We start from the raw sequence: 55128 nt of genomic DNA, 5'->3' as shown, positions 1-55128 counted from the left end.
CGACTTCCCCCGCACCGCCGCCGGGAAAATCCAAAAGCATCGGCTGAGGGCGCCGCTGCCGCCGGGGCTGGATTTGGCGTCGTGAGCGTGCCGACCGGTTCCGCCCGGATGAACCGCGTCCTGACCCAGGACGATTTCGCCGCCTTCGCCCGCCTGTCGGGCGACGACAACCCCATCCATCTGGATCCCGGCCACGCCGCCCGCACCCGCTTCGGGCGCACCGTGGCGCATGGCGCCTTGCTGTGCGCGCTGCTGCGGGGCTTGGCGTCCGACGCGCGGCCCGGCCGGCCGCTGGCCCGGCTGGCGGTGACCTTTCCCGCCCCGGCCTACGCTGGCGAGGCGCTGATCTTCCGTGCCGAGCCGCAGGACGACAGCCGCGTCCGACTTCTGACCCAGCGCCAGGCCGATGGGCAAGCCGTGTGCGAGGGAGTGGCGACCCTTGCGCCACTGGCCCCCGACGATGGCTGGACCGACCCGCCGGACGGATCCACCGCCAGCGTCACCCGCCTCTATACCGACGCGGATCTTGGCCTCTATGAGCGGCTGACCGGCCACCGCCTGCGGGAACCGCTGGTGCTCAGCCTGTTTTCCTTTCTGCTGGGTGTGCGGCTGCCGGGGCCGGGCACCAACTACCTGAAACAGGAAACGGTGTTCTGGCGCCGGGTGCCGCTGGACGCGCCACTCGATGCCACGGTGACCATCACCCGGTTGCGGCCCGACAAGCGGCTGGTGGACTTGGCCACGGTGTGCCGTGTGCATGCGGGCGGGGGAGCGGGCGAGATCGTCGCCACCGGCCGCGCCCTGGTTCTGGCCCCCCAATGGGATCCGGGACGCGGGGCCAGCCATGCCCAACTATTGGATGGTCCCGGCTGAGGGCGCCTCAAGTGGGCGCCTCAAATCCTGGGCATGGCCGGTTGCAGATAGCGCAGCAGGACGATCAACTCCCCGGCGTAGCCGTCCACATCGGGTGGCGCGTCCAGGGCGTTGAGGATCTGGGCGCGGCCCTGCAGCCAGGTGGAGACGATCTGCGCCTGGAACGGGGAAAGCGAGGATTGGCAGCCCACCACATGGTCGAGCGCCGCGCGGATACGTGATCCCCGATCCTGGCGGAAGGCCAGGTATAGCGGGACCAGCGGTGTGTCGCGGCAGGCCTCCAGCGCGAAGTCACCCATGGCGTAGGTAGCGTTGCGCCCGGCGATGCGGTCCCCGTCAACCGGCACCAGCATATGCTCCGCCACGGCCCGCAGAAAGACGCACAGGGGCGGGGGCTCGCGGTGGGTCGCCGGAACCTCCCGCCGCAAATCCTCATGGATCAGCTGGAAGGCGCGGCGGATGATGTCGGCCCGACAGCGGAAATGATAGGTGGTGGAGGATAGGGAGACGCCCGCCCGTTGCGCCACCGCGCGGTGGGTGACGGCGGCCACGCCCTGGTCGATGATGATGGCGACGGCGGCGACGGCGATGCGCCGCTCCGTCTCACCCAAGGCGTCCACGCCGTCCTGCGGCCTGCATGCCGGTCGGCGCAGACGCTCATGCCATAGGCCGCTGTCACCCTGCGGATCGCACAGGTAGCGAATGTTCTCCGCCACCGACAGGGCGAAGCCCGAGGCGCCGCCGGCCACCAGCAGGGTGGAACGGTCCCCCACCAGGTAATGGGTCATGATGTCGGCCACATGGGCCGGTAGGCCGGCCAGGGCGAACAGGTCCCGGTTGCGCGCCTTCCGTTCCTCATACCACCCGGCCAGGATGGGACGCAGCGCGGGGGTGTTGCGAGCCCGATGGATCAGCTCATACCAAACCAACTCGATGGCGCCTTGCCGGAACGACAAGTCCAGCGCCTGTACCACCAGCGCCTCCGCCAGGGCCGCGAGGGGCATGCCCTGCCGGCCCACGGACTCGTGGAACTGCACCCAGGTTTGCCGGTCCCGCTCCACCGCCGCCTGGAAGACGGTCTGGGTCAGGCTGTCCTTGTCCCCCAGGTGATAGGGGACGGCGCTGGCGGAGAGGCCGGCGGCGGCGGCCAGATTACGGACGCTGAGGGCCTTCAGACCGCCCTGGGCCAACAGGGTATGGCCATGGTCGATCAGCCGTTCCCGCACGCCGGCCAATGGCCGGGCGGTGGCGCGAGGTGGATCCGCAGCGCCCGGTGCGCGATCATCCGGGATATTGGATAAGACCGAACGGGTCGGAGACATTAGGCCAGAGTTCATGACCGTGCTTTTTTCAACTGCCGTAGGGCACTGATAGTCCATTCGGATTAGAACAGCAATGCAAGGATGTCATAATATATCACAATTGCGTCTCGTGACGTCATCCTGGCGGAAAATCTCCCCCAGCCGGGAGACACCCAGCGCGTCCTACTTACTTTCGGACAGGTAGGCCGCGCTGAAGGTGTGCTTGGCGGCGGCGATTGGGTGGAGGGTCGGGTAGAACTGAACGAAGGTCGTGTCGACGGCGCCGTGCTCCCGATGGCAGCTGTAGCAGCTTTGCTCAACGGGCAATTGCTCGGCCGGTGCCGGCGTCGTGTCGTCCGCCGCGAAGGAGTAAAAGCCCCAGCCGTCATCATGAAAGCGCGCGGTGTCCTTCACATGGACCTCCAACCCCATGACCTCCGATGTCTGGAAATGGCCGTTCTTGTTGATGGAACCTTTGTCCGCCGCGCCGCGCACCTCCAGCACGAAGGTCGTCTTCTCCGGCCAGGTGCCGGTTTGCTTGAAGGCGAGGTAGGCCTCACGGTTCACGAAGACGTTGTCGAACATGGAATGGCCCATGCTTCGGGCGGGTCCATAGGACATGTCCAGGCCGGTGGTGACATAGACCCATTCGCGGTACCCGTCAGGGAAGGCCAAGCGGTCATCTTTGTCGAAACGCGGAACGAAAGGGGCGGTGTCGTCCGCCGCGATGGACGAACCGGCGGTTACCGACAGCAGGCAAAACAGGGGCATCGCCGCCGCAAGACGGCGGGCGGAAAGAAACCAGGCCATGGGGGCCTCCGATAAGTGGGGGTGGATGGGTCAGCCGGCTCCGGCTGAAGAGAAATGGGCTTGGTACTGGCTGGGGGACACGCCGTAGCGCTGGCGGAAGGCCCGGCGGAAGGCGTCGGCGCTGCGGAAGCCAATGGCGGCGGCCAGCGTCTCCACACTCACGCCTGGCTGCACCAGGCGGCGGCAGGCCTCGCCCAGGCGCAGGTCGGCGACATAATCGGCGGGCGGACGGCCCAGGGCAGCGGTGAAGCGGCGCCGGAACTGCCGGGGGCTGAGGTTCACCCGCGTCGCCAACTCCTCCACCGACAGGTCGCGGTCCAGGTTGCCCAGCATCCAGGCGGAGAGATCGGCGAACCGGTCGGCCGCCCGGCTTTGAAACCGCAGGGGCTCGGAGAATTGGGCCTGGCCGCCAGGGCGCTTCACGAACACCACCAGTTCCCGGGCCGTCGCCAGGGACAGCGCCGGCCCGTGATCCTCCTCCACCAGCGACAGCGCCAGATCGATGCCGGCGGTGACGCCCGCCGCCGTGTAGAAAGGCCCATCCTTCAGGAACAGGGCATCGTCGCAGACGCGCAGCGCGGGAAACTTGCGCGCCAGGTCGGCCGCGTGGCGCCAATGGGTCGTGACCCGCCGGCCATCCATCAGGCCGCTGGCCGCCAGGCCGTAAATGCCGGTGCAGACGCTGGCCACCCGGCGGAAACGATGGGCGTTATCCACCAGCCACCGGGCGACCGCCCCGTTGGTCGTGGGTTCCCGAAGGCCCTTGCCGCCCGCGATGATCAGCGTGTCCAAATCCGGCACGTCACCGGCCGCCAGGCTGTATGCCGGCGTGAAAGTGATACCGGATTCGCTGGTGAAGGCACCCGCCCCCACGCCGATCAGCACGACGCGGTAGGGGCGGTGGCGCGGCGGCCCCGCCTGACCGGCCTCCGCCAGATCGGCGGCGTTGGCGAAGACCTCGGCCGGGCCGGTCACATCCAGGGCGTTGACGTCGTCGTAGCCGATGATGCCGATAAGCGCCGGTACCCGCGTCATGCCCGCCCCATTCCTGTCGCCATCCCGCCCCGATGCCGGGGTTGCGATAGGGACAGTATCCGCGGGACGGGCGCCGGGCGGAAGGACATCCGCCCGACACTTCCGGCCATCGCCGGTGGACCCTGGCCAAGTGGCACCAACCGCCGCCAGCGGCGGCTGGCCGCGCGGCGGAGTCAGGGCACCTCGTGGCCCTGGCTGGCCTCCAGAATCTGGAACCAGTGCTGGCGCTGCATCTTCAGGTGGGCGGCCTGCGTGTAGGTGCGCACCCGCTCCAGGCGCGTCGTGCCCAGCACCGGCACCGGCCGCGAGGGATGGCGCATCAGCCAGGCCAACGCCACCGTGCCGGGGTCATTCACCCCCATCTCCGCGCCCACCGCCTCCAGCGCCGCCAGGGTGCGGCGCGCCTGCTCCGTGGCGCCGGTGAACAGGCCGCCGCCGCCCAGCGGCGACCAGGCCATGGGCCTCATGCGCAGTTCCAGCGCCTGGTCCAGCGTTCCGTCGAACAGGGGCGCCAGGGTGGTGACGGAAAATTCTATCTGGTTGGTGACCAGGGGCCGGGCCATCCGGGACTGCAGCAGGCGCACCTGCGACGGGTTATGGTTGGACACGCCGATATGGCGGATCATGCCTGACCGCAACAGCCGGTCCAGCGCGTCGGCGGTGTTGTCCGGGTTCATCAGCGGGTCCGGGCGGTGCAGCAGCAGCAGGTCGATGTAATCCGTACCCAGGTTGCGCAGCGACTGTTCCACCGAGGCGGTGATGTGGTCGCCGCAGGTATTGTAGTGCTTCACCACATGGCTGGGCCGCTGGGGCGACAGCAGGGCGATGTCGCACTTGGTCACCAGTTGCAGGGAAGAGCGTTTGCCGCCCCATTCCTTCAACGCCTGGCCGAACAGGGCCTCCGCCCCGTAATCGCCGTAAATGTCGGCATGATCGAAACTGGTGATGCCCAGTTCCAGGCACCCGTCCAGGAAGCGGGCAAGCTTTGCCGGGGTGCCGGTTTCTTCCCCCTCGCGGGAACGCCACGCGCCCCAGACCAGCGGCGACAGGCGCGGGCCTTCGGCATGCAGGCAGCTCAAGGCGTCGGGGACGGGCGGGATGTGGGTCGGGGTGCCAGGCATGGGTGCGATCCGGATCAAGGATGGGGAATGAAAGCCGTGGTTAAACCGTCTGGAAGAGGGGATGCCTCCGCAGCCCCCTGATATTCGACCTCTCCGAGGACCGCCGTCGAGTGGAAAACGTCAAATCATCCCAGCACCGTCGGTCATGGCGATGGCACAATCCGTGCATCGCTTTTTCATGCATTGTTGTCGTATCCCGTCGTGTTCTGTGTATTGGTGGACGCGCTGGCGAGACTGGATTTGAGGAGGGGCACCAATGGGCTTGACCGCGATGGGCTTGACCATCCTGTTCGATGACAGCCGCCGGGTCCCCGACGACATTCTCGGCATGACCGGCGTTGGCAGTTTCGGCGGCCTGATCCATGGCCGGCGCACCTTGCTTCGCCATGTGCAGGAGGCGGCGCAGGAAGCGGGCCTGGCCCCGCCGGTCGTGCTGTCCAGCCGGGCCGCCCTGGATGAGGCGGCGGAGCGGGCGGCCACTGCCCCGGCCTCCACCCAATTCCTGCTGTTTCCCGCCAACCTGGCCGCCGCGGGGCCGCGGGAACATCTGACGCGCGTGCTGAAGACCCTGGCCCAGGCCAGCGGCAACCAGGCCTGGCCGGTGCGCACCGCCACCGACTGGACCGGCCTGGTGCTGGTGGAGCAGCGCCTGGCCGAAGGGGCCGTGACGGCGATGGCCCAGGGGCGCCTACGCGAGTTCGTCGCCCGGCGGCGCAAGGACTTCACCCAGCCTGACCAAGCCGACCTGGGCCTGATCGACCTGCGCGACCCGGCGCAATTCGTGGGATTTCTGGCCAACAATTTCGACGCCCGCCACTTCAACTCCATCAGCGACGGCCCGGACTACACCCTGGTGAAGCGTTCACGCGACCGGGCCAAGCTGCGGCGGGAGTTCGACTATTACACGCTGCTGCCGGCGGAGCAGCGCATCTTCTTCGTGCAGCCCTTCGACTTCCAGGATGACGGCGACACGGCCAGCTATCGCATGGAACGCCTGCTGATCGCCGACATGGGCATCCAGTGGGTGCATGGCACCATGACCCCGGCGGAGTTCGGCCTGTTCCTGGATCGGGTGTTCAGCTACGTCACCCAGCGCCCGGCCCGCCGCGTCGGCCGGCCGGAGGGCAGGGCGGTGATGGACCGCCTCTACCGCGACAAGGTGGTGGAGCGCGTGGCCCTGCTGAAAAGCCTGCCGGCCTATGGCGACCTGGCGCCCCTGCTGGCCCGCGCCGTGGGCGGCATCGACGCCCTGATGGATCGTTACCTGGCAGCCTATGAGAGCCTGCGGGACCGGTTTCCCGCCGACCGGCTGGTGGTGGGTCACGGCGACCTATGCTTCTCCAACATCCTGTATTCCAAGACGACGCAGTTGCTGCGCTTCATCGACCCGCGCGGCGTTGAGTCGGCGGATGAACTGCACACCGACCCCTATTATGACCTGGCCAAGCTGTCCCACTCCATCCTGGGCGGCTATGACTTCATCAACAGCGGACAGTATGAGGTGGCGCTGGGCGCCGACCTGGGCCTGACCCTGGCCAGCAACGCGGGGGAACGCGGCTGGGCGCAGGCGCTGTTCCGCGAGCGCCTGGCCCAGGCGGGCTTCGACCCGCTGCTGGTCCGGCTGTGCGAGGCGTCGCTGTTCATCAGCATGACGCCCTTGCACATCGACGTGCCGAAGAAGATCTTGGGCTTCGCCCTGACCGCCCGCGCCATCCTGGATGAGATCGACCAAGCGCGGCATGGTGGAAAAGGCGCCTGAAGGAGAGTACGCCGCCCATGTCCACCCCCGTCCCCCCGCCCACGGTCATCATCACCATGGCGGGCATGGGCCAGCGTTTCCGCGACGCCGGCTACACCGTGCCCAAGTACCGGATCGAGGCGCATGGCCGCACGCTGTTCGCCTGGTCCATGCTCAGCCTGCGCTCTTTCATCGAGGCCGGTTCGCCCTTCATCTTCGTGGCCCTGCGCCAGGACAGGGCGGAGGACTTCATCCGAGAGCAAGCCGCCGTCCTGGGCATCCAGGACGTGGCCCTGGTCGAGCTGGATGCCCTGACCGACGGCCAGGCGACCAGCGCCCTGTCGGCCCGGGACGCGGTGGCCCACCCCGACCGGCCCATGCTGGTCTACAACATCGACACCCATGTCGATCCGGCCCACCTGCCGGCCGACGCCGTGCGCGGCGACGGCTGGGTCCCCTGCTTCCCCGGGCCAGGCGCGGCGTGGAGCTTCGCCCGCGCTGACGGGACGGGCCGCATCCAGGAACTGCGGGAGAAGGAGCGCATCTCCGACGACGCCACCGTCGGGCTCTACTGGTTCTCCTCCTTCACCCTCTACGCCCGATCCTATGCCGAGTTCTTCGCCAACCCGGCCAACATGGCGAAGGGGGAGAAGTACATCGCCCCGCTTTACAACCACCTGATCCGAGCGGGCCAGCCCGTCTACCTGCACCGCATGCCGGTCGAGGCGGTGGTGCCCCTGGGCACCCCGGCGGAGGTGGCGCGCTTCCAGGAAGCGACGCCGCCGGCGCTGTAAGGCCATTGTCCAAGCCGGGCGGCGACGCTATCATTGAATGATAGCGATAGGTGAAATCATGCCCAGCAGCTACACCCTTGGCCGGCATTTCGAAGAATTCATTCAGAACCAGCTACATAGCGGCCGCTACAATAACGCCAGTGAAGTCGTACGCGACGGCTTGCGTCTATTGGAGGCACGGGAGCGGCGCCTATCGGCTTTGGATGCCGCATTGGCTCAAGGTATCGCGGATGTCGAAGCGGGCCGGGTTCATGATTTGCATGAAGTCTGTGCCGAGCTTGAAGCGGAGATCGCGGCGCTGCCGGACGCATCGCACTAATGAAGGTGGTTCTTTCGGATCGTGCCCGGGCAGGCCTGCGTGCCATCGCCCTTTACATTGCCCGCGACAATAAGGACCGCGCGATCACCTTCGTGAGGGAATTGGAGCGATGCGCGCTTGAGATCGGCCGCATGCCCGAGGCCTTCCCTTTGCTTCCAACTCATCAGGCGGGCGGTATCCGCCGCCGAGTTTTTCGCGATTACCTGATCTTTTACCGTGTCCAGGCGGGCCAGGTCGGCATCATCCATATTCTCCATGGCGCCCAGGATTACGACGGCATCCTGTTCTCGGATGAATAGGGCGGCTTGTCCTAATTCCGCCACCAAAGCATCTCGTCCGCCTCATGGCTCCAATAGAGGTTGATGGGGTCGCAATTGCCATCCTCAATGGACAATGCTTTCACCCCCTTGCCTGCCTTACAGCCTGGCAGGGGGCCATCCTCTGTGTCGCAGACCAGATCGCTGGCGCGCAGGGTGACCGGTAGGGTGCACACACCCTGTTGACTCGCGCCGCCAATGGCGAACTCCAGGATCTGGAAGGCTTGCCTGCCGCCACGCCGCACGGCCAGCAGCAACGTACGGTCACGATAGCCCAGGACGGCTCGGTCCGGCACGCCGTCGCCATTGAAATCGCCACAGACCATGGAGCGCGCGTCCCAGCGCACATCCTTGGTGGATCGCGCCAAATTGGACAGGGCTTGGGTGGCTGCCGGTCCTGTGAGGCAGGGTGCGGCGGCTGCGACCTGTGCCGCGAAAAGGCAGAAGGCGGCTAGCCCCGTGGTTAAGTCCAAACGGGTCGCCATCACACCAACACCCCGCCCAGGATCATGTCCTGGTGCAGGCGGATCAGCTCTTCTTCGCCAATGCGTCCGGCGGGATTGTACCAGGTGCACACGCCGGTCAGCATGGCCAGGATGGCGTAGGCGGTCACCGGCGGGTCGGTGCGCTTGAACTGGCCGGCCTCCATGCCGTCCGCCAGGATGGCGACCAGCAGGCGTTCGTAGTCACGGCGCATGGCCAGGATGGCGGTGCGGTTCTCGCCCTCCAGGCTACGCAGTTCCGATCCGCCGATGAACACCTCGTCCGTGCGACGGATGTGGTAGGAGACGTGGAAGCGAATGAAGCGGCGCAACCGGTCCAGGGGATCGGCCGCCCCCTCCAGCGCCGTGGCCACCTCGGCCAGCAGGGCCACCATATGGTCGCGGATCAGGATGAACAGCAGGTCCTGCTTGGACTGGATGTAGTTGTACATCGAGCCCGGCTGGATGCCGACCTCCTGCCCAAGCTGGCGCAGGGTGATGGCCTCATAGCCATGTCGCCGGATCAGGCGCAGGCCTGCGGCGCGTATCGCCTCCATCGTCTTGGGCCCGCGTGAGCCCACCGTCCGCACCATGCCGAAAAATCCAATTCCTGCTGTTTCCGGGGCTTAGGGCCACCGGCGCCCGCGACTTTTCGGCCTGCCGCTGGCGGCCGTCAAGATCACGCCCCATTTGGTCCCTAAATCACCCTTGCGGCCCGCCCGAAAGAAACGTATGACCGTTTGTAAATAAGCAATCTCACATTCCCCGAGGGAGGACAAGCCCGCCATGTCGATCTCCGCCGCGTTCCCCACCATGGATTTTGGCCTCGGCGAAACCGCCGACATGCTGCGCGACGCCGTGGCGTCCTTCTCGGCGGCGGAGATCGCCCCGCGTGCGGCCGAGATCGACCGCACCGACCAGTTTCCCATGGACCTGTGGCGCAAGCTGGGCGACCTGGGCGTGCTGGGTGTGACGGCGGAGGAGGAGTACGGCGGGGCGGCCATGGGCTATGTCGAGCACATGGTGGCCATGGAAGAGATCAGCCGCGCCTCCGCCTCCGTGGGCCTCAGCTACGGCGCCCACTCCAACCTGTGCGTCAACCAAATCCGCCTGAACGGCCGGCCCGAGCAGAAGGCCCGCTACCTGCCCAAGCTGATCTCGGGTGAGCATGTCGGCGCCCTGGCCATGAGCGAGCCCGGCGCCGGGTCCGACGTGGTGTCCATGAAGCTGAAGGCGGAGCGCAAGGGCGACCGTTATGTCCTGAACGGCACCAAGATGTGGATCACCAACGGCCCCGACGCCGACACCCTGGTGGTCTATGCCAAGACCGACGTGACGGCCGGTCCGAAGGGCATCACCGCCTTCCTGATCGAGAAGGGCTTCAAGGGCTTTTCCTGCGCGCAGAAGCTGGACAAGCTGGGCATGCGTGGCAGCCACACCGGCGAACTGGTGTTCGAGGACTGCGAGGTGCCGGAGGAGAACATCCTGGGCCAGGTGGGCGGCGGTGTCCGCGTGCTGATGAGCGGCCTGGACTATGAGCGCGCCGTGCTGGCCGCTGGCCCCCTGGGCATCATGCAGGCCTGCCTGGACGTGGTCGTGCCCTACATCCATGATCGGGAGCAGTTCGGCCAGGCCATCGGGGAGTTCCAGTTCATCCAGGGCAAGGTCGCGGACATGTACGTGGCGCTCAATTCGGCCCGCGCCTATGTCTACGCCGTCGGCCGCGCGGCCGACGCCAAGAAGATCACCCGCAAGGACGCGGCCGGGGCCATCCTGCTGGCGGCGGAAAGCGCCACCAAGTGCGCGCTGGACGCCATCCAGGTCCTGGGTGGCAACGGCTACATCAACGAATACGCCACCGGCCGCCTGCTGCGCGACGCCAAGCTGTATGAGATCGGCGCCGGCACCTCTGAGATCCGCCGCATGCTGATCGGCCGGGAACTGTTCCGCGAAAGCGCGTCTTGATCACCACCCCGGTTATCACCGCTCCGGTCCGCTGACCATCCTGCCTGGCCCCAAGGGGGAACACCCGCGTCATGCCCCAGCTGATTTCCCAGATCGACACCCGCGCCGCCGCCTTCGCCGACAACGCGGCGGCCATGCGCGCCCTGGTCGACGACCTGCACACCACCGTCACCGGCATCAAGCAGGGCGGTGGCGAGAAGGCGCGGGCCAAGCACCTGTCGCGCGGCAAGCTGCTGCCCCGCGACCGGGTGCGCCACCTGCTGGACCCGGGCAGCCCCTGGCTGGAGTTCTCGCAACTCGCCGCCCACGGCGTTTATGACGATGTGGTGCCGGCGGCCGGCATCCTGACGGGCATCGGCCGCGTCTCCGGCACCGAATGCGTGGTGGTGGCCAACGACGCCACGGTCAAGGGCGGCACCTACTACCCGCTGACGGTGAAGAAGCACCTGCGGGCGCAGGAGATCGCGCGGGAGAACAACCTGCCGTGCGTCTATCTGGTGGACAGCGGCGGCGCCAACCTGCCCAACCAGGATGAAGTGTTCCCCGACCGCGACCATTTCGGCCGCATCTTCTACAACCAAGCCACCCTGTCGGCCGCCGGCATCCCCCAGATCGCCGTGGTCATGGGCAGCTGCACGGCGGGCGGCGCCTACGTTCCCGCCATGGCGGACGAGTCCATCATCGTCCGCAACCAGGGCACCATCTTCCTGGGCGGCCCACCGCTGGTGAAGGCCGCCACGGGTGAAGTGGTGAGTGCCGAGGATCTGGGCGGTGCCGACGTCCACAGCCGCACCAGCGGCGTCACCGACCATCTGGCCCAGAACGATGCCCACGCCCTGGCCATCGCCCGGCGCATCGTCGGCAATCTGAACCGGGTGAAGGCGCCGGCCGTGGCCCTGCGCGAACCGGTGGCGCCCAAGTACGCGGCGGAGGAAATCTACGGCATCATCCCCACCGACAGCCGCAAGCCCTTCGACGTGCGCGAGATCATCGCCCGCCTGGTCGACGGGTCAGAGTTCGATGAGTTCAAGCAGCTGTACGGGACCACCCTGGTCTGCGGCTTCGCCCATCTGTGGGGCTATCCCGTCGGCATCATCGCCAACAACGGCATCCTGTTCTCGGAAAGCGCGCTGAAGGGCGCGCACTTCATCGAGCTGTGCAACCAGCGCGGCATCCCGCTGATTTTCCTGCAGAATATCACCGGCTTTATGGTCGGGCAGAAGTATGAGAACGCCGGCATCGCCAAGGACGGTGCCAAGCTGGTGACGGCGGTGGCCTGCGCCAAGGTGCCCAAGTTCACCGTCATCATCGGCGGCAGCTTCGGCGCCGGCAACTATGGCATGTGCGGCCGGGGCTATTCCCCGCGCTTCCTCTACATGTGGCCCAACGCCCGCATCAGCGTCATGGGCGGGGAGCAGGCCGCCGGCGTGCTGGCCACCGTGAAGCGTGACGGCCTGGAAGCCCAGGGCAAGAGCTGGAGCGCGGAGGAGGAGGAGGCGTTCAAGGCCCCCATCCGCGCCCAATACGAACACCAGGGCCATCCCTATTATGCCAGCGCCCGCCTGTGGGACGATGGCATCATCGACCCGGCCGAGACGCGCATGGTGCTGGCGCTGTCCCTCTCCGCCGCCCTCAATGCCCCGGTGGAAAAAACCACCTACGGCGTCTTCCGGATGTGAGATCAAGACCATGACCGATGTTCTTGCCACAGTGGATCAAGCCGGAATCGCCACCGTCACCTTGGACCGGCCAGCCCTGCACAACGCCTTTAACGAGGGCGTGATCGCCGAGTTGACCCAGCTGTTCGACCAGCTGGGCCGCGACCCGGAGGTGCGCGCCATCCTGCTGAAGGGCAACGGCCCCAGCTTCTCCGCCGGCGCCGACCTCGACTGGATGCGGCGCATGGCGGGCTACAGCCGCGACCAGAACCATGCCGACGCGCTGGCCCTGGCCACCATGTTGTGCACCCTGAATCGGGTCCCTAAGCCAACCATCGCGGTGGTCCACGGGGCGGCCTTTGGCGGCGGCGTGGGCCTGGTCGCCTGCTGCGACATCGCCGTCGCGGCCGAGGGCGCCACCTTCTGCCTGTCGGAGGTCAAGCTGGGCCTGATTCCCGCCACCATCGGCCCCTATGTCGTGGCCGCCATGGGGGAGCGTGCCTGCCGCCGCTATTTCCTGACGGCGGAACGGTTCAGCGCGGCGGAGGCTCAGGCCCTGGGCCTGGTGCACCAGGTGGTGCCGGCCGACCAGCTGGATGGCGCCGTGGCCACGCTGGTCAAGCGTCTGGGCGAGGGGGGACCCGCCGCCCAGGCGGCGGCCAAGGCCCTGGTCTTCGACTGCGCCAACCGGCCGGTGACCGATGATCTGATCAGCGACACGGCGGAGCGCATCGCCCTGATCCGTGCCAGTGACGAAGGGCGGGAGGGTGTCGCCGCCTTCCTGGAAAAGCGCAAGGCCGCCTGGGCCCAGCCTGCAGGGGACAAGTGATGATCGAGACGCTGCTGATCGCCAACCGCGGCGAAATCGCCTGCCGCATCATCCGCACCGCCCGCCGCCTGGGCATCCGCACGGTCGCCGTCTATTCCGACGCCGACGCCGATGCCCTGCATGTGACGCTGGCGGATGAGGCGGTGCGCATCGGCGCGGCGCCGGCCCGCGACAGCTATCTGCGCATGGATGCCATCCTGGACGCGGCCGCCCGCACCGGCGCGCAGGCCATCCACCCCGGCTATGGCTTCCTATCGGAAAACGCCGGCTTCGCCGAGGCTTGTGCCGCTGCGGACCTGATCTTCGTCGGTCCGCCGGCCAGCGCCATCCGCGCCATGGGCGGCAAGTCCGAGGCCAAAGCCCTGATGGAAACCGCCGGCGTGCCCCTGGTGCCCGGATACCATGGGGAGGAGCAGAACAGCGGCGTGCTGGCGGCGGAGGCGGCGCGCATCGGCTTCCCCGTGCTGATCAAGGCCTCGGCCGGCGGCGGCGGCAAGGGCATGAAGGTCGCCACCTCGGCGGAAGACTTCCATGAGCAGCTGGCTTCCGCCAAGCGCGAGGCCCAGGCCGCCTTCGGCAATGACCGGGTGCTGATCGAGAAGTACCTGGGCCGCCCGCGCCATGTGGAAATCCAGGTGTTCGCCGACAGCCATGGCAACTGCGTCTACCTGTTCGAGCGTGACTGCTCCATCCAGCGCCGCCACCAGAAGGTGGTGGAGGAGGCACCGGCGCCCAACCTGCCGCTGGAGCTGCGTCAGGAGATGGGGGCGGCGGCCGTGGCGGCGGCCAAGGCCATCGGCTATGTCGGCGCCGGCACGGTGGAATTCCTGCTGGACCCGGTGGAGACGGGCGGTGACGGCCGTTTCTACTTCATGGAGATGAACACCCGCCTGCAGGTGGAACATCCGGTGACGGAATACATCACCGGCCAGGACCTGGTGGAATGGCAGCTGCGGGTGGCGGCCGGCGGCGCCCTGCCGCTGAGCCAAAGCGAGCTGGCGGTGAACGGCCACGCCATCGAGGTGCGCCTCTATGCCGAGGACCCGGACAAGGGCTTCCTGCCGCAGACCGGCACCCTGTCGCACCTGCGTTTCCCGGAAACGGGCTCGCAGGTGCGGGTGGATACGGGTGTGCGCCAGGGCGACGCCATCTCCATCCATTACGATCCCATGATCGCCAAGCTGATCGTCTGGGACGTCGACCGTCCGGCGGCGGTGCGGCGCCTGCGCCAGGCGCTGGCGGAAACCGAGGTGGGCGGCCTGTCGGCCAACATCCCCTTCCTGGCGGCTATCGCCGGCCATCCCGGCTTCCTGGCGGCTGACCTGGACACGCGTTTCATCGAGCGCCACCAGGCCGACCTCCTGCCCCCGCCGACGCCCCCTTCCGGCGAGGTCCTGTCGCTGGCGGCCCTGGGCGTGCTGCTGGAGCGCAAGGCGGAGACGGTGGCGGCCGCCGCCCGGACCAAGGACCCGTGGAGTCCCTGGGCCACCGGCGACAGTTGGCGCCTGAACGACGCCGTGCCAGAGGTTCTGACCTTCGCCACCAGCCACGAGGGCGGCGAACCGCTGGAGGTGCGGGCCTGCCGCCGGCGCGACGGCGGCTTCGACATCACCCTGCCTACGGGCGAGGAACTGACGGGGCATGCCCGCTTCGAGCCCGATGAGGCGCATGGGGGTGGGCGCCTGGTGGCCGAGGTCGGCGGACGCCGGCTGACGGCCGGCTGGTCACGCCGGGGGCGGGAGCTGGACCTGTTCCGTCCCGGCCGGCACCACCGTCTCACCCTCATCGACCCGTTGGACGTCGGCATGGTCGATGCCGGCGGCGGCGGTCGCCTGGTTGCACCCATGCCGGGCAAGGTGATCGCCGTGCTGGTGGCGACGGGTGACCGGGTGGAAAAGGGGCAGGCCTTGGTGGTGCTGGAGGCCATGAAGATGGAACACACCATCAAGGCGCAAGGCCCCGGTACGGTGGAGTCCGTGCGCTACGCCATCGGTGACCAGGTGCCGGACGGCGCCGAATTGATCATCGTGACGGGAGATGAGGCATGAGCGCCGCCGTGAGGATAGTCGAGGTCGGCCCCCGCGACGGTCTGCAGAACGAGGCGGCGCTGGTGCCCACTGACACCAAGGTGGCCCTGATCGACCGTCTGTCGGCCACCGGCCTGACGGTGGTGGAGGCGGGGGCCTTTGTTTCCCCCAAATGGGTACCGCAGATGGCGGACACAGCCGAGGTGCTGGCCCGCATCCAGCGACGGCCAGGCGTCGGCTATCCCGTGCTGGTACCCAACGAGCGCGGCTTCACCCAGGCGCTGGCGTCAGACGTGACGGAAATCGCCGTCTTCGCCGCCGCGTCGGAGGCCTTTTCCCAGCGCAACATCAACTGTTCCATCGCGGAAAGCCTGGATCGCTTCGCCCCCGTGGCCCGCCTGGCGCGCGACAACGGCATCGCCGTGCGCGGCTATGTCTCCTGCGTGCTGGGCTGCCCGTATGAAGGCGCGATCGACCCCGCCAAGGTGGCGGAGGTGTCCGCCCGGCTGGTGGAACTGGGCTGCACGGAAATCTCGCTGGGCGACACCATCGGCGTGGGCACCCCGGCCAGAGCAGCGGCCCTTATCCGCCGTGTCGCCCAAGAGGTCCCGGTGGCCCAGTTGGCCGCCCATTTCCACGACACCTATGGCCAGGCGCTGGCCAACCTGCTGGCCTGCCTGGAAGAAGGTATCCGCGTCATCGACAGTTCTGTTGCGGGCCTGGGCGGCTGCCCCTACGCCAAGGGCGCCACCGGCAACGTGGCGACGGAAGACGTGGTCTACATGCTGGAGGGGCAGGGCCTGTCCACCGGCGTGGACCTGGATGCGCTCGCCACTATCGGCGGCTGGATCTCCGCCGCCATCGGCCGCCCCAACGCCAGCCGCGCCGGCCGCGCCCTGCTGGCCAAGAAGGCATGAGACACAACTATCCGCGGATCTGTCGCAACACCAGGTCTTGAAGCGCGGTGGCTGCCTGGCTCAGCCGGGCCCCGGCCCGGGTGAGCAGACCGAGGGTGCGGCTTAGCTCCGGTTCCCGCATCGGCAGGCCAACCAGCCCAGGATAGGCGTCGTTGGCCAAGGCCAAGCCGGGAAGCACCGCCACCCCCAACCCGGCGGACACCAGCCCCAGCGCCCCGGCGACATGGTTGGCTTCATAATGGATGATTGGCCGGCGCGGCAGGCCGGCCAGCACATTTTCGATCAATACGCGGTTGCCGCTGTTCAGTGACACGGCGATCAGGCGTTCCCTCTCCAGGTCAGCCCAGCGGGCCGTCGTCGCGGCCGCCAGCGGATGGTCCCGCCGGACGGCCAGCACATAGGGTTCGCTGCGGATGGGCGTGAAGTCGATATCCGCGTTCTGGGCCCCCAGGAAGCTGATGCCGATATCGGCCTCGCCCTCCAACACCGCGTCCAGCACCTTGCCGGCGCTTTCGTCGATGACGCGGATGCGCACGCCCGCATGGGTGTCAGCGTAGAGACGCAGGATTTCCGGCAAGACGTGATTGGCCACGGAGGGCACGCAGGCCACCGTCACCAACTGCTTGGCCCTGCTGGCGCGCTCCACCATGCTGGCACGCGCCAGTTCCAGTTCCTCCAGAATGACAACGGCGTGGTTCAGGAACTGCCGGCCGGCATCCGTCAATTCCACCTTGCGCGTGGTGCGTTCCAGCAGGCGCATGTCCAGCGCCGCCTCCAGCTTTTCGATCCGCCGGCTCAGGGCGGGTTGGGAGATGTACAGCCGATCCGCCGCCGCGCGGAAGTTCAGGGTCTGCGCCACGGTGACGAAGGCCAGCACCTCCCCGAATTCGAAATCCAGCCGCATGGTGTCTCCAATTGATACGTCATAGTTATCAATTAAGAAGATAAATGCAATTCCTGTCCACCGGGGGCCATCGCACAATGGCTGAGATATTAAAACCGGAGGAGACGGAAATGACCGGAAGTGACCCCCGTTCAACGGGCGGCGTCATTTCGCGCACGCTCGCCCTGCTGTTGCTGGCGTCACCCTTGCCGGCCGGCGCGGCGGACCTGCACGTCGCCAGTTCCGGTGGCTTCGCCGCCGCCTACAAGGCGCTGGCGCCCGAGTTTGAAAAGCGCACCGGGCACACGCTGGTTTCCGTGTGGGGCCCGTCCATGGGCGACACGCCACAGGCCATCCCCAATCGACTGCGCCAGCACCAGGATATCGACGTCGTCATCATGGTGGGCGACAGCCTGGACAAGCTGGTGCGGGAAGGGGAGGTGATGGACGTCGATCACCGTGTTCTGGCCCTGTCCAAGATCGGCATGGCCGTCAAGGCGGGCGCTCCGCACCCGGACATTTCCACCGTCGCGGCTTTGAAAAAGGTGCTGCTGGATGCCAAGTCCATCGCCTATTCGGACAGCGCCAGCGGTGTCTTCCTGTCCACGGTCCTGTTCGAGCGCCTGGGCATCGCCGACGCCATGAAGGGCAAGGCGCGGATGATCCCGGCGGAGCCGGTCGGCGCCGTGGTCGCCCGCGGCGAGGCGGAGATCGGCTTCCAACAGATCAGCGAATTATTGCCGTTGTCCGGCATTGATATCGTCGGGCCCTTGCCCGATGACGCCCAGAAGGTGACGCCGTTTTCAATCGGCATCGCCGCCGGGGCCCGGGACAAGGCGGCGGCCGAGGAGCTGATCGCCTTCCTGTCGTCGCCAGAGGCGGCGCCCCTGATCGTCAAATCCGGGCTGGTGCCCGCCAACACAGCCGGTCGCTGAGGTTTCCCCCATGCCAGGTTTCCCCATGAAACAGCCGTCCAAGCTGGCCACCGTGTTGCGCGTGACGAGCGGCAACTTCCTGGAAATGTTCGATTTCTTCCTTTACGGTTTCTACGCGCCCTACATCGCGACCACATTCTTCCCCAACGGAAACGACACCGCGTCGCTGATGCTGACCTTCGCCACCTTCGGGGCGGGGTTCCTGATGCGGCCGGTGGGCGCGGTCATCCTGGGCAGCTATATCGACCGGATCGGTCGCAGCAAGGGCTTGGTGCTGACGCTGGCCATCATGGCGCTGGGCACGGTGCTGATCGCCTTCGTGCCCGGCTACGCCAGCATCGGGCTGCTGGCCCCCGCCCTGGTGCTGATCGGCCGCCTGCTGCAGGGCTTTTCCGCCGGGGTGGAAATGGGCGGCGTCTCGGTCTATCTGGCGGAGATGGCCACGCCCGACACCAAGGGGTTCTACGTCAGCTGGCAATCCGCCAGCCAGCAGGCGGCGATCATGGCCGCGGCCCTCATCGGCTATGGGCTGAACCAAATTCTGTCGGCGCAGCAGGTTCATGACTGGGCCTGGCGCATCCCCTTCTTCATCGGCTGCCTGATCGTGCCGGTGATCTTCGTCATCCGCCGGTCCTTGCAGGAAACGGCGGCGTTCCAGGCCCGCGCGCATCATCCCAGCTTCCGGGAAAGCGTCCTGTCCATCGCCGCCAACTGGCGGCTGGTGCTGGCGGGCATGATGATGGTGGTCATGACCACGGTCTCGTTCTACCTCATCACCGTCTATGCCCCGACCTATGGCAAGAGCGTGCTGAAGCTGGGTGCCGGCGACAGCCTGCTGTTGACCTTCTGCGTCGGCCTGTCCAATTTCATCTGGCTGCCGGTGATGGGCGCGCTGTCCGACAAGGTGGGACGCCGGCCCCTGCTGATGACCTTCACCATCCTGGCCATGCTGACCGCCTATCCGGTGCTGAGTTGGCTGGTCCACGATGTCAGCTTCGGCACCATGCTGATCGCGGAGCTGTGGCTGTCCTTCCTCTATGCCAGCTATAACGCGGCGGCCCTCGTGACGCTGACGGAGGTGATGCCACCGGAGGTGCGTACGGTGGGGTTCTCGCTGGCCTATAGCCTGGCCACGGCGCTGTTCGGCGGCTTCACGCCCCTGGTGTCCACCTGGTTGATCGAGGTGACGGGGGACAAGGCGGCACCCGGTTTGTGGATGGCCGCCGCCGCCCTCTGCGGCTTGCTGGCGGTCCTCATGGTCTACCGTCGCGACACGGCCACTACGCGCATGGTGGCGGATACCATTTGATATCGGCCATCCCCGGCACCCGGTGTTGACACAGCCAAGCCACTGGACATCGGGGGACCAGGCGGTAGAAAATGAAAGTGGCATGAGCCCGACGACAGGGCCGGCCATCAGTCAGGGGTGGAGCTGGCGGCAAAGACCGGCCCATCCGTACTCAACTTCGGGGAGTAGCGCACAATGACCTTCACCCACGGAATCCATCGACGATCCCGCTCACGGGGATATGCCCCCGGTGCATCCGGCCTGCCCGATGCCGGGGAGGCGCGCGTCCATAGTTGACCTGTCAACGGTCATCACCGCGCCTTTTTACAGCCCCATACCCCTTATGACCGTTTGCGCCCGGAAAAAGCGGCGCGGCGTCGTTTCACGGCATACGGCCGCAGCCAATGGCCCTTTCCGGAACGATTCCGCCTATTTGCCGCTTTTCGCCGACCGGCCGGCGCTCGCCCCAGGCCTCTACAGGACGGGGCCCGCCAGGTCCGCCGCCAGCGGTTTCGCGGATCGAAAGGTAGAAGAATTCCATGAGCAGCACCGTCACCCTATCCTCTTCCCTTACCGGCGCCCCCACCACCAACCAAGCCCTGCTGAGCTGGGTTGAGGAGGTCGCCGCCCATTGCCAGCCGGCCGCCGTCCATTGGTGCGACGGCAGCCAGGAAGAATATGACCGGCTGTGCGAGGAGATGGTGGCCCAGGGCACCTTCATCCGCCTGAACCCGGCCAAGCGGCCCAATTCCTTCCTCTGTCGGTCGGATGCGGGCGATGTCGCCCGGGTGGAGGATCGCACCTTCATCTGCAGCCCGGCCGCGGAGGAAGCTGGCCCCACCAACAATTGGGCCGATCCCGCCGAAATGCGCCAGACGCTGCAAGGCCTGTTCAAGGGCAGCATGCGCGGCCGCACGCTGTACGTCGTGCCCTTCAGCATGGGGCCCTTGGGCTCCCCCATCTCCCACATCGGCGTGCAGCTGTCCGACAGCCCCTACGTCGCCGTGAACATGCGCATCATGACCCGCATGGGTGCTGCGGTGCTGCGCCAGTTGGGCGATGGCGACTTCGTGAAGTGCCTGCATTCCGTAGGCGCGCCGCTGGTCCCCGGCCAGAAGGACGTGGCCTGGCCCTGCAACGCCAAGCACAAGTACATCGTCCACTTCCCCGAGACGCATGAGATCATCAGCTACGGGTCCGGCTACGGCGGCAACGCGCTGCTGGGCAAGAAGTGCTTCGCCCTGCGCATCGCCTCCGTCCTGGGCCGGGAAGAGGGCTGGCTGGCGGAGCATATGCTGATCCTGGGCGTGGAAAGCCCGGAAGGTGAGAAGACCTATGTCGCGGCGGCCTTCCCCTCGGCTTGTGGGAAGACCAACTTCGCCATGATGGTGCCGCCCGCCGCCTTCAACGGCTGGAAGGTGCGCACCATCGGCGACGACATCGCCTGGATCAAGCCGGCGCCGGACGGCACCTTGCGCGCCATCAATCCCGAGGCGGGCTTCTTCGGCGTGGCGCCGGGCACCAGCCTGAAGTCCAACCCCAACGCTCTGCTGACCCTGCACGCCAATGTCATCTTCACCAACTGCGCCCTGACCGATGACGGCGACGTGTGGTGGGAGGGTCTGACCGAAACGCCGCCCGCCCACCTGATCGATTGGGAGGGCAAGGATTGGACGCCCGCCAGCGGCCGCAAGGCGGCGCACCCCAACGCCCGCTTCACCGCCCCGGCCAGCCAGTGCCCCAGCATCGATCCGGCCTGGGAGGACCCCGCCGGCGTGCCCATCAGCGCCTTCATCTTCGGCGGCCGGCTGTCGCGCACCTTCCCCCTGGTGTTCGAGACCCGCGGCTGGACCGAGGGCGTGTACTGGGCGGCGACGCTGGGGTCGGAGGCGACCGCCGCCGCCGTCGGCCAGGCCGCCATCCGCCGCGATCCTTTCGCCATGCTGCCCTTCTGCGGCTACAACATGGCGGAGTACTGGCGCCATTGGCTGGACATGGCCGGCAAGATCGACAATCTGCCGCGCATCTACCGCGTCAACTGGTTCCGCAAGGACCACGACGGCAAGTTCGCCTGGCCAGGTTTTGGCGATAACATGCGCGTGCTGAAGTGGATTGTGGAGCGCGTCCACGGCCGGGCGACCGAGACGGCGGAAAACCTGTTCGGCCTGACGCCGCGCTATGAGGACCTCACCTGGGATGGATTGGATTTCGGCCGCGACCAGTTCGACGCTGTCATGGCGGTGGACCCGGTGGAGGCGGAAACGGAACTGCGCGACCAGTCCGAGCTGTTCGGCCGCTTCGGCGGCGACACGCCCGAGGAGCTGATCGAGCAGCAGGACACCCTGCTGGATCGCCTGGCCCAGAACCGCGAAGCGGCCTGAGCCGCCACCGCTAAAGGAAGGCCCCCGGATGGTTCGTCATCCGGGGGTTCATTCAGGGCGACAGGGGATCAATAGCCCTTCGCCCAATAAACAAAGGCCACCGTGTTCCAACTGGCCGGGCCGTTGGGGCGGCCGCCGGCGTCCTGGCCACCGATGACGAAGCCGGTCAGGCTGGGATCGTCGAAGGGGATCTTGACGACGGTGGAGGGGGCGAAACCGCCACCCGGATCATAGGACATGGTGATGCTGACCGTCCGGCCATTGCCGGGGGGGATGACCACCTGGCCCACCAGCTTGTTGTCCTGGGCGCCGGTACCGTTCCAGGTGATCGGCTGCTGGCCGGTGACCTCGATCACGATGCGCTGGGCCCAATAGGCCGAATTGGTGAAACCGTTGATCTTGATCGTCGTGCCATCCGGCACGGGGAAAGTGGCGGTATTGTACATGCTGTCCTCCAGGGCTGCTCTTGCGGCGACCCGACGCGCAACAACTTAAGCGCGTACAGGCTCACCGTTTCCTCATACATCTTTTTGCGAGAGCTTCCCACAAAAATAGATTTATAAAGTTGTGAGAGCCTGATCCTGGTGGACGCGATAAGATAAGCACTTCCGGCGCCCCGGCAGGAAAGGGCCCGGGCAGCAAAGGGAGAGCGGCCATGACCCACCGTACCGCTGACTTGGTCGACGCCTATGAGGACAGCCTTCAAAGCTGTGAGATCCAGTTCCGCTCCTTCGGGGCGCGGGCCTCCTTCCACGGCCCCATCCGCACCGTGCGCTGCCATGAGGACAACGCCCTGCTGAAGCACACGCTATCCGAGGCGGGCGAGGGGGCGGTGCTGGTGGTGGACGGCCATGGGTCGCTGCGCACCGCCCTGGTGGGCGACGTCATCGCCGGCCTGGCGTTCAAACACGGCTGGGCCGGCCTGGTGCTGTGGGGCGCCGTGCGCGACAGCGTGGCCCTGGCCCACATCGACCTGGGCATCAAGGCGCTGGGCACCAACCCGAAGAAAAGCACCAAGACGGGGGCTGGCCAAGTGGACGTGCCATTGTCCTTCGGCGGCGTGCAGTTCACCCCCGGCGCCTGGCTCTATGCCGATGAGGACGGCATCGTCGTCAGCGCTATAAGGTTGTGACGCCTCCAGACGTTAAACGCGGGATCACCCCGGCAGCGGAATGAATTCCTTGTCGTCCAGGTCCGGCAGCTTCATGCGGCCGGCGCGCCAGTCGGCCTTGGCTTGCTCGATCCGCTCCTTGCGGGAGGAGACGAAGTTCCAGTCGATGTAGCGCTGGCCCAGGGGCTCCCCGCCCAGCAGCATGACCACGGCGGGGGTGACGGCGGTGAACAGCACCGGCTGGCCAGGCGCGAACACCAGCATGTGGCCGGCCTCCACCGTCCTGCCCTCAACCTCCACCGAGCCGACGGCGACATAGGCCGCGCGTTCGGGGTATTCGGCCGGCAGTTGCGCCTTGGTGCCGGGCTGCAGCACCCAATGCACGTAAAACATCGGGGAATGGGTCTTGACCTTGGCCTTGGCGCCAAAGGCCTCACCCGCGACCAGCCGGGCCCATAGTCCGCCATGTTCATAGGTCGGCAGGTCGTCCACGCCATAATGGTGGAAGCTGGGGTCGGTTTCCTCATCCGCCTCGGGCAGGGCCACCCAGGCCTGGATGCCGTGCAGGGGGCCGCCTTCGGCCCGCGCCTTCTCAAACCGCTCGGAATGGGTGATGCCGCTGCCGGCCGTCATCCAGTTGACCTCGCCGGGGCGGATGGCCTGTTCGGAGCCCACGCTGTCGCGGTGCATGATCTCACCATCGAACAGATAGGTGACGGTGGACAGGCCGATGTGCGGGTGCGGGCGCACGTCCCGCTCCAGCGGAATGCCCTTGGGAAACTCCACCGGACCCATATGGTCGAAGAAGACGAAGGGACCGACATGGCGGCGCTGGGCCACGGGCAGGATGCGCCCCACCTCGAACCCGCCCAGGTCGCGCCGCCGCTGGTCGATGACGAGTTCGATCATGGTTCTGTCCCCACGGGTTTGTTGGACAACGAGGATGCCTACGGCATCTGGCCGGATCAACCGGCGCGCGCCCGCCGCTTCATTTTAAAGCACATGGCGCAACAGCGCGGTGGCGGCCACCCCCACGATCACCGTGGGCAGCATGGGGAAGCGGCAGGCCATGGCCAGTGTGACCGCCAGGCCGGCCAGGTCGGCCGGGTTGGTGGTGGTGAAGGCCGGCGCGATGACCGAAATCAGCACGGCCCCCGGCACTGCCTCCAGCACCGCGGTGGCGCGGGGGCTGAGGCTGCGGTTGCGCAGGACCAGGAAGCCGGCGACACGGGTGCCGTAGGTCACCGCCATCATGGACAGGATGGCCAGTAGCGACGGGACATCCAGGGCGACATAGCGGGCCAGATCATTCACGGCGCGGCCTCCCGTGTTTCGTATCCGGCGATGACATAAGCGACGGCCAAGCCGGCCAGCGTCCCCGCCGGCACGTACCAGGCGCCGGGCACCAGCAGGTGGGTGACCGCCGCAACCCCCAGGCTGACCGGCCAGGGCAGGGCGCGCCGCCAGCCCTTCCACATCCCGCGGACCAGCACCAGGAAGACGGCGGTGAAGGCCATGTCGAAACCATAGGCGTGGGGATTGCCCAGCACCGGCCCGACTACGGCACCGGCCACCGTCACCCCGACCCAGGCGACATACAGGGAAACGGCCAGGCCCGCATAATAGGGCAGGCTGATCCCCGGCCGGCCGGTGGCGGCCATGCGGCGGCGCGCGTCGTCCATGCCCAGGGCCCAGGTCTCATCCGCCATGACGAACAGCACCAGGGCGGCCTGCCAGGGGCGCAGGGAGCGCAAATGCCGGGCGAAGGCGGCACCCATCAGCAGGTGGCGGCAGTTGACCAGCAAGGTCATGCCGGCGATCAGCGCGATTTGCGGCGGGCTACGCCACAGTTCGATGGCCACGAACTCCGACCCGCCGGCGAAGTTCAGGCCGCACATCAGCGCCACCTCCAGCGGGCTTAGCCCCTTCATCGCCGCCTGCGAGCCCAGCACCAGGGCGAAGGGCGCCACGCCCAGCAGGATGGGCATCATGGCCGCCAGGCCACGGCGGAATTCGGCGGAGACGGAGCGGCCCGGCCCCTCATCCGGGGCTGCGCTCCCAATTATGGCGCCCTCGGGTGCGGCATCGTCGGGATGGACGGTGGCGGTCATGGGCGATCCGTTCGTCGGGCGGGAATGGATGGCCATGGTAGGGGAATGGTGCCGCTGGGGAACTGCATAGTCCGTGCCCTAGCCCTGCCAATTTGGCATCCTGCCCCCGCACGCGCCCAGGGCACCGAGGTGGGCCGGCGCCAATGACAGAGAGGAGCGAACGGGAATGCTGGTTGTCGACATGGCGGAACTGCCCGGCCTGGTGGGGCGTGACCTGGGCCCGTCCGACTGGATGGTGGTGGACCAGGACCGCATCAACCGCTTCGCCGACGCGACCGGCGACCACCAGTGGCTCCATGTCGACGTGCCGCGCGCCACCGACGCGCTGGGCGGCACCATCGCCCACGGCTTCCTCACCCTGTCGCTGCTGGCGCCTTTCAGCGACCAGACCCTGCAGGTGCGGGACGCGGGCAAGGGGGTGAATTACGGCTTCAACAAAATCCGTTTCCTGGCCCCGGTGCCGGCCGGCGCCCGCGTGCGCAGCCACCAGGTCCTGACGGAGGTTGAGGAAAAAGGCGGCGGCTGGCTGTTGACACGCACCGTCACCGTGGAAATCGAGGGACAGGAAAAGCCCGCGCTGGTGGCGGAATGGCTGACCGCCGTTTACCCTTAGCGCTACAAAATCTCTCGGAATATTTTAAAAACGCTGGATGGGGCGGCAAGGATTCAGCCCATTAATTCCCATCATTTGCCGAATTGCCGCCATCATCGCTTGCTGAACTGCCCTCCGTAGCAAGGGCGGGCGCCAACATTCAAAAGCGCCCGCCACACCGCGATACGGAGGAGCATCATGAACACCCGTCTTCTGCTGAGTGGCGTGGCCATGGCCACCCTGCTGGCCGGGGCCGCCAACGCCCAGCTGATCGGCGGTCACGCCGCGGGGGCCGTCACCGGTGGCGTGAACAGCACCCTGAACACCGCCGCCGGCGCGAACCTGGGCGCCACCGGGATCGGGACCTCCCTAAACGCCCGCGCCACCAGCCAGGCGGCCACCGGCACCGTCACCCAAGCCGGCCAGGCGGTGGATGGCGCCGCCACGACGGTGAAGACCACCACGGACACCGCGACAGAAGCGGCGAAGGCGAACACCAACGCCGCCGTCAACGCCGCTGCCACCACGCAGGAAGCGCAGAACGGCACCGTGACCGGCGCCATGGGCGTGACGGACGGCACCGCCGCCGGAACGACCCAGACCACCGGCAGCACCCGTGTCACCGCCAGCGCCCCGGCGCCCACGGTCTCGGTCCCCGCTGGGGAAGCGACCCCCAAGGTCACGACCAAGGATGGCGCCAGCCTGTCGGCTGACGCCAGTGGCGGGGCGTCCAGCGACAAGCACGGGGTGAACGCCCGAAACCGGGCGAGCGTGCGCAGCCACGAAACCGCGTCCGTGGCCGGCACCTCCGCCAAGGTCGACGGCTCGGTCAGCACCTCGACCACCACGGCGGTGGCGCCGCACTAAGCGGCGGCGTTGATCCTGAGTATCAGGAAAGGCGGGACTGGCCACGGGGCTGGTCCCGCCCTTCCGGCTTTTGAGGATCAACTGAAGACGATGGTCTTCTGCCCGGTCACCAGGATGCGGCGCTCGATGTGCCAGCGCACGGCGCGGGCCAGGACGGCGCATTCGATATCACGGCCGATATCCACCAGATCTTCCGGCGTTTTGGTATGGTCCACCCGCTCGATGCCCTGTTCGATGATGGGGCCTTCGTCCAGGTCGGTGGTGACGTAATGGGCGGTGGCGCCGATCAGCTTCACCCCGCGGGCGTGCGCCTGGTGATAGGGCTTGGCCCCCTTGAAACTGGGCAGGAAGGAATGGTGGATGTTGATGCACCGGCCCGACAACTGGCCGCACAGGTCGGCCGACAGGATCTGCATATAACGCGCCAGCACCACCAGGTCGGCGCCCGTCTGCTTCACCACGTCCATGAACGCGGCCTCCTGGGCCGCCTTGTCCCGCTTCATCGGGTCGCCCTTCACCGGCAGGTGGTGATAGGGGATGCCGCTCCATTCCACGAAGGAGCGCATGTCGTCGTGGTTGGAGATGACGGCCGGAATGTCGATGGGCAGGGAGCCGGAGCGGGCGCGGTGCAGCAGGTCGTACAGGCAGTGCCCAAACTTCGAAACGGCGATCACCACCTTGGGCTTCACCGTCATGTCCACCAGTTGCCAGTCCATGCGGAACCGGCGGGCGATCAACTGAAAGCCCTGGCGCAGGCTCTCCAGATCCGGGAAACCCGGGCCATCGGGGCGGAAGGCCGTGCGCATGGAAAAGCTGTTGTTCAGCTGGTCGTTGAAATGGTTGGATTCGGTGATTGAGGCGTCATTGTCCGCCAGATAGCTGGAGACGGCGGCCACCACGCCCTTCACGTCGGGACAGGTCAGGACCAGGACATAGGGGCTGTGAAGGGCGGAGGGCGGCAGCGTCGTCACGGCGAACTATTCCTCAAGGCAGGCGAGCATTATTTGGAAGGAAGTTACGCGGGTCTAGCATAAACCGGCCGCGTGACGCACCCCTTCTGCGTGCATGGCTCCCCATGGCCGGGACGCGCCAGGAACGCGGGCGGACGTCCTCAAACCCGTTCCGTCAGTTCCCCCGCGATCTGGCGGGCGGTGGACTGCAACAACCCGATGGTGTCGGCCAGCGGCCGCACCAGGGGCGTGTGCTGCACGAAGGGCACGGTCAGCGCCGCCACCGCCGCCCCGGTGGGGCCGATGACCGGGGTGGACAAGTCCATCACCCCCATGACGTAGTCGCTGGCCGCCTGTTCATACCCCCGGGCGCGCACCGCCTCGGCACGGTCCATGAAGCGGGCCACCCGATCCGCCCCCACGGCCCGCTCCAGCATGGCCCGCCACACGGCCTGGGTGTCCGGCGACTGGTAGGCGTACAGCACAACGCCGGACGTCGCCTCCACCAGGCTGCGGTGATAGCCGGGACGGACGGAGAAGCCCAGATGGCCCGGATTCTCGATGCGCGCCACCACCACCATCTGATCGTCCGACGCCACCGCGAGGTGGCAGGACTGGCCGATGGCCAGGGTCAGGTCGCGCATCAGCGGCAACGCCGCCTCCAGCAAGGTGCGCACGGGCGCCCGCGCCATGCCCAGCGTGAACAGCTTGTTGGTCAGTTCATAGCCGTCCGCCGTCGTGGCCGGCGCGATGTAGCCCCGGAACTCCAGCACCTGGATCATACGGAACAACTCACTGACCGAGCGGCCCAGCCGGGTCGAAATCTGCGACGGTGTCATGGGCATGCCGTGGCTGGCCAGCAGTTCCAGGATATCCAGCCCCTTTTCCAGCGCCGGCGCCCGGTACTTGCGTACAGCCTCCGCCCCGCTATCGGCCGTGAGGTCGTCGGGGGTGTCGAGGTCGGGCAGAGGGGCGTCGACGGTCATCGCGGGTATCCGGCCTGTAAATTACACTTCTTGGGCTATGCCATCGGACGCGGCGCCGGGCAAGATATGGTGAGCGCGCTTGACTTCGGGGCCGCCGCCATCGATTTTATATGCGGAAGGTGATTTCGTATATGAATGAAAATCACCCCGCCCCGGGAGTTAGCAGCGGTAGCCGAATGGACGCCTTTCCAATCTTCACCCCCAGTTGTCCAGAACTGCCGCCCCTGGGTTTCGGCGCGGCCGCGATCGGCAATCTGTACCAGCGGGTGGAGGAGGGCGCGGCCCGCGCCGCCGTCGCGGCGGCGGTGGATGCCGGCATCCGCTACATCGACACGGCGCCGCACTATGGCTTCGGCCTCAGCGAAAGCCGCCTGGGCGCGGTCCTGGCCGACCTGGACCCCAGGGAAGAATTGCTGCTGTCGACCAAGGTGGGGCGGGTGCTGGTGCCGGTGGCGCCGGACGCCGGGCCGGTGCGCCACGGCTTCGCCGACGCCGCGCCGTTTGAGCCGGTGTTCGACTACAGTTATGACGGCGTCATGCGGTCTTACGCCGAAAGCCAGCGACGGCTGGGCCGCCAGCGCATCGACCTGCTGCTGGCCCACGACCTGGGCACAGCCACCCACGGCGACGCCCACGGCGGCCACTTCCGCCAATTCCTGGATGGCGGCTATCGCGCCATGCGGGAACTGCGCGACCAGGGGGCGGTGCGCGCTATCGGCCTGGGGGTGAATGAGTGGCAGGTGTGCCTGGAGGCCATGGGGCACGCCGACTTCGACGTGGTGTTGCTGGCCGGGCGCTACACCCTGCTGGAACAGACGGCGCTGGACAGTTTCTTCCCCGCCTGCGCCGCCCGGGGGGTGAAGGTCGTCGTCGGCGGCCCCTACAATTCCGGTATCCTGGTGAACGGCACCCGGGGTGCCGCGCCGCTATACTACAATTATGAGCCGGCGCCGGCCGCCATCGTCGACCGCGTGCGGCGGCTGGAGGCGGCATGCGACCGGTTCGGGGTGCCGCTGGCGGCGGCGGCCCTGCAATTCCCCCTGGCCCATCCGGTGGTGGCCAGCGTGATCCCCGGCATGGCGGACTCAGCACAGGTGGCCCACACCCGCGCCCTGATGGACACGGCCATCCCGCCGGCACTGTGGCAGGCCCTGCGCGACGACAACCTGTTGCACCCTGACGCCCCCATTCCCACCGCCCCAACCGCGACCCCGTAACTCCCAACACGACGAAAGCCGCATGAGCAAGCCCATCTCCCCCCTCATCCTGCTGCACCCGGATGACAATGTGTTGGTCGTTCGCGCCGCCATCCGCGCCGGCGACGCCCTGGACATCGACGGCACGCCCGTCACCGCCGCCCAGGACGTGACCGTGGGCCACAAGCTGGCCCGCCGCGCCCTGGCCGCCGGCGACAAGGTGCTGAAATACGGCGCGCCCATCGGGTCCATGACCGCCGCGGTGGACGTCGGCGGCCATGTCCACATGCACAACATGAAAAGCGATTACATCGCCAGCCACACACGACAGGTGGTCGGCGGCAGCGAAGGGGGCCACTGATATGGGCGAGATGCGTGGATTTCAGAGAAGCGACGGGCGCAAGGGCATCCGCAACGTCATCGTGGTCGCCTATCTGGTGGAATGCGCCCACCATGTGGCCCGCCGCATCGTCACGCTCAGCGACGACATGGACGTGCACCTGATCGGCTTCCCCGGCTGTTATCCCAACAGCTACGCCTTCCAGATCATGACCAAGCTGTGCACCCACCCCAACGTCGGCGGCGTGCTGCTGGTGTCGCTGGGCTGCGAGAGCTTCAACCGTGAGGCCCTGCGCCAGGCCGTAGTGGCCAGCGGCCGGCCGGTGGAAACCCTGGTCATCCAGCAGGCCGGCGGCACGCGGGCCACCATCGAGGCGGGACGCGAGGCCGTCGGCCGCCTGAAGGCCATCGCCGGCCAGACGCCGGTGGTGCCCATGGCGCGCCACGAGTTGGTGGTGGGCACCATCTGCGGCGGGTCCGACGGCACCAGCGGCATCACTGCCAACCCGGCCGTGGGCCGCTGTTTCGACTGGCTGGTCGAGGCCGGCGCCACCTGCATCTTCGAGGAGACGGGCGAACTGGTGGGTTGCGAGCGCATCATGTCCGACCGCGCCGTCACGCCGGAACTGGGTGCGGAGATCGAGGCTTGCGTGCAGAAGGCGGAGCGCTACTACACCATCATGGGCTTCGGCAGCTTCGCCCCCGGCAATGCGGAAGGCGGCCTGACCACCCAGGAAGAAAAGTCCATGGGCGCCTATTCCAAGTCCGGCTCCTCGCCCATCAGCGGCCTGATCAAGCCGGGCGACATCCCCCCGTCCGGTGGCCTGTACCTCATGGACGTGGTGCCGGATGGGGAACCGCGCTTCGGCTTCCCCAACATCTCCGACAATGCGGAGATCGTGGAACTGATCGCGTCGGGCAGCCACGTCATCCTGTTCACCACCGGCCGCGGCTCGGTCGTTGGTTCCGCCATCTCCCCCGTCATCAAGGTCTGCGCCAACCCGGAAACCTATACCCGGCTGGCGGACGACATGGACGTGAACGCCGGCCGCATCCTGGAAGGCAAGGCCACCCTGGACGAGGTGGGGGCCGAGATCCTGGGCCTGGTCGAGGCGGCGGCGGCGGGCAACCGCACCGTGTCCGAGGCCCTCGGCCACCAGGAATTCATCCTGACCTACAAATCGTTCGAGCCGGTGGGCCCCGCCTGCCTGCCCACGCGGGCAGCCTGATCAAAACCATATCAAACTAGGCCCCGACCAGGGCCGCCGGAGCTTTCCGGGGAGCGTGGCGGACTGGAAAGCGAGGATACGGCGTTTGAGGAACAAAGGAAGATTCTCATGGGACGTTTAGAGGGAAAGACGGCGGTTGTGACGGCGGCCGCGCAGGGCATCGGCCGGGCAGCGGCAGAGCTGTTCGCGCGCGAAGGGGCCACCGTCTACGCCACCGACATCAACACCGACAAGCTGGCCGAGGTGGCGGGCTGCCGGCAGCGCCGGCTGGACGTGCGCAGCGACGCGGACGTGGCCGCCCTGGCGGCGGAGGTCGGCACCATCGACGTGCTGTTCAACTGCGCCGGCTTCGTCCATGCCGGCACCATCCTGGAATGCGATGCCAGTGCCTGGGACTTCTCCTGGGACCTGAACGTCACCGCCATGGTCCGCACCATCCGCGCCTTCCTGCCCGGCATGCTGGAAGCGGGCAGGGGCAGCATCGTCAACATGTCCTCCGTCGCCAGTTCCATCAAGGGCGTGCCCAACCGCTTCGCCTATGGCGCGACCAAGGCCGCCGTCATCGGCCTGACCAAATCGGTCGCGGCCGACTTCGTGGGCAAGGGCGTGCGCTGCAACGCCATCTGCCCCGGCACGGTGCAGACCCCCTCGCTGGATGAACGCCTGGCCGCCACCGGCGACTACGCCGCGGCGCAGGCCGCCTTCGTCGCCCGCCAGCCCATGGGCCGCCTGGGCCGGCCGGAAGAGATCGCGGAGCTGGCGCTCTACCTCGCCAGCGACGCCTCGGCCTTCACCACCGGCGCCATCCACGTCATCGACGGCGGCTGGACGGCGTAAGAAGTTTTATAAAATTCCCCCTCACTCGCCGGGTGTCGGCGGTCGCCGGCCTCCAGTGGCGGAGGTAAGCCTCCGCCACTGGTGATACGCCCATCTAAGCCGGAAATCGGGGCCCATTCCGCCGCTGGTCGAAATGGCCAGCGGCGGGCGGCGGTGGCACGATCCGATCCATGCCGCCCCGCCTAAGCTTCGTCACAACCACCCTTATCGCCCTTGCCTTGGTCGGCAGCCTCGCCGGATGCGCCAGGCTGCCTTCGGCGGATCCCGACATCGCCCGGGCGCTGGCCACGGCGGATGCCGCCGGCCGGCTGGACCTGTTGCGCCGGCAGGGGGAGATCATCGGTGGCGCGCCCTTTGTCGGCGGCAACAGCGTCACCCTGCTGCGCAGCGGCAGCGAAACCTATGCCGCCATGGACGCCGCCCTGGATGGCGCGCGCACCCGCATCGACATGGAAAGCTATGAGTTCGATGGGGTGGAGGGGTCACGCTTCGCGGAAAAGCTGGTGGCCAAGCGGGCGCAAGGGGTGGAGGTCAACCTGATCTATGACGCCTGGGGGTCGCAGGACACCCCGGACAGCGTCTTCGCCCGCCTGCGCCAGGGCGGGGTCAACTTGCTGGCGTTCAATCCGATCGATCCGGCGGCACTGCTGACCCTGGACGTCAACCGCCGCGACCACCGCAAGCTGCTGATCGTGGACAATGCCGTGGCCATCGTGGGCGGCGTGAACATCAGCGCGGTCTATGACCGGCACCATCATGCCGGGCCTGGGCAGCAAAGCAGCGGCAGGGAGAACCGGGACCCCGAACAGCGGCCCTGGCGGGATACCGACGTGCGCGTCGCCGGCCCGGTGGTGTCGGAGTTCGAGGACCTGTATGCCCAGACATGGGCGCAACAGCGCCAGGCCCAGGGGCCCGATGCCGCCCCGCCGCTGACCGCCCCCCGCCCGCGCCGCGCATCCGGACGGGCGAAACAGTCCTGCAGGCCCTCAGCGGCGCACCGACGGAGGGGCGGCCCCTGATCTATCGCAGCCTGCTGGTGGCCGTGGCGCTGGCGCGCACCTCCATCCACCTGACCACCGGTTATTTCGTGCCGACGCCGGGCTTGGCCCGCGCGCTGTGCCAGGCGGCGCGGCGGGGTGTGGACGTGGCCGTGCTGGTGCCGGGGCCTAGCGACAGCCCTCTGTCGGTCATGGCCGGCCGGGCCTATTACAGCGACCTGCTGGCGGCCGGCGTGCATATCCACGAATACGCCGACGCCATCCTGCACGCCAAGACGGCGGTCATCGACGGCGACTGGTCCACCGTCGGTTCCTCCAACCTCGACTGGCGCAGCGTGGCCTTCAACAACGAGATCAACGCTGTGGTGCTGGGTGCCGGCTTCGGCCGGGAGATGGAGGCCATGTTCCAGCACGACCTAACCCACGCCAAGGCCATTGACCCCGAGGCATGGCGCCATCGCGGCCTGGATGAGCGCCTGGGCGAATGGGGCGCCCGCCTGGTGGAGGACGTGCTTTAAAGACGGTAGAAGCGCCGCGCCGTGCCGTCGAAGACGGCGGCATGGGCCGCAGCCGGCACCAGGCCGCGCGCCATGTCCAGCCAGCCGGCATAGCCGCCCGCCAGGTTCAGCACCGGCCAGTCGCTGCCCCACATCACGCGGTCGGGACCGAAGGCGTCCAGCAGGAGGTCGACATAGGGCCTCAGCGCCTCGGCCGTGGTGCGGGTGCCGGCCTCGGTCAGCAGGCCGGACAGCTTGGCATGGACCTGGGGCAGGGCGGCCAAGGCCCGCATATCTGCCGCCCAGGGCTCTATCTCGCCACGCGCGATATAGGGCTTGGCGCCATGGTCGATGACGATGGGCAAATCGGGATGCCGGCGGGCGAAATCCAGCAAGGCCGGCAGGTGGGGCGGCAGCACCAGGGCGTCGAAGGTCAGGTCCTGCGCGACCAGGGCGCGGGCCGCCGCATCCACGGCCGGATCGGCGATCCAGTCCACCGGCAGGGACTGCAACATGGGCCGCAGGCCGCGCATCTTGGGCTGCTCCGCCAGAGCGGCGATGCGCCGGGGGGCCGTCGCCGCCTTCAGATCGGCCCAGCCGACCACGCCCAGGATGAAGGGATGGGCCGCCGCCTCGGCCAGCAAGTAATCGGTATCCGCGTCGCAGGGCTGGGACTGGACCAGCACGCTGCCCGTGACGCCCAGCGGTGCCGCCAGGGCCTCCAGCTCCGTCGCGTCATGGTCGCGGTGGATGATGGCCAGATCCGGCGTGGGCCAGGCGCAGCCATGGCGGCCCAGGCGCCAGATGTGCTGGTGGGCGTCGATCATGGCCGGGAACTCAATGCGTGGCCACGATCTTCAGGCGGCCGTCACGCTCCCCCGCCGGGAGGCCGCGTCCGGCCAGGCCGAAGGCGGCCACCACGGCGAAGCAGAAGCCCGGCACCACCATGGCGACGGCGATGGAGGTGACATCCGACACCCGCCCCATGACCACCGGGATGGCGGCGCCGCCGATAATGGCCATGACCAGCCAGGAGGAGCCGAGCTTGGTCAACGGGCCCAGGCCGCGCAGGGACAGGGCGAAGATGGTGGGGAACATGATGGACATGAAGAAGCTGGTGGCGATCATGGCCCCCAGGCCCAGCCAGCCGCCGCCGAAGGCGCCCATCAGGCACAGCACCACGTTGATGCCGGCGAACAGGCCCATCAGCCGTTCCGCCGGGATGCGGCCCATGAGGGCGGTACCGGCGAAGCGCCCGGCCATGAAGGCGACCAGCGACAGGGTGAGATAGGCGGCGGCGGTCTTTTCCCCCGTGCCCGGCACGCTGTGCTGGGAATAGCGGATGAGGAAACTCCACACCCCCACCTGGGCGCCGACATAGAAGAACTGCGTCACCACACCGAACAGGAAATGGCGGTGGCGCAGCAGCCGGCGGAAGCCGCCCTCCTGCCGGGGCGCCCCCTCATCCACGGCCTCTTCCGGCCCATCGACCAGGGTAGGGAAGCGCACGGCGTAGACCACCAGGGCCCACAGCAGCACCAGCAGCCCCAGCACCAGGTAGGAGGACTGGGCGGCCATCGCCTCCGTATCCCGGAAATGGGCCAGCGCGTCGGGCGACATGGCGGCTAATTGCTCGGGCGTGTATTCCACGCCGGACAGGATGAACTGCCGCCCCACCAGGACACCGGTGATGGAGCCCAGGGGATTGAAGGCCTGGGCCAGGTTCAGCCGGCGCTCAGCACCCGCCGGGTCGCCCAGCACGGTCATGATGGGATTGGCGGACGTCTCCAGAAAGGCGAGGCCGCTGGCGATGACGAACAAGGCGCCCAGGAAGGCGCTGTAGGCCCGCAGTTCCGCCGCCGGGTAGAACAGCAGCGCGCCGACGCCATAGAGCGCCAGGCCGAAGACGATGGCGGCCTTGTAACCATAGCGGCGGGCGAACAGGGCCGCCGGCATGGCGCAGAAGAAATAGCCCAGGTAGAAGGCGGACTGCACCAGCCCCGACTGCCAATCCTGAAGGTCGAAGGCCTTGCGGAACTGCGCGATCAGGACATCGTTCAGGTTGTTGGCCACGCCCCACAGGAAGAACAGGCTGACGATCAGGGCGATGGGAACCATCCATTTCGGCTGGGTTCCCGATGGGGCCGCTTGGTGCTGCTGCGGATGGCCGTCCGACATGTCCCCTCCCAGGGTATTCTTTTCTCCGGCAGGCGGCGCCGGACGGACGCAGCACATCAAATATGAATTTATACGTCAAATATAAAAATGCCGTTGAGCGGCGTGTCACAGGCCCATGTTACCCACGGGCCCCTGTCACAGTGTCAGTGTCGCATGGCTGGGTCCGGGCGGCGCGGCCCGCCAAGGGATTGGCGCCGCAGGGCGCTGCGGCTAATGTCCCGCCCAATTATCGGGTTCGGCTGGCGGAGGATCAAGCCATGGCGCACATCATCGACGGCAAGGCGTTCGCGGGGCGCCTGCGGGAACGCATCGGCGCCAAGGTCGCCGACCTCACCGCCCGCCATGGGCTGAAGCCCGGCCTGGCCGTGGTGCTGGTGGGCGAGGACCCCGCCAGCCAGGTCTATGTCCGCAACAAGGGCGAACAGACCCACGCCGCCGGCATGCACTCCGTCACCCACCGGCTGGAGGCGTCGACCACCCAGGCCGACCTGCTGGCGCTGGTGCACAGCCTGAACACCGATCCGGCCATCCACGGCATCCTGGTGCAACTGCCGCTGCCGGCGCATATCGACAGCAACGCCGTGCTGGCCGCCATCGACCCGAACAAGGACGTGGACGGCTTCCACGTCGTCAACGCCGGCCGCTTGGCCGTAGGCCTGCCGGGGCTGGTGCCCTGCACGCCGCTGGGCTGCCTGATGCTGCTGAAGGACCATCTGGGCAGCCTGAGGGGCAAGCACGCCGTGGTGGTGGGGCGCTCCAACATCGTGGGCAAGCCCATGGCCCAATTGCTGCTGCAAGCCGACTGCACCGTCACCATCGCCCACAGCCGCACCGCCGATCTGCCGGCCCTGTGCCGCACCGCCGACATCCTGGTGGCCGCCGTCGGCCGGCCGGAGATGGTGAAGGGCGATTGGGTGAAGCCCGGCGCCGTGGTCATCGACGTGGGCATCAACCGCGTGCCCGCCCGCGATCCCGCGGCCGCCGCCGCCGGCAAAACCCGCCTGGTGGGCGACGTCGCCTATGACGAGGCGGCCGCCGTTGCCGGCGCCATCACCCCGGTGCCCGGCGGCGTGGGCCCCATGACCATTGCCGTCCTGCTGCTGAACACCCTGACCGCCGCCTGCCGCAGCCACGGGCTGGAGGCGGAATTGGCGGAGTTCGCGTAAGCCGACACGCCCGGGGCCGGACGGTCAAGACCGCCTGCCCCTTGGGCTCATCGGCCCACCTCCGCCAATAGAGCCTCCCGCACCTCCGCCACCACGCCGGCCCAGTCCCCCGGCGTCGCCTGATTGAACAGGCGCAGGGTGGGGTACCAGGGGCTGTCGTTGCGGCCCCGGAACCATCGCCAGCAGCTGTCGAAGCGGTTCATCACCCACACCGGCTTGCCCAGGGCGCCGGCCAGGTGAACGACAGAGGTATCGACGCTGATCACCAAATCCAGGTTGGCGATCAGGGCGGCGGTGTCGGCGAAATCCGCGACCTCGGCCATACGGTCGATCAGGGGAAGGTCCGCCGGCGGCGTCGCATCCTTCTGCAGGCTGTAGAGCCGCACGCCGGGCACCTGGGCCAGGGGCGCCAGCAACGCCGGCGCCACGGAGCGGCGACGATCCACCGCCGCCAGTTCCGGCCGGTCGCGCCGGGGGTTGCCGGCCCATACCAGGCCGACGCGCTGGCCGGGGCCGTCCCCGGCCAGACGGTCGCGCCAGACGGCGATGTCCGCCGCGTCGGCGGCCAGGTAGGGCATCGCCGCCGGGATGGTGTCCACCGTCGTGGCGAAGGCCAGCGGCAGGCTCATCATCGGGCATTGCAGGTCGAAGGGTGGCAGGGGCTCTCCCTCCACCAGGATGTGGGTCACGCCGGGCAGGGGGCGCAGCAGGCGGGCCACCTGCGGCTGGACGGCCAGGGTGATGCGGAGACCCCGCGCCGCCACCAACGGCAGGTAACGGCTGAATTGCAGGGTGTCACCCAGCCCCTGTTCGGCATGGATCAGGATGGTCTTGCCGGCCGCCGGCTCCCCCCGCCATTGCGGCTGGGGGAACTGGCGGGCGTAGGGCGTCATCTGGCGCGTCTGCCAGCGCCACTCATATTCGCACCAGCCTTCCTCATACTGTCCGGCGGACAGCAGCGACATGCCCAGATTGTTGTGGCACGCGCCGTAATCGGGCTTCAGGGCGATGGCGCGCCGGAAGCAGGATATGGCCCGCTCAAGTTCACCTTTCGCCTGAAAGACAGCACCCAAGTTATTGTGGGCCTCAGGATAATCGGGGCTCAACGCCAGGGCTGCCTGGATCTGGGTCTGCGCCCGGTCCATCTGCGCCTCGGCATGCAGGGCCATGCCCAGGTTGTTGTAGGGCTCGGCGTAGTCCGGCTGGGCATCGATGGCCTGGTCGAAGGCGCGCGCCGCCTCGGTTCCCTTGCCCTGCGCCAGAAGAGCAAGCCCCAAGTTGTTGTAAGTCTTTGGATTATCCGGCAGCAGGGTGATGGCGCGGGAAAAGCAGCTCTCCGCCTCGGCATAGCGGCCGTGGACATAGAGGATGAGGCCCATGTTGTTGTGGGCGTCGGCGAAGTCCGGCTTCAGCGCCAGCGCCCGCTGATAGCACAGCAGCGCCTCCGGCGCCTGACCCAGCGTTTGCAGGGTGGTGCCCAGGCTGCCATGGGGCACCGGGTCATCGGGACGCAGGGCCGCCGCCCGGCGCAGATGGGGCAAGGCCTCCTCATGCCGGTCCAGGTCCTGCAACACCAGGCCCAAGTTGAAGCAGGCCTCGGCATGGTCGGGCGCGCGCTCCACCGCCTGGCCCAGCCAGGTCAGCGCCTCTTCCATCCGGCCGGTCAGGCGCAGCACCAGGCCCAGATTATAGAGGGCGTTGACATAGCCGGGTTTGGCGGCCAGGGCGGCGCGGAATCCCGCCTCCGCCTCCGCCCAGCGCGATTGCAGGCGATGCACGACACCCCGGTTGTTGTGCGCCTCCGCATAAGCGGGGCGGAGCGCCAGCGCGCGGTTGAGCGCGACCATCGCCTCCTCCAGCCTGCCCTGGGCCTTGAGGGCGTTGCCCAGGTTGTTGTGGGCCTCGGCGAAATCGGGCTTCAGCGCCACGGCACGTTGGAAGCAGTCGGCGGCGGCCTCAATGTCGCCCGCGGCCTCCCGCACCGTGCCCAGGTTGTTGAGCGCCTCCGGGAAGGCCGGCTTCAGGGCCAACGCCTGGGTGATCAGATCCACCGCCTCCGCCATGCGCTTTTGCTGAAAGGCAATGACGCCCAACAGGTGCAGACTTTCCGGATGGCGCGGCATCAACGACAGGGCCTTGCGATACAGCACGGCCGCCGCCTCCAGCCGGCCGGCCTTGTGCTGGGCCAGCGCCGCGGCGAAGGCCTTGTGCCCCGGGGTCAGGGGCGGTTTCGCGGCGGGGATGGGTCGGGCGGTCATGGGCGGATTCCAGTGGTGAAGGGGGCGGCCAGCGCTGTGCGCACGGACTGGACAACGCTGGCCCAGTCCCCCAGGCGCGGCTGACGGAATTGACGCAGGGTGGGATACCAGGGGCTGTCATCGCGGCCGCGCAGCCAGCGCCAGCAACTGTCAAATCGGTTCAACAGCCAGACGCTGACGCCCATGGCCGCCGCCAGATGAGCGACGGCGGTGTCGACGCTGATCACCAGGTCCAGGTTGCTGATCAAGGCGGCGGTGTCGGCGAAATCCGCGACGCTGTCAATCAGGCCGCCCAGACTGGCCGGCACGTCCTGCTCCGCCGCGTCCTTCTGCAGGCTGATGAAGCGGACGCCATCTTCTTTCAGCAGGGGCAATAGGGCCGCTAGCCCCATGGATCGGCGGCGGTCGGCCACCGCCACATCGGGCGTGTCGGCGCGGGGGGCGCCCGCCCAGACCAGCCCCACCACCGGGCGGCGGTCGCACGGCGCCTCGGCCGACAGACGCCGCCGCCAGGCCAGGGCTTCAGCCGGATCGGCGGTGAGATAGGGGACGGGTGCAGGAATGGTCGGCACGGTGGTGCCGAAGGCCAGCGGCAGGCTCATCATGGGGCAATGCAGGTCGAACGGCGGCAACGGCCTGCCATGGGCCACCACCTGATCCACCCCCGGCAAGCGGCGCATGAGCCGCACCAGGGGCAGCGGCACCTCCACCACCACGCGCAGTCCCCGCTGGGCCACCAGGGGGATGTAGCGGCAGAATTGCAGGCTGTCGCCGTACCCTTGCTCGGCATGGATCAGCACGATGCGGCCGGGCGCGTCCTCCCCCCGCCATTGCGGACAGGTGAAGGGCCGGCGGGCGGCCGCCAATTGCGCGTCCTGCCAGCGCCACTCGAACTCCCGCCAGCCTTCCTCATAGCGCCCGGCGGCCAGCAGGGTCATGCCCAGGTTCTTGTGGGCGGCGGCGTAGTCGGGACGCAGGGAAAGGGCCCGGCGATAGTGGTCAATGGCCTGGTCCAGCCGCCCCTGCATCTGCAGGACCACGCCGGTGTTATTCAAGGCTTCCGGATAATCGGGCCGCAGGGCCAGCGCCCAGTCGAAAAAGGCCAGCGCGTCGTCCAGGCGGTTTTCCACCTGTAGCAGATGCCCCATGTTGTTGTGGGCCTGGGGATCGTCCGGATCGCTGGCCAGCGCGTCCTCAAAACAGCTCATGGCCTGGGCCAGGTCGCCGGCGTCGTGATGGGCGATGCCCAGCGCGTTATGAACCCGCGCCTCGAACGGGTTAAGGATCAGCGCCTGGCGGTACTGCGCCACCGCCTCGTCCCGCCGTCCGTCAGCCTGCAGCAGAACGCCCAGGTTGAAGCGGATGTCGATGGAGGTGGGTTTCTCGGCCACCGCCGCCTGCAGCCGCAGGATGGCCCGCCGGATGGCCTCGGCGCTGGGCATGCCCGTGGCCGTCACTTCGGCCGTAGCCGCCCAGTCTGGCACCGCCGCCATTCCGCCCCACACCCCCATGCACCGTCCGCCCCTGGCGCCACCCTGGCGCCAGCCCAGAGGCCACCTGATCGCTTAAACGGGCGGAAGCCTGCCGGCTGTCGGCGTTTCGTGAGACTGCGGCGAGATGTCCTTGAGAGGGGGTGCTCAGCGCGCCTTGGGCTTGGGCGAGGGCGCCGCCGCTGGAGGAGACGGGTTGGCCTGCTGCGGGTCCGTGGCATGGGGCAGCCTGGTCAGGGGCGTCTTCAGCACGGCGTCGGAGCCGACGACCGCCACGGTGGCGGTGCGGCCGGGGATCAGGCGCAGGTCGGCGGGCGGATGGTCCAGGATCACGCGCACCGGGATGCGCTGGGCCAAGCGCACCCAGCTGAAGGTGGGGTTCACGTTGGCCAGCAGGTTGCTGCCGTCCGTCCGCTCCCTGTCCTCGATAGCGGCGGCGATGCTTTCCACATGGCCGGTGAAGGCCCGGGGATCGCCCATCAGGCGCACCGTCACGGTGTCGCCCACATGGATACGGCCCAGCTTGGTTTCCTCGAAATAGCCCTGCACATGCAGGCTGTCGCTATCCACCAGGGCGGTCACGGCCTTGCCGGCGGTGACATAGTCGCCGGGGCGCAGATCGAAGTTGGTGATGTAGCCGTTGACGGTGGCGACAACCTCCGTCCGGTCTAGGTTCAGCTTGGCGACGTTGCGGTCGGCCACGGCCTGGAGGTAGACCGCCTCCGCCTCGCGGGCGGCGGCGATCGTCTGCTCCTGCTTTTCCCGCGACACGGCGGACGCGCTCAAGGACTGATAGCGGTTCCGTTCCAGCACGGCCTCATCAAAGCTCGCCTTCTTGGCCGCCACGGCGGCATCCGCCTGTTGCAGCGCCAGGGTGAAGCGCGCCTTGTCGATGCGGAACAGCACCTGGCCCCTGGTCACGGTCTGGTTGTCACGCACCAGCACCTCGTCCACCAGGCCGGAGACGTCGGGGGTGACGCCGACGATGTCGGCACGCACCCGGCCGTCGCGGGTCCACGGCTCTTCCATGTAGTAGATCCAGAAGCGCCAGCCCACCAGGGTGGCGACGGCGACCACGACCAGTGTGACGGCCAAACGGGTCAGGGCGGTGATGAGGCTGCGCATGGCGGCGGCGTCCAGGATTGGGGAAATGGGCTCAGGGGAGAGGGGTGTGGTGAACGAACAGGGCCGCCACGCCACCCAGGACGATGACGTAGACGGCCAGGTCGAACAGCGGTCGGTGCCAGACCAGACGGTAGGCACCGACGCGGCGCAGGACCCAGCGCACGGCCATGGAGATGAGGAAGGCGATCACGCCCCAAACCAGCAGCGGGGACACGAAGACGCCATGAATGTCCATTTCGCCGATCATGCGGCCAGGCTTTCCGGGTTGGGGGGCTGGGGAATGGCGGGTGGGGATGGCGGCAGGTCGGGCACGCCGTCGGACAGGGCCCGCCGGATGCCCGCCAACGCCAGCAGTGCCTGGCGCGGCCTGCGATCCGTCAGGGGCATCAAGGCCGCCAGGGCGGCATCGATGCGGGCCAGCAGGGCGGGTGACGGCGCACGCGGCGCCCCGGCGCGGCTGATGGCGCTGTAATGCTGCGCCAGGTCGGCCAGAACGGCGTCCAACGCCGCGCGGGCCGGGCTGGGCAGGGCCCCTTCGACCGTGCGCAGTTCCAGGATGTTGATGCCGGTGCGGATATCGGCCAAGGCGTCGGCCGCGGCCACCTCCGACCCTGGCGGCAGGGCGGCCAGGCGGGGCACCAGCAGGCCCATGCGGTCGAGCAGCCTGCCGGTGAACACGGGGCCCAGGGCGCCATCGGGGGCGGGAGCGCGAATGTCGGCCACGCCCCGAATGTCCGTCCAGCAGGCGCGCAGGATGCGCCGGGCGCCCCATTCCGCGCCCACGGCCCGCACCAGCGCCGTCACCAGCCCGGCGAACCCCATGCCCAGCACCAGCGCCAAGGCGCTGTTGAGATAGGCGGCAAAGTCGGCGCTATAGGTATTGCTCAGGCCCGCCAGGGTGGGCAGGGTGGCGCCCACCGCCAGGGCCCGGCCGGCCAGGCGCGGATTGGCGATGACACGGCCCAACACCAGGAACAGGGGCCCCAGCACCAGGGCCAGCATCACGAAGCCGTCGATACGCGGCATGATGGCGAAGATGTAGATGCCGGCCAGGATGGCGGCCAGGGCGTTGTAAAGCGCGAAGTCCAGGATGGCCGGCACCGGGTTGTCCTGCGCGGCGAAGAAACAGCAGGCGACGGCCGCCATCTCCAGGGCGATAGCGCCATCCGCCCATTCCGTGCCGATCCAGAAGACGCTGCCCAGCAGGATGGTGAGGGCGGCGCCGGCGCCGGACCACAGGGCCATGCCCAGATCCCGGTGCATGGCGATCTCCGCCCCCGCGCGCCCCCCCGGCGACGGCGCAGCCGGGGGCCATGCCCCCCGCCCCGGATGTAGAGGCGCAGGTCGCGGCAATCCTGGATGGCGTCCATGAGGTCCTTGAGCCGCGTCAGCAGGTTCAGGGTCAGCACGCCGCGCCAATCGGCGGGTGCCGCGCGCAGCGCCGCGATGCGGGTGCGCAAGGCCGCCGCGACCTCCGCCGGCGCCTCCACATCGTCCACCCAGTCGGCCAGATCGGCCAACAGGTCCGCCAAGGGGGCGGGCAGGCCGCCGTCGGCTTTCAGGGCCCGCACGCGATCCCCGACCCCCGACAGGATGGGCAGCAGCATCACCAGCCGCTGCCGCAGCCGTCGCACCTCCTGGCTCAGACCGTGCAGGGGACTGGTGTCGTAATCCAGGTGGGTGGCCATCATCTGCAACTCCACCGCGTCGGCCGCCAGGCGGCGGCGGTCGGACCGGATGGCCGCTGTCTCCTCCGCCCCCGACAGGGCCTCACGCGCCCAGCGTCCGACATCGGCGGCGAAGGCATCGATACGGCCGGTGACCACGGGGCCGATACCGCGGGGGAAGATGACGCTGCCAAAGACGGTGGCGCACAGGATGCCGACGGTGATCTCCTCCACCCGGGCCAGCGCCGCGTCGAAGACGGTGCCGGGATCGGTCACGGTGGGAAAGCCGATAAGGGCGGTGCTGTAGGCCGCGAGCATGAAAACATAGCTGCGCGGGGTGCGGTCCAGCAGGGCCAGCGTCAGGCACGCCATGGTCCAAAGCGCCATGGCCGCGCACAGCAGGGGCGGGGCATCCACCAGGTTGGGGATGATGGCCACGGTGGCCACGGCGCCGATGACCGTGCCCAGCACCCGGAACACGCCCTTGGAGCGCATGGCGCCGGCCAGCGGCTGGGACACGATGAAAACCGTGCCCGCCGCCCAATAGGGGCGCGGCAAATCCAGGCTGAAACCGATATAGAGGGCCGCCAGGGCGGCGGCCGCCGTCTTGGCGGCGAACATCCAGTCGCCCACGCCTTGGGACCATCCCCGGAAGCAGGCTTTGAGCCAGGTGCCGGCCACGGTCATGGTGCGCCCCCATCGGCGGCCCCATCGGCGACGCCGTCCATTGCCCCCAGGGACCGGCCCAGCGCCCGCTCCACCGCCGCGAAGACGGTCAGCGCCGTCTCCAGCTGTTCCGGCGTCACCTCCGCCAGCAGGCGGCGGCGCATGCCGTCCAGCACGTCGTCCAGCCGCACCGCCAGCGCACGCCCCTCGGCCGTCAGGTGCAGGGTTTTGACCCGCCGGTCACGGGGATCGGTGCGCCGTTCCAACAGGCCGTCCCTTTCCAGCATGTCCACCAGCCGCACCAGCGAAGGCCCCTCAACCCCGACATGGTCGGCCAACTGGCCTTGGCGGATGCCGTCGCCCAGCCGGGCCAGCACCACCAGAGGCAGCGTGGTCGCCTCCGATTGACCATAGGCCTTCAGGGTCGCGTCCGCTTCCCGCCGCCAGAAGCGCGCAAGATAGCAGAGCGTCAGGCCGAAGGCCCGATGCCGGGGCGAAAGAGGAAGGGGAGGCGTTTGTTCCATACAAGGAACATTAGGATACTAACGATTAGCCTTCAAATGATATGAATGCGAGGGCTGGCTTGCGCCGAGCGGATGGCGCACACCCCATGGACGCCCAATCATACCATCTAAGATTGATAACCAGCCAGCGAATTGGCCAGACAGCTGCCGGTCGGGGAGGCGGCAAGGACATGCGCCGCCCGTTCCAATGCCTGGGCATTGCGAAAGCCCTGGGCGCGGGCGGCTACACCGACGTGGCCGGCGGCGGCCCGGCGCAGGCGATAGCTGGGCGCGGTGCGCGCCACCACCGCCAGCCCGTCCAGGCCGCGTACCACAAGCTCAATAAACGTGTCGTGCCGGGCCAAGCAGGCCAACTGCCAATAGAGATGGGTCGTGCGCTCAAGACGGGTCATCGGCCTCTCCACAGGGAAAGGACCCCACAGGCGAACAGCGCTGGGGAAGGGGAACATCGGCGGAACAGCCGATGCCCTGACGGTGCCCGAATAGCAACCGCCCGTCAATTCATAAGTTGCCCCTTTGACAACTTTCGCATCGAAGACGGGTGACCTTACAGGCGCCGGCCCACCCACACCACGCGGCCGATGATGTCGATATCGGCCGCCGCCCGCTCATAGACGCGGTGGTGCGGATTGTCGGACCGGATTTCGACCAAGGGCGGGTGGGAGCCCATGATCAGTTCCAGCCGCTTGATCACCACGCCTTGCCCGTCCCACAAGGCGAAGACACCGGGGGGAGGGAGACTGGTCCGCCAGGTTGACCATGACCCGGTCGCCAGGCATCAACGTCGGCTCCATGCCGTCGCCCCGCACCTCGACGATGCGCACGGCCGCCGCCCGCACCTGCAATTCGGAACTCAGGTAAGCGGCGGGGAATCGCCATTGGGCGATGGTTTCATCCTCGCGGAAGCCTTGTGGCTTGCTGTCATGGCTAGACAGGAACCCGCCGCGCTGGTCGCCATAGATGTCGACCTCCGCCACCTCGACCGAGGCGTCGTCACCCCAACCGGGCACCGACGGCGCCACCGGCTCCAGCAATTCGGCCACGCCGCAGCCCAGACTGGCGGCGATGGCCATCATGCGCGCCTGCGACAGCCGGGTACGGCCGGACTCCAGCTTGGAAATCACCGTCTTGTCAGTGCCGATCAGGGCGCCCAGCTGTTCCTGGGTCATGCCCTTGGCTTCACGAAGTTCGCGGATGCGATTGGGGGGGCGGTCAGTCATAAGGGCCAAGTTGCCACAGCGGCTACCATCCGTCAGTCGCCATACCGGCAACTGGTTGACAATAAGTTGCCATTCTCGCATCATTTCGCGCATGACGCTCGCCGACTATCTTCAAGCCCAGGGGCTGACCGCCGCCGAATTCGCCCGGCGTATCGGGCGCAGCCGATCAACCGTCGGCCGCTGGTGTGCCGGCCTTCGCCACCCCGACGCCGCCGCCATGCGGGCGATCATGGAAGCGACCAAGGGGGCGGTGATGCCGAACGACTTTTTTGGCACCGGTCCTTAAACCGTTACCCGAACCGGGCCCGCACGTCGTCCGCCGTCGCCGGCGGGCGGCCCATGAGCCGGCCGCCCTGGGCGGCGGCGGCCACCAGGGCGGCGTTGTCCGGGGCCAGGGTGCCGTCGGGCAGGTGCAGGTTGTTCTCGAAGCCAACGCGGATGTGGCCGCCCAGGCCGGTGGCGGTCAGCACGCAGGCATTCTCCCGCCGGCCAAAGGCGCAGACCGCCCAGGGCACGTCGCCGGTGTTGTCATTGGGCGCGTCCGCCACCGGCTCCAGGAAGGGCAGCAGGTCGCGCGGATCGCTGACCTGGCCGGCCGTGTAGCGCCCCAGGACATACAGCAGGAAGTGCGGCACCTCCGGCACCACGCCGCGCCGGCGCAGATCATGCCAGCGCAGCAAGTCGTCGCGGGAATAGAGGATGGTCTGCACCATGATCCGCTCCCGCGCCAGCCAGGCGAAGAAGTCGGCGGCGTCCTTTTCATGCGCGGCGTCGGGCGCCAGTTCGCGGATGGCGAGCGACACCGCCTCCGGCCTCAGCGCGCGGATGACGGCCATCTGGTGGGGCGGGTGATACAGGCCGGCGGCCTCCGTCGTCACCTGGATGACCAGGCGGTCGCCCACGGCGTCGCGCACCGCCCGTGTGGCGGCGGCATAGGCATCAGCGTCCAGCAGGTGGCGGCCCTGGGCGTCGCGCACGTGCATGTGGATCATCGCGGCGCCCGCCTCCAGGCAGGCGGCGGCATCCTGGGCGATCTCCGCCGGGACCAGGGGAATGGCCGGATGGTCGGTCTTCAGCCGCCGGGCGCCGTTGGGCGCCACGGTCAGGATCACGGGATCGGCGTTCATTCGGTGCCCTCACTCATTCCGCGCCGCCAATATTCAGGCGTTTCATCTTGTCGTACAGCGTCTTGCGCGGCACGCCCAACGTCTCCGCGGCGCGCGTCACCTGGCCGCCGCTGGCGCGCAACGCCTCGGTGATCAAATGGCGCTCCACCCCATCCAGGATGTCGGCCAAGGTGCCGCCCTCGGTGTTCGCCGCCTCATCCTCGGACAGGCCCAGCGCATGGCGGTCGGCGGCGTTGCGCAGTTCGCGCACATTGCCCGGCCAGTCCTTCAGCATCAGGGCGCGCAGCAGGGCCGGGCTCGGCTCGGCATAGGGCCGGCGGAACCGGGCCGCCGCCTGCAGGGCGAAATGCTGGAACAGCAGGGGGATATCCTCCCGCCGCTCACGCAAGGGGGGCAGGGTGAGGGTGACGACGTTCAGCCGGTAATAAAGGTCGGCGCGGAACCGGCCGGCGTTGGCCAGATCCAGCAGGTTCTCCTTGGTGGCCGCCACCACGCGCAGGTCCACCGCCACCCGGTCGTTGCCGCCCAGCCGCTCCAGCGCCCGGTCCTGCAGCACCCGCAGCAGCTTCACCTGCAGGGCCAGCGGCATGCTCTCGATCTCATCCAGGAACAGGGTGCCGCGATGGGCGTGTTCGATCTTGCCCACCCGGCGCTTGGCGGCCCCGGTGAAGGCGCCGGCCTCATGCCCGAACATCTCGCTTTCGAACATGCTGTCCGGAATAGCGCCGCAGTTCACCGCGACGAAGGGATATGCCGCGCGGGGGCCGCCCTCGTGCAGGGCGCGGGCCACCTGTTCCTTGCCCGTGCCCGTTTCCCCCAGCACCAGCACGTCCACGTCCGTGCCCGCCAGGTCGGTCACCAGGCGGCGGACCCGCGCCAGGGCCGGGCTTTGCCCCAGCAGGTGGCTTTCCACCGCCGCGTTCCGCTCCAGCGCCTCGCGCAGGCGCCGGTTCTCCCGCACCAGGGCGCGCTTTTCCAGGGCACGGCGGATCACCTCCACGAAATGGTCGGTGACGAAGGGCTTCTCGATGAAGTCATAGGCGCCGTCCTGCATGGCCCGCACGGCCATGGAGATGTCGCCCTGGCCGGTCACCAGCACCACCGGCAGCTCCGCATCCAGCGCCCGCGCCCGCGACAGCAGGTCCAGCCCGCTCATCCCCGGCAGACGCACGTCGGTCACCAGGATACCGGGCGTGTCCACCGACAGGTCGGCCAGCGCCGCCTCCGCCGTCGGGTAGGTCGTCACGGCCAACCCCGCCAGTTCCAGCGTCTGGCGCACGGTCAGGCGAATGATCTCCTCATCGTCCACAAACAGGACAACGGGAGTGATATCAGGCGGTTGGCTCATCACGCTCAGCTATGATCAAAGGCAGGGTCAGCAGGAAAACGGCGCCGGTATTTTCACCATCGCGGGCCTCCAACTGGCCCCCATATTCCTGGGTGATGGCCAGGGAGATGGCAAGGCCCAGGCCCAAGCCCTGGCCGCCCGGTTTGGTGGTGACGAAGGGGTCGAACAGGCGGTCGCGCACGGCCGGGGCCAAGCCGGGGCCATTGTCCGCCACCGCCACCCGCACGGCGGCGCGGTGGTCCAGCAAGACCGGCTCGGCGGTGATGGTGATACGGGGCTCGGCCACCCCGGCCGTAGCATCCTCCGCATTGCGGATCAGGTTGACCAACACCTGTTGCAGCCGCACGGGATCGAAGGCCACCGTCACATCGGGCACATCCACCGTGATCTGCACCCGCGCCTCCTTCAGGCGGCGATCCAGCAGGGCCAGCGCCTCCTGCACCGCGCCCGGCAGGGGAACCGGCTGTGCCGGCCCCTCGCTGCGGCGGGAGAAGTTGCGCAACTGGCTGGAGATCTTGGCCATGCGGTCGACCAGGCCGGCGATGTGGACCAGGTTCTGGCTGACCTCCGCCTGGCGGCCCTGCTCCAGCAGCAGGCGGGCATTGTCGGCCAGGGCGCGCAGGGCCGTCAGCGGCTGGTTCAGCTCATGCGTCACGCCGGCCGCCACCTGGCCGATCATGGCCAGCTTGGCCGCCTGCACCAGTTCTGCCTGGGCGTCACGCAGATCGGCCGTCCGCGCCTCCACCTGGCGTTCCAGGTCCTGGTAGGCACGGTCCAGCGCCACCTTGGCCAGCCGCTGGTCGCGCAGGCGCTTCACCCGCTGGCGCACGTAAAGCCCGCTGGCCAGGGCCAGCAGCAGCAGCAGCGCCACCCCGATGCGCGCCGTGGCCGCCGCCTGCGCCACCGGGTGGGCGTCCGCCGCCAGCGCGATGGTCCAGCCATACCGGCCCAGGTCCCTTTCCACCAGCAAGGCCGGATGAACCTGGAGGGACCGGGGCAGGACCAGGGGCGGATGCTCCAGCCCCACATACTCCCGGGTTTCTTCCAGGTATTTCAGCGTCCCGGTATCCAGCGGGCGGCGGGCATGGAATTTCCATTCCGGCTTGGATGACAGGAAGACCACCCCGAAGCGATCCGCCACCAGCACCGCATCGTGAGAGATGCGCCAGCCATCCTCCAGCGCGTCCAGCACGATCTTGACGGCCAGCACGCCGACGCGCCGGCCCTCGCGTTCCACCGGTGCCGCGATGAAATAGCCGGGCAGGCGGGTGACCGTGCCCACGCCATAGAAACGGCCCAGGCCCTTGTCCCGCGCGTCCTTGAAATAGGGGCGGTATGAGAAATCGACGCCGACATAGCTGTCCGGCCTGTTCCAGTTGCTGGACGCCACCGTGCGGCCGGCGGCATCCATCAGGTACAGGACGGCGGAGCCGGCACTGGCGTTCACCGCCTCCAGATACCGGTTCACCCGGTCCACGTCGGCCGCGGCGGCCTGTCCGGCACCGGCCGCCGCCAGCGCCGCCACCGCCGGGTCGCGGGCGGCGACGGAGGGCAGGTAGTCAAAGCGCTCCACCGCGCTGTCCAGGTTGTTGGCGTAGATCTCCAGCCGGTGGCGAGCGTCGGCGGCCACCGCCTCCACCGCCCGCCGCTCGGCATGGCCCACCGCCAGCACCCACAGCCCCACGGCCCCCACCGCCGCCAGCAGCAGCGCCGCGATGCCGCCGGGTCGAAGGGACAGTCGGGCCAGGGGTAGGGACGGCGCCAATGCGGGATCAGTCGGTGGTGAGGCCGGCGCGTTCCGCCGCCTCATGCCGCTGCTGCTCCTCCGACACCAGGCGCGACAGGTCGCGCTTCAGGGCGTTGAACTCAGGCGACGCGGCATCGCGCGGCCGCGGCATCTCCACCCGGATGTCGCGCTTCACCGTGCCGGGGCGGTAGGTCAGGACGACGATGCGGTCGGCCAGGTAGATGGCCTCCTCGATCGAGTGGGTGACGAAGACGATGGTCTTGCCCAAGCGCGCCCAGATCTTCAGCAGCTCATCCTGCAGGGACCGTCGGGTCAGGGCGTCCAGCGCGCCGAACGGCTCATCCATCAGCAGGACGGGGCTGTCCAGCGCCAGGACGCGGGCGATGGCCACGCGCTGGCGCATGCCACCGGACAGGTCCTTGGGGAAGCGTTCGCCAAATTCCGACAGGCCCAGCATGTCCAGCAGCTCGCGCACCCGGGCGTCGGCCGCGTCCTTGGCCATGCCCTTGACCTCCAGCCCGAAGCGGACGTTCTTGGCCACCGTCATCCACGGGAACAGGGCGTATTCCTGGAACACCATGCCCCGGTCGGGCCCAGGGTTCACCACCGGACGGCCGCCCACGGTGATGCTGCCTTCCGAGGGGTGGGAGAAGCCAGCGATGGCGTTCAGCAGGGTGGACTTGCCGCAGCCGGACGGGCCCAGCAGGCAAACGAACTCCCCGGCCGCGATGTCCAGATTGATGTCCTTCAGCGCCACCACCTCATTCCCCGGAACGGCGAAGCGCTTGTAGACGTGGTTGATCAGGATGTCGGACATGGTTCAGTGCTCCAGCCCGCGATGCCAGCGCAGCAGGTGGTTGTTGATGCGGGTGACGCCGCTGTCGATGGCCAGGCCCAGCAGGCCGATGGTCAGCATGCCGGCGATGATCTTGTCGGACCAGAAGTACTCCCGCGCCTCCAGGATGCGGAAGCCCAGGCCGTTATTGACGGCGATCATCTCTGACACGATCACGACGATGAAGGCGGTGCCGATGCCGATGCGCACGCCCGACAGGATGTAGGGCGTGGCCGCCGGCAGCATGACCCGGCGGAAGATGGTCAGGGGCCCGGCGCCTAGGTTGCGAGCGGCGCGCAGGTAGATGCCGTCCACCTGCCGCACCCCGGCGATGGTGTTCACCAGCACGGGAAAGAAGGCGCCCAGCGAGATCAGGAAGATGGCCGGCGGGTTACCCAGGCCGAACCACAGGATGGACAGGGGGATATAGGCGATGGGCGGGATGGGCCGCAGCACCTCCACCAGCGGGTTCAGCCAGCGGAAGGCGGCCCGGCTGGCGCCCATGGCCAGTCCCAGGGGCAGGGCCAGCACGGCCCCCACCAGGAAGCCCATGACGACGCGGTACAGGCTGCCGATGGCGTCGGTGATCAGCTCGCCCGAGAATATCCAGGCGACATAGCTTCCATTGGCCGGATCGAACGGTTCCGCCGGGGCTAGGTAGGCCCACCAGCGCACCGCCACCGCCACGGGCGAGGGCAGGATCTTCGCATTGACCAGGCCTGAACTGGACGCCGCCTGCCAAATCGCAAGCAGCACGAGCGGCACGACGGCCCCCTGCAGGGCCGCCAACCAAGTATTACGCCGCATTCGGGTACTCCCCATGAAAGCGCGAAAGAAGCGGATCGAAGAAGGGCCCGCCGCTTCCTCGAACGACGGGCCCTGGAAGCTTACTGGATGCCCAATTCCTTCTTGGCGTCGGCCAGCAGGTCCAGCTTCACGTAATCGGTGGCGGTCGGCACCTTGGCCATCTTGGACACGCCGTACTTCGCCATGGTCTCGGCCGTGATCTGGATCTGGGCCGGGTCGATGTCATAGCTGTACTGGGCATTGCCCATGGCGCTGTTGAAGTCGGCCTCGGTCAGCTGCTTCTTGAACAGCGTCTCGCGCACATACTTGGACGCCACCTCCGGCTTGTCGATGAAGGTCTTGGTGGCCTTCACGAAGCAACGCATGAACTTCTCGGCGACGGCCTTGTGCTTGTCGTGGAACTCCTCCGACATCACCAGGGTGCGCACGGGGCTGCCGATGGCGGTGTCGTAGGGCTTCATGACCTCGACGCCGAAGCCGCCGTTCACGGCCTGCGAGCCCTGCGGCTCCGTCTGCATGATGGCGTCCAGCTGCTTCAGCATCAGGGCCTGGTTCAGGTCCGGATAGTTCAGGTAGACGATCTGGACGTCCTTGCCCGGCTGGTCAGACCAGGTCAGGTTGTTCTGCGCCAGCTCGGCCGCCAGCAGCACCTCCTGGATGCCGCCCCGGGTGACGCCCACCTTCTTGCCCTTCAGGTCGGCGACCTTGCTCACCTTGGCGTCGGGTGCCGCCACCAAGCGGGCGCCGCCCTTGGCGAAACCGGCGACGATGTAGATGGGGGCGCCGGCGGCACGACCGGAAATGGCGGCCTCGGACGCGGTGGCGCCCACGTCCAGCTCACCGGCCACCATGGCCTGCATGATATCGGGGCCCTTGGCGAAAATCCGTTCCTCCACCTTGATGCCGCAGTCGGTCAGCATCTGCGTGTAGGACACGGCGCCGAAGTGGGCCAGCTTCAGGTTACCCAGGCGCACCACATCCTCGGCGGCGGCCGGCATGGCCAGGACGGCGGATAGGGCGCTGGCGCCGAATAGGGCGGAAACGAAAGTCTTCTTGGACTTCATCTTAGGTGCCTCCCGGGCTTTTGGATCGAAGGCCGCCGGTCATTGCCGGCGTTCCTGGGTACGCGTACGCTTGGTGGCGACCAGCATAGCAGAAGGCGTGCCAGTCAACCTGTCATGACATCGAAAACGCGCCAACCCCAGCGTACCTGCGGGTTCGTAGCATGGCCACCCGATGACGGGGAGGGGCGCCCAGCGGCCGATCCGGCGGTTTTCCCGGCAGGGACGGGTGCGGTCTGTAACCTTTTCCGCCGTTGTTGTGGGTGGTGCTGTCCCCGCCGATGGTTCAGGATCGTCTCATTCATCACGGGAGGAAACCGACGCCCATGCCGGGGAGAATCTTGTTCCGTGCTACGCTGGCCGGCACGGCGCTGCAGGTGGCCATGGTGGTAGCCGGCCACTACGTGCCGGTGATCGCCGATTTCTTCGCCGTGGGGGGCATGGCCATCTCCGCCCTTGCCGGCTTCCTCTACGGCCGTACCCGGACCGGGCTGTCCATCGCTGTCATGGGCGGCGCGTTGGTGGGCGGCGCCTGCGCCCTCATAGGCATTCTGGTGTCGTGGCGGCTGGGCGACGTGCCCGCCGTCATCCTGGCGCTGGGGACGGCGCTGTCCGTCTTCACGGGGGCGCTGGGTGGCCTGGCCGGCTGGTTGTTTCGGGACGGGTACCGGGGCAGGTGGTGGTACGACGCCGCTGGGCGGTAGGCTTGGGAAGCGTTTTGGGTTATGACGGCCGCCAAGCGGCCGCAAAGGCCGATGGGGTTCCTGCCTTTCTGGAGAGCTTGATGGACCGATCCGTTTCCGCCCTGGGCCTGGCCCGGCGCGTCACTTTCTGCGCGCCGCTAGCGTTGACGCTGGCCCTGGCCGCCACGCCGGCCGACGCGCAGGCCGCCAAGCACGGCCTGACGCCGATGGAACTGGCCACGATGGACCGCGCCAGCGACGCGCGCGTCTCGCCCGATGGCCGCCTGCTGGCCTTCGATGTCCGCACGGTCGACTACGCCAACAACAAGGCCACCCACTCCCTGTGGGTGAAAGAGATCGATGGCAAGGGCGACGGCCGCCGCCTGGCCATCTCCGATGGCGGCGCCAGCACCCCGCGCTGGTCGGCCGATGGCAAGAGCCTCTATTTCATGTCCGGCCGCTCCGGCAGCCAGCAGGTGTGGAAGACGGATGCGGCTGGCACCCAGGCCACCCAGGTGACCGCCCTGCCGCTGGACGTGGGCAGCTTCAACCTGGCGCCGGACGGCACGCACATCGTCGTGTCCATGGCCGTGTTCCCCGGCACCGAGACGGGCGACAAGCCGGCCAAGCCGGCGGACATCGCCAAGTCCACTGGCGTCGTCTTCGATAAGGTCTTCGTCCGCCATTGGGATGAATGGGCCGATGGCACCCGCAACCACCTGTTCGCCCTGGCGCTGAACGGTGAGGGTGTCGCCACCGGCGCGCCCGTGCCGCTGATGAAGGGCTTCGACGGCGACGCGCCCGGCAAGCCCTTCGGCGACGACGGTGAGATCACCATCAGCCCGGACGGCAAGACCGTGGTCTTCACCGCCCGCCTGGCCGGCCGCACGGAACCGTGGAGCACCAACCTGGACCTGTGGCAGGTGCCCATGGACGGCAGCAACGCCCCGGTCAACCTGACCGCCAGCAACGCCGCCATGGACACCGGCCCCGTGTTCAGCCCGGACGGGTCCAAGCTGGCCTGGCGCGCCATGAAGCGTCCGACCTTCGAGGCCGACCGCTTCGGCATCATGGTGCGCGACCTGAAGAGCGGCGAAACGCGCGAGATCGACCCCAGTTGGGACCGTTCGGCCGACACGCTGGCCTGGACGGCCGATGGCCGCACCCTGCTGACCACCGCCTACGACGTGGGCCAGTCCAAGCTGTTCTCCGTCGACGTGAAATCGGGTGCCGTGAAGGCGCTGACCGGCGAGGGCCATGTGACGGCCATCGACCTGGTGAAGGGCGGCGACAAGGGCGTGGTCTACATGGCCGACAGCCTGTCCGGCCCGTCGCAGGCCTACAAGGTGTCGCTGAAGGGCGGCAAGGCGGAGCAGCTGACCCACGTGGGCGCCGACAAGCTGGCGGATGTCGCCCTGGGCGCCTATGAGCAGTTCAGCTTCCCCGGGTGGAACAACGAAACGGTCCACGGCTATGTCGTGAAGCCGGCCAATTATCAGGAAGGCCACAAGTACCCGGTGGCCTTCATCATCCACGGTGGCCCCCAGGGCTCCTTCGGCAACGCCTGGAGCTTCCGCTGGAACCCGCAGGCGTATACGGGTGCCGGCTATGCCGTGGTCATGATCGACTTCCACGGCTCCACCGGCTACGGCCAGGCCTTCACCGACGCCATCAGCCAGCATTGGGGCGACCGCCCGCTGGAAGACCTGCAAAAGGGTTGGGCCGCGGCGCTGGCCAAGTACCCGTTCCTGAACGGCGACCGGGCCTGCGCGCTGGGCGCCAGCTACGGCGGCTTCATGATCAACTGGATCGCCGGCAACTGGAATGGCCCGTGGAAGTG

At 68.1% G+C, this 55128-nt stretch carries 56 protein-coding genes and 1 pseudogene (2 of these 57 running past the window's edge); 27 read left to right on the top strand and 30 right to left on the bottom strand.

Annotated features, from left to right (window positions below):
• Positions 1 to 85, top strand: the 3' portion of a protein-coding gene (locus UCD39_RS09820; RefSeq protein WP_330495846.1) for a class I adenylate-forming enzyme family protein. It extends 1421 nt beyond the left edge of the window; 85 of the gene's 1506 nt are visible here — the last part of the coding sequence; the start codon falls outside the window, past its left edge; its stop codon occupies positions 83 to 85.
• Complete coding sequence (locus UCD39_RS09815; RefSeq protein WP_330495845.1) at positions 82 to 873, top strand: MaoC family dehydratase; 792 nt, start codon at positions 82 to 84, stop codon at positions 871 to 873. Before UCD39_RS09820 ends, UCD39_RS09815 begins: the two co-directional genes overlap by 4 nt.
• 20 nt (positions 874 to 893) lie before the next feature.
• Here UCD39_RS09815 and UCD39_RS09810 read toward each other — a convergent pair whose 3' ends face one another.
• The 4 genes from UCD39_RS09810 to UCD39_RS09795 all read right to left on the bottom strand — a co-directional run bounded on the left by UCD39_RS09810 (position 894) and on the right by UCD39_RS09795 (position 5140).
• Entirely contained in the window at positions 894 to 2195 is a 1302-nt protein-coding gene (locus UCD39_RS09810) for a TetR/AcrR family transcriptional regulator (protein WP_330495844.1), read from the bottom strand.
• 162 nt (positions 2196 to 2357) lie between these two features.
• Entirely contained in the window at positions 2358 to 2984 is a 627-nt protein-coding gene (locus UCD39_RS09805; RefSeq protein WP_330495843.1) for a cytochrome P460 family protein, read from the bottom strand.
• 30 nt (positions 2985 to 3014) lie between these two features.
• The gene (locus UCD39_RS09800) at positions 3015 to 4019 is read right to left on the bottom strand and encodes a GlxA family transcriptional regulator (RefSeq protein WP_330495842.1); all 1005 of its coding nucleotides are present in this window, start codon (positions 4017 to 4019) and stop codon (positions 3015 to 3017) included.
• Positions 4020 to 4192: 173 nt separating this feature from the next.
• Positions 4193 to 5140 (bottom strand): aldo/keto reductase, encoded by a 948-nt coding sequence (locus tag UCD39_RS09795; protein WP_330495841.1) that lies wholly within the window; start codon positions 5138 to 5140, stop codon positions 4193 to 4195.
• A 256-nt stretch (positions 5141 to 5396) separates the two neighbouring features.
• Between UCD39_RS09795 and UCD39_RS09790 the strand changes: the two genes are divergently transcribed.
• Genes UCD39_RS09790 through UCD39_RS09775 form a run of 4 tightly spaced genes read left to right on the top strand, consistent with a single transcriptional unit; the run spans position 5397 to position 8290 of the window.
• A complete protein-coding gene (locus tag UCD39_RS09790; protein WP_330495840.1) occupies positions 5397 to 6899 on the top strand; it encodes a hypothetical protein in 1503 nt (500 codons plus the stop codon).
• Between the two features lie 17 nt (positions 6900 to 6916).
• Positions 6917 to 7672 carry a glycosyltransferase family 2 protein gene (locus tag UCD39_RS09785; RefSeq protein ID WP_330495839.1) on the top strand — a complete coding sequence of 252 codons (756 nt, stop codon included), beginning with the start codon at positions 6917 to 6919 and terminating at the stop codon, positions 7670 to 7672.
• 58 nt (positions 7673 to 7730) lie between these two features.
• A complete protein-coding gene (locus UCD39_RS09780) occupies positions 7731 to 7991 on the top strand; it encodes a type II toxin-antitoxin system ParD family antitoxin (protein WP_330495838.1) in 261 nt (86 codons plus the stop codon).
• Complete coding sequence (locus tag UCD39_RS09775) at positions 7991 to 8290, top strand: type II toxin-antitoxin system RelE/ParE family toxin (RefSeq protein ID WP_330495837.1); 300 nt, start codon at positions 7991 to 7993, stop codon at positions 8288 to 8290. The genes UCD39_RS09780 and UCD39_RS09775 overlap by 1 nt, the downstream gene beginning before the upstream one ends.
• Before the next feature lie 11 nt (positions 8291 to 8301).
• Here the strand turns inward: UCD39_RS09775 and UCD39_RS09770 are convergent, their stop codons facing one another.
• On the bottom strand, positions 8302 to 8793 hold the full coding sequence (locus UCD39_RS09770) for a hypothetical protein (protein WP_330495836.1): 492 nt from the start codon (positions 8791 to 8793) through the stop codon (positions 8302 to 8304).
• Positions 8793 to 9383, bottom strand: coding sequence for a TetR/AcrR family transcriptional regulator (locus UCD39_RS09765; protein WP_330495835.1), 591 nt, complete (start codon positions 9381 to 9383; stop codon positions 8793 to 8795). Before UCD39_RS09765 ends, UCD39_RS09770 begins: the two co-directional genes overlap by 1 nt.
• A gap of 193 nt (positions 9384 to 9576) precedes the next feature.
• Between UCD39_RS09765 and UCD39_RS09760 the strand changes: the two genes are divergently transcribed.
• From UCD39_RS09760 to UCD39_RS09740, 5 genes are all read left to right on the top strand, one after another.
• Positions 9577 to 10755 carry an isovaleryl-CoA dehydrogenase gene (locus tag UCD39_RS09760; protein WP_330495834.1) on the top strand — a complete coding sequence of 393 codons (1179 nt, stop codon included), beginning with the start codon at positions 9577 to 9579 and terminating at the stop codon, positions 10753 to 10755.
• Between the two features lie 71 nt (positions 10756 to 10826).
• Positions 10827 to 12434, top strand: coding sequence for a carboxyl transferase domain-containing protein (locus tag UCD39_RS09755; protein WP_330495833.1), 1608 nt, complete (start codon positions 10827 to 10829; stop codon positions 12432 to 12434).
• 10 nt (positions 12435 to 12444) lie between these two features.
• A complete protein-coding gene (locus UCD39_RS09750) occupies positions 12445 to 13242 on the top strand; it encodes an enoyl-CoA hydratase/isomerase family protein (protein ID WP_330495832.1) in 798 nt (265 codons plus the stop codon).
• Positions 13242 to 15290, top strand: coding sequence for an acetyl/propionyl/methylcrotonyl-CoA carboxylase subunit alpha (locus UCD39_RS09745; protein ID WP_330495831.1), 2049 nt, complete (start codon positions 13242 to 13244; stop codon positions 15288 to 15290). The genes UCD39_RS09750 and UCD39_RS09745 overlap by 1 nt, the downstream gene beginning before the upstream one ends.
• The gene (locus UCD39_RS09740) at positions 15287 to 16186 is read left to right on the top strand and encodes a hydroxymethylglutaryl-CoA lyase (protein ID WP_330495830.1); all 900 of its coding nucleotides are present in this window, start codon (positions 15287 to 15289) and stop codon (positions 16184 to 16186) included. The genes UCD39_RS09745 and UCD39_RS09740 overlap by 4 nt, the downstream gene beginning before the upstream one ends.
• A 7-nt stretch (positions 16187 to 16193) precedes the next feature.
• Here UCD39_RS09740 and UCD39_RS09735 read toward each other — a convergent pair whose 3' ends face one another.
• Positions 16194 to 17090, bottom strand: a complete 897-nt coding sequence (locus tag UCD39_RS09735) for a LysR family transcriptional regulator (protein WP_330495829.1) — start codon at positions 17088 to 17090, stop codon at positions 16194 to 16196.
• Positions 17091 to 17200: 110 nt separating this feature from the next.
• Between UCD39_RS09735 and UCD39_RS09730 the strand changes: the two genes are divergently transcribed.
• The 3 genes from UCD39_RS09730 (at position 17201) to UCD39_RS09720 (ending at position 21673) form a co-directional block, all read left to right on the top strand.
• Complete coding sequence (locus tag UCD39_RS09730; RefSeq protein ID WP_330495828.1) at positions 17201 to 18004, top strand: substrate-binding domain-containing protein; 804 nt, start codon at positions 17201 to 17203, stop codon at positions 18002 to 18004.
• 25 nt (positions 18005 to 18029) lie between these two features.
• Positions 18030 to 19313: an MFS transporter gene (locus UCD39_RS09725; protein ID WP_330495827.1), complete on the top strand. Its 1284-nt coding sequence runs from the start codon at positions 18030 to 18032 to the stop codon at positions 19311 to 19313.
• A gap of 518 nt (positions 19314 to 19831) precedes the next feature.
• Positions 19832 to 21673, top strand: a complete 1842-nt coding sequence (locus UCD39_RS09720; RefSeq protein WP_330495826.1) for a phosphoenolpyruvate carboxykinase (GTP) — start codon at positions 19832 to 19834, stop codon at positions 21671 to 21673.
• A 68-nt stretch (positions 21674 to 21741) separates the two neighbouring features.
• Here UCD39_RS09720 and UCD39_RS09715 read toward each other — a convergent pair whose 3' ends face one another.
• On the bottom strand, positions 21742 to 22119 hold the full coding sequence (locus tag UCD39_RS09715) for a fucose-binding lectin II (RefSeq protein WP_145734132.1): 378 nt from the start codon (positions 22117 to 22119) through the stop codon (positions 21742 to 21744).
• A gap of 209 nt (positions 22120 to 22328) precedes the next feature.
• Here UCD39_RS09715 and rraA point away from each other — a divergent pair, with 209 nt between their 5' ends.
• On the top strand, positions 22329 to 22805 hold the full coding sequence (rraA, locus tag UCD39_RS09710) for a ribonuclease E activity regulator RraA (RefSeq protein ID WP_330495825.1): 477 nt from the start codon (positions 22329 to 22331) through the stop codon (positions 22803 to 22805).
• 24 nt (positions 22806 to 22829) lie between these two features.
• On the opposite strand, the gene UCD39_RS09705 is transcribed toward rraA, so the two are convergent.
• The 3 genes from UCD39_RS09705 to UCD39_RS09695 form a co-directional block, all read right to left on the bottom strand.
• On the bottom strand, positions 22830 to 23693 hold the full coding sequence (locus UCD39_RS09705) for a pirin family protein (protein WP_145734136.1): 864 nt from the start codon (positions 23691 to 23693) through the stop codon (positions 22830 to 22832).
• Positions 23694 to 23777: 84 nt separating this feature from the next.
• Positions 23778 to 24098, bottom strand: coding sequence for an AzlD family protein (locus UCD39_RS09700; protein WP_145734138.1), 321 nt, complete (start codon positions 24096 to 24098; stop codon positions 23778 to 23780).
• Positions 24095 to 24895, bottom strand: coding sequence for an AzlC family ABC transporter permease (locus tag UCD39_RS09695; protein ID WP_330495824.1), 801 nt, complete (start codon positions 24893 to 24895; stop codon positions 24095 to 24097). The genes UCD39_RS09700 and UCD39_RS09695 overlap by 4 nt, the downstream gene beginning before the upstream one ends.
• A 166-nt stretch (positions 24896 to 25061) precedes the next feature.
• Between UCD39_RS09695 and UCD39_RS09690 the strand changes: the two genes are divergently transcribed.
• Positions 25062 to 25508: a MaoC family dehydratase gene (locus tag UCD39_RS09690; protein WP_330495823.1), complete on the top strand. Its 447-nt coding sequence runs from the start codon at positions 25062 to 25064 to the stop codon at positions 25506 to 25508.
• Between the two features lie 177 nt (positions 25509 to 25685).
• Positions 25686 to 26354, top strand: a complete 669-nt coding sequence (locus tag UCD39_RS09685) for a hypothetical protein (RefSeq protein WP_330495822.1) — start codon at positions 25686 to 25688, stop codon at positions 26352 to 26354.
• A gap of 77 nt (positions 26355 to 26431) precedes the next feature.
• On the opposite strand, the gene purU is transcribed toward UCD39_RS09685, so the two are convergent.
• Both purU and UCD39_RS09675 read right to left on the bottom strand, forming a co-directional pair.
• Complete coding sequence (gene purU, locus UCD39_RS09680) at positions 26432 to 27316, bottom strand: formyltetrahydrofolate deformylase (RefSeq protein ID WP_330496535.1); 885 nt, start codon at positions 27314 to 27316, stop codon at positions 26432 to 26434.
• 149 nt (positions 27317 to 27465) lie between these two features.
• Positions 27466 to 28290, bottom strand: coding sequence for an IclR family transcriptional regulator (locus UCD39_RS09675; protein WP_330495821.1), 825 nt, complete (start codon positions 28288 to 28290; stop codon positions 27466 to 27468).
• Positions 28291 to 28466: 176 nt separating this feature from the next.
• Here UCD39_RS09675 and UCD39_RS09670 point away from each other — a divergent pair, with 176 nt between their 5' ends.
• The 6 genes from UCD39_RS09670 (at position 28467) to UCD39_RS09645 (ending at position 33407) form a co-directional block, all read left to right on the top strand.
• Positions 28467 to 29507 (top strand): aldo/keto reductase, encoded by a 1041-nt coding sequence (locus UCD39_RS09670; RefSeq protein ID WP_330495820.1) that lies wholly within the window; start codon positions 28467 to 28469, stop codon positions 29505 to 29507.
• Between the two features lie 22 nt (positions 29508 to 29529).
• Positions 29530 to 29847 (top strand): UxaA family hydrolase, encoded by a 318-nt coding sequence (locus UCD39_RS09665; protein ID WP_330495819.1) that lies wholly within the window; start codon positions 29530 to 29532, stop codon positions 29845 to 29847.
• A gap of 10 nt (positions 29848 to 29857) precedes the next feature.
• Positions 29858 to 31054 carry a UxaA family hydrolase gene (locus UCD39_RS09660; protein WP_330495818.1) on the top strand — a complete coding sequence of 399 codons (1197 nt, stop codon included), beginning with the start codon at positions 29858 to 29860 and terminating at the stop codon, positions 31052 to 31054.
• A gap of 108 nt (positions 31055 to 31162) precedes the next feature.
• Complete coding sequence (locus tag UCD39_RS09655; protein ID WP_330495817.1) at positions 31163 to 31891, top strand: SDR family oxidoreductase; 729 nt, start codon at positions 31163 to 31165, stop codon at positions 31889 to 31891.
• 170 nt (positions 31892 to 32061) lie between these two features.
• A complete protein-coding gene (locus UCD39_RS09650) occupies positions 32062 to 32910 on the top strand; it encodes a phospholipase D-like domain-containing protein (protein ID WP_330495816.1) in 849 nt (282 codons plus the stop codon).
• 17 nt (positions 32911 to 32927) lie between these two features.
• Positions 32928 to 33407: a phospholipase D-like domain-containing protein gene (locus tag UCD39_RS09645; RefSeq protein WP_330495815.1), complete on the top strand. Its 480-nt coding sequence runs from the start codon at positions 32928 to 32930 to the stop codon at positions 33405 to 33407.
• Here UCD39_RS09645 and UCD39_RS09640 read toward each other — a convergent pair.
• Together UCD39_RS09640 and fucP are read right to left on the bottom strand one after the other, a co-directional pair.
• Positions 33404 to 34213: an amidohydrolase family protein gene (locus UCD39_RS09640; protein WP_330495814.1), complete on the bottom strand. Its 810-nt coding sequence runs from the start codon at positions 34211 to 34213 to the stop codon at positions 33404 to 33406. The genes UCD39_RS09645 and UCD39_RS09640 overlap by 4 nt on opposite strands.
• Before the next feature lie 10 nt (positions 34214 to 34223).
• Positions 34224 to 35564 (bottom strand): L-fucose:H+ symporter permease, encoded by a 1341-nt coding sequence (fucP, locus tag UCD39_RS09635; RefSeq protein WP_330495813.1) that lies wholly within the window; start codon positions 35562 to 35564, stop codon positions 34224 to 34226.
• Between the two features lie 257 nt (positions 35565 to 35821).
• Between fucP and folD the strand changes: the two genes are divergently transcribed.
• Positions 35822 to 36730, top strand: coding sequence for a bifunctional methylenetetrahydrofolate dehydrogenase/methenyltetrahydrofolate cyclohydrolase FolD (folD, locus tag UCD39_RS09630; RefSeq protein WP_330495812.1), 909 nt, complete (start codon positions 35822 to 35824; stop codon positions 36728 to 36730).
• 47 nt (positions 36731 to 36777) lie between these two features.
• Here folD and UCD39_RS09625 read toward each other — a convergent pair whose 3' ends face one another.
• The 9 genes and pseudogenes from UCD39_RS09625 to UCD39_RS09585 all read right to left on the bottom strand — a co-directional run bounded on the left by UCD39_RS09625 (position 36778) and on the right by UCD39_RS09585 (position 45680).
• A complete protein-coding gene (locus tag UCD39_RS09625) occupies positions 36778 to 38988 on the bottom strand; it encodes a tetratricopeptide repeat protein (RefSeq protein ID WP_330495811.1) in 2211 nt (736 codons plus the stop codon).
• Positions 38985 to 40481 (bottom strand): tetratricopeptide repeat-containing glycosyltransferase family protein, encoded by a 1497-nt coding sequence (locus UCD39_RS09620; protein WP_330495810.1) that lies wholly within the window; start codon positions 40479 to 40481, stop codon positions 38985 to 38987. The genes UCD39_RS09625 and UCD39_RS09620 overlap by 4 nt, the downstream gene beginning before the upstream one ends.
• Before the next feature lie 144 nt (positions 40482 to 40625).
• Positions 40626 to 41603, bottom strand: coding sequence for an efflux RND transporter periplasmic adaptor subunit (locus tag UCD39_RS09615; RefSeq protein ID WP_330495809.1), 978 nt, complete (start codon positions 41601 to 41603; stop codon positions 40626 to 40628).
• A gap of 31 nt (positions 41604 to 41634) precedes the next feature.
• Complete coding sequence (locus UCD39_RS09610) at positions 41635 to 41838, bottom strand: DUF1656 domain-containing protein (protein WP_330495808.1); 204 nt, start codon at positions 41836 to 41838, stop codon at positions 41635 to 41637.
• 8 nt (positions 41839 to 41846) lie between these two features.
• Positions 41847 to 42848 carry an FUSC family protein gene (locus UCD39_RS09605; RefSeq protein WP_330495807.1) on the bottom strand — a complete coding sequence of 334 codons (1002 nt, stop codon included), beginning with the start codon at positions 42846 to 42848 and terminating at the stop codon, positions 41847 to 41849.
• Positions 42849 to 42937: 89 nt separating this feature from the next.
• Positions 42938 to 43891: pseudogene (locus UCD39_RS09600) on the bottom strand (FUSC family protein); the annotation flags it as partial.
• Between the two features lie 62 nt (positions 43892 to 43953).
• Positions 43954 to 44460 (bottom strand): MarR family winged helix-turn-helix transcriptional regulator, encoded by a 507-nt coding sequence (locus tag UCD39_RS09595; protein WP_330495806.1) that lies wholly within the window; start codon positions 44458 to 44460, stop codon positions 43954 to 43956.
• A gap of 107 nt (positions 44461 to 44567) precedes the next feature.
• Complete coding sequence (locus tag UCD39_RS09590; RefSeq protein ID WP_330495805.1) at positions 44568 to 44852, bottom strand: hypothetical protein; 285 nt, start codon at positions 44850 to 44852, stop codon at positions 44568 to 44570.
• A gap of 216 nt (positions 44853 to 45068) precedes the next feature.
• Complete coding sequence (locus UCD39_RS09585) at positions 45069 to 45680, bottom strand: helix-turn-helix domain-containing protein (RefSeq protein ID WP_330495804.1); 612 nt, start codon at positions 45678 to 45680, stop codon at positions 45069 to 45071.
• 91 nt (positions 45681 to 45771) lie between these two features.
• On the opposite strand from UCD39_RS09585, the gene UCD39_RS09580 reads away from it, so the two are divergent.
• The gene (locus tag UCD39_RS09580) at positions 45772 to 45966 is read left to right on the top strand and encodes a helix-turn-helix domain-containing protein (RefSeq protein ID WP_330495803.1); all 195 of its coding nucleotides are present in this window, start codon (positions 45772 to 45774) and stop codon (positions 45964 to 45966) included.
• Positions 45967 to 45970: 4 nt separating this feature from the next.
• Here UCD39_RS09580 and UCD39_RS09575 read toward each other — a convergent pair whose 3' ends face one another.
• The 6 genes from UCD39_RS09575 to UCD39_RS09550 all read right to left on the bottom strand — a co-directional run bounded on the left by UCD39_RS09575 (position 45971) and on the right by UCD39_RS09550 (position 52608).
• Complete coding sequence (locus UCD39_RS09575; protein ID WP_330495802.1) at positions 45971 to 46807, bottom strand: beta-keto acid cleavage family enzyme; 837 nt, start codon at positions 46805 to 46807, stop codon at positions 45971 to 45973.
• 13 nt (positions 46808 to 46820) lie between these two features.
• Positions 46821 to 48155, bottom strand: coding sequence for a sigma-54-dependent transcriptional regulator (locus tag UCD39_RS09570; RefSeq protein ID WP_330495801.1), 1335 nt, complete (start codon positions 48153 to 48155; stop codon positions 46821 to 46823).
• Positions 48139 to 49965: a sensor histidine kinase gene (locus UCD39_RS09565; RefSeq protein WP_330495800.1), complete on the bottom strand. Its 1827-nt coding sequence runs from the start codon at positions 49963 to 49965 to the stop codon at positions 48139 to 48141. The genes UCD39_RS09570 and UCD39_RS09565 overlap by 17 nt, the downstream gene beginning before the upstream one ends.
• Entirely contained in the window at positions 49928 to 50719 is a 792-nt protein-coding gene (locus tag UCD39_RS09560; protein ID WP_145734193.1) for an ABC transporter ATP-binding protein, read from the bottom strand. Before UCD39_RS09560 ends, UCD39_RS09565 begins: the two co-directional genes overlap by 38 nt.
• 3 nt (positions 50720 to 50722) lie before the next feature.
• Entirely contained in the window at positions 50723 to 51544 is an 822-nt protein-coding gene (locus tag UCD39_RS09555) for an ABC transporter permease (protein ID WP_330495799.1), read from the bottom strand.
• Between the two features lie 80 nt (positions 51545 to 51624).
• Positions 51625 to 52608, bottom strand: coding sequence for an ABC transporter substrate-binding protein (locus UCD39_RS09550; protein ID WP_330495798.1), 984 nt, complete (start codon positions 52606 to 52608; stop codon positions 51625 to 51627).
• A 323-nt stretch (positions 52609 to 52931) separates the two neighbouring features.
• On the opposite strand from UCD39_RS09550, the gene UCD39_RS09545 reads away from it, so the two are divergent.
• Positions 52932 to 53309 (top strand): hypothetical protein, encoded by a 378-nt coding sequence (locus tag UCD39_RS09545; RefSeq protein WP_330495797.1) that lies wholly within the window; start codon positions 52932 to 52934, stop codon positions 53307 to 53309.
• Positions 53310 to 53389: 80 nt separating this feature from the next.
• Positions 53390 to 55128: the 5' portion of a S9 family peptidase gene (locus UCD39_RS09540; RefSeq protein ID WP_330495796.1), read on the top strand. 367 nt of this gene lie beyond the right edge of the window; only the first 1739 of its 2106 coding nucleotides appear in the window; the start codon lies at positions 53390 to 53392; its stop codon lies off the right edge, out of view.

Source organism: Nitrospirillum karajorum, assembly GCF_036348415.1.
Taxonomy (GTDB): Bacteria; Pseudomonadota; Alphaproteobacteria; order Azospirillales; family Azospirillaceae; genus Nitrospirillum; species Nitrospirillum amazonense_B.
Note: the sequence above shows the minus strand (reverse complement) of the source record. Positions and strands in the feature narration are given on the sequence as shown.

Bases quoted from the DNA above. Each gene is read 5' to 3' on its own strand.
- UCD39_RS09675 (WP_330495821.1), bottom strand. From the start codon at position 28,290: ATGACCGTCGACGCCCCTCTGCCCGACCTCGACACCCCCGACGACCTC.
- UCD39_RS09785 (WP_330495839.1), top strand. From the start codon at position 6,917: ATGTCCACCCCCGTCCCCCCGCCCACGGTCATCATCACCATGGCGGGC.
- UCD39_RS09780 (WP_330495838.1), top strand. From the start codon at position 7,731: ATGCCCAGCAGCTACACCCTTGGCCGGCATTTCGAAGAATTCATTCAG.
- UCD39_RS09810 (WP_330495844.1), bottom strand. From the start codon at position 2,195: ATGTCTCCGACCCGTTCGGTCTTATCCAATATCCCGGATGATCGCGCA.
- UCD39_RS09740 (WP_330495830.1), top strand. From the start codon at position 15,287: ATGAGCGCCGCCGTGAGGATAGTCGAGGTCGGCCCCCGCGACGGTCTG.
- UCD39_RS09595 (WP_330495806.1), bottom strand. From the start codon at position 44,460: ATGGAACAAACGCCTCCCCTTCCTCTTTCGCCCCGGCATCGGGCCTTC.
- UCD39_RS09760 (WP_330495834.1), top strand. From the start codon at position 9,577: ATGTCGATCTCCGCCGCGTTCCCCACCATGGATTTTGGCCTCGGCGAA.
- UCD39_RS09605 (WP_330495807.1), bottom strand. From the start codon at position 42,848: ATGGCCCTGTGGTCCGGCGCCGGCGCCGCCCTCACCATCCTGCTGGGC.
- UCD39_RS09560 (WP_145734193.1), bottom strand. From the start codon at position 50,719: ATGTCCGACATCCTGATCAACCACGTCTACAAGCGCTTCGCCGTTCCG.
- UCD39_RS09770 (WP_330495836.1), bottom strand. From the start codon at position 8,793: ATGGCGACCCGTTTGGACTTAACCACGGGGCTAGCCGCCTTCTGCCTT.
- UCD39_RS09720 (WP_330495826.1), top strand. From the start codon at position 19,832: ATGAGCAGCACCGTCACCCTATCCTCTTCCCTTACCGGCGCCCCCACC.
- UCD39_RS09730 (WP_330495828.1), top strand. From the start codon at position 17,201: ATGACCGGAAGTGACCCCCGTTCAACGGGCGGCGTCATTTCGCGCACG.
- UCD39_RS09655 (WP_330495817.1), top strand. From the start codon at position 31,163: ATGGGACGTTTAGAGGGAAAGACGGCGGTTGTGACGGCGGCCGCGCAG.
- UCD39_RS09665 (WP_330495819.1), top strand. From the start codon at position 29,530: ATGAGCAAGCCCATCTCCCCCCTCATCCTGCTGCACCCGGATGACAAT.
- fucP (WP_330495813.1), bottom strand. From the start codon at position 35,564: ATGTCGGACGGCCATCCGCAGCAGCACCAAGCGGCCCCATCGGGAACC.
- UCD39_RS09620 (WP_330495810.1), bottom strand. From the start codon at position 40,481: ATGGCGGCGGTGCCAGACTGGGCGGCTACGGCCGAAGTGACGGCCACG.
- UCD39_RS09575 (WP_330495802.1), bottom strand. From the start codon at position 46,807: ATGAACGCCGATCCCGTGATCCTGACCGTGGCGCCCAACGGCGCCCGG.
- UCD39_RS09725 (WP_330495827.1), top strand. From the start codon at position 18,030: ATGAAACAGCCGTCCAAGCTGGCCACCGTGTTGCGCGTGACGAGCGGC.
- UCD39_RS09685 (WP_330495822.1), top strand. From the start codon at position 25,686: ATGAACACCCGTCTTCTGCTGAGTGGCGTGGCCATGGCCACCCTGCTG.
- UCD39_RS09545 (WP_330495797.1), top strand. From the start codon at position 52,932: ATGCCGGGGAGAATCTTGTTCCGTGCTACGCTGGCCGGCACGGCGCTG.
- UCD39_RS09755 (WP_330495833.1), top strand. From the start codon at position 10,827: ATGCCCCAGCTGATTTCCCAGATCGACACCCGCGCCGCCGCCTTCGCC.
- UCD39_RS09580 (WP_330495803.1), top strand. From the start codon at position 45,772: ATGACGCTCGCCGACTATCTTCAAGCCCAGGGGCTGACCGCCGCCGAA.
- UCD39_RS09765 (WP_330495835.1), bottom strand. From the start codon at position 9,383: ATGGTGCGGACGGTGGGCTCACGCGGGCCCAAGACGATGGAGGCGATA.
- UCD39_RS09590 (WP_330495805.1), bottom strand. From the start codon at position 44,852: ATGACCCGTCTTGAGCGCACGACCCATCTCTATTGGCAGTTGGCCTGC.
- UCD39_RS09565 (WP_330495800.1), bottom strand. From the start codon at position 49,965: ATGAGGCGGCGGAACGCGCCGGCCTCACCACCGACTGATCCCGCATTG.
- rraA (WP_330495825.1), top strand. From the start codon at position 22,329: ATGACCCACCGTACCGCTGACTTGGTCGACGCCTATGAGGACAGCCTT.
- UCD39_RS09800 (WP_330495842.1), bottom strand. From the start codon at position 4,019: ATGACGCGGGTACCGGCGCTTATCGGCATCATCGGCTACGACGACGTC.
- UCD39_RS09610 (WP_330495808.1), bottom strand. From the start codon at position 41,838: ATGGACATTCATGGCGTCTTCGTGTCCCCGCTGCTGGTTTGGGGCGTG.
- UCD39_RS09670 (WP_330495820.1), top strand. From the start codon at position 28,467: ATGGACGCCTTTCCAATCTTCACCCCCAGTTGTCCAGAACTGCCGCCC.
- UCD39_RS09690 (WP_330495823.1), top strand. From the start codon at position 25,062: ATGCTGGTTGTCGACATGGCGGAACTGCCCGGCCTGGTGGGGCGTGAC.
- folD (WP_330495812.1), top strand. From the start codon at position 35,822: ATGGCGCACATCATCGACGGCAAGGCGTTCGCGGGGCGCCTGCGGGAA.
- UCD39_RS09640 (WP_330495814.1), bottom strand. From the start codon at position 34,213: ATGATCGACGCCCACCAGCACATCTGGCGCCTGGGCCGCCATGGCTGC.
- UCD39_RS09805 (WP_330495843.1), bottom strand. From the start codon at position 2,984: ATGGCCTGGTTTCTTTCCGCCCGCCGTCTTGCGGCGGCGATGCCCCTG.
- UCD39_RS09650 (WP_330495816.1), top strand. From the start codon at position 32,062: ATGCCGCCCCGCCTAAGCTTCGTCACAACCACCCTTATCGCCCTTGCC.
- UCD39_RS09625 (WP_330495811.1), bottom strand. From the start codon at position 38,988: ATGACCGCCCGACCCATCCCCGCCGCGAAACCGCCCCTGACCCCGGGG.
- UCD39_RS09745 (WP_330495831.1), top strand. From the start codon at position 13,242: ATGATCGAGACGCTGCTGATCGCCAACCGCGGCGAAATCGCCTGCCGC.
- UCD39_RS09775 (WP_330495837.1), top strand. From the start codon at position 7,991: ATGAAGGTGGTTCTTTCGGATCGTGCCCGGGCAGGCCTGCGTGCCATC.
- UCD39_RS09790 (WP_330495840.1), top strand. From the start codon at position 5,397: ATGGGCTTGACCGCGATGGGCTTGACCATCCTGTTCGATGACAGCCGC.
- UCD39_RS09555 (WP_330495799.1), bottom strand. From the start codon at position 51,544: ATGCGGCGTAATACTTGGTTGGCGGCCCTGCAGGGGGCCGTCGTGCCG.
- UCD39_RS09715 (WP_145734132.1), bottom strand. From the start codon at position 22,119: ATGTACAATACCGCCACTTTCCCCGTGCCGGATGGCACGACGATCAAG.
- UCD39_RS09795 (WP_330495841.1), bottom strand. From the start codon at position 5,140: ATGCCTGGCACCCCGACCCACATCCCGCCCGTCCCCGACGCCTTGAGC.
- UCD39_RS09705 (WP_145734136.1), bottom strand. From the start codon at position 23,693: ATGATCGAACTCGTCATCGACCAGCGGCGGCGCGACCTGGGCGGGTTC.
- UCD39_RS09585 (WP_330495804.1), bottom strand. From the start codon at position 45,680: ATGACTGACCGCCCCCCCAATCGCATCCGCGAACTTCGTGAAGCCAAG.
- UCD39_RS09550 (WP_330495798.1), bottom strand. From the start codon at position 52,608: ATGAAGTCCAAGAAGACTTTCGTTTCCGCCCTATTCGGCGCCAGCGCC.
- UCD39_RS09735 (WP_330495829.1), bottom strand. From the start codon at position 17,090: ATGCGGCTGGATTTCGAATTCGGGGAGGTGCTGGCCTTCGTCACCGTG.
- UCD39_RS09570 (WP_330495801.1), bottom strand. From the start codon at position 48,155: ATGAGCCAACCGCCTGATATCACTCCCGTTGTCCTGTTTGTGGACGAT.
- UCD39_RS09615 (WP_330495809.1), bottom strand. From the start codon at position 41,603: ATGCGCAGCCTCATCACCGCCCTGACCCGTTTGGCCGTCACACTGGTC.
- UCD39_RS09695 (WP_330495824.1), bottom strand. From the start codon at position 24,895: ATGACCGCCACCGTCCATCCCGACGATGCCGCACCCGAGGGCGCCATA.
- UCD39_RS09750 (WP_330495832.1), top strand. From the start codon at position 12,445: ATGACCGATGTTCTTGCCACAGTGGATCAAGCCGGAATCGCCACCGTC.
- UCD39_RS09660 (WP_330495818.1), top strand. From the start codon at position 29,858: ATGCGTGGATTTCAGAGAAGCGACGGGCGCAAGGGCATCCGCAACGTC.